The organism is Desulfuromusa kysingii (genome assembly GCF_900107645.1).
GTDB classification, from domain to species: domain Bacteria; phylum Desulfobacterota; class Desulfuromonadia; order Desulfuromonadales; family Geopsychrobacteraceae; genus Desulfuromusa; species Desulfuromusa kysingii.
The window spans coordinates 57,672-115,342 of the sequence record NZ_FNQN01000010.1 but is presented as its reverse complement, the minus strand read 5'-3'; the positions used below and the strand labels follow the sequence as shown (position 1 = coordinate 115,342).

At 48.7% G+C, this 57,671-nt stretch carries 45 protein-coding genes and 1 pseudogene (2 of these 46 cut by a window edge); 16 read left to right on the top strand and 30 right to left on the bottom strand.

Going from position 1 to position 57,671, the window contains the following annotated elements; genetic code table 11:
* Together BLU87_RS14835 and BLU87_RS14830 are read right to left on the bottom strand one after the other, a co-directional pair.
* Positions 1-1,027 carry the 5' portion of an MFS transporter gene (locus BLU87_RS14835; RefSeq protein ID WP_092350227.1) on the bottom strand. 326 nt of this gene lie to the left of the window's left edge, so the window shows 1,027 of its 1,353 coding nt (coding positions 1-1,027); it begins with the start codon at positions 1,025-1,027; its stop codon lies beyond the left edge, outside the window.
* Between the two features lie 94 nt (positions 1,028-1,121).
* Complete coding sequence (locus BLU87_RS14830; RefSeq protein WP_175498418.1) at positions 1,122-2,567, bottom strand: putative nucleotidyltransferase substrate binding domain-containing protein; 1,446 nt, start codon at positions 2,565-2,567, stop codon at positions 1,122-1,124.
* Between the two features lie 174 nt (positions 2,568-2,741).
* Here BLU87_RS14830 and BLU87_RS14825 point away from each other — a divergent pair, with 174 nt between their 5' ends.
* Both BLU87_RS14825 and BLU87_RS14820 read left to right on the top strand, forming a co-directional pair.
* A complete protein-coding gene (locus BLU87_RS14825; protein ID WP_092350223.1) occupies positions 2,742-3,161 on the top strand; it encodes a thioredoxin family protein in 420 nt (139 codons plus the stop codon).
* 4 nt (positions 3,162-3,165) lie between these two features.
* On the top strand, positions 3,166-3,828 hold the full coding sequence (locus BLU87_RS14820) for a cytochrome c biogenesis CcdA family protein (RefSeq protein WP_175498417.1): 663 nt from the start codon (positions 3,166-3,168) through the stop codon (positions 3,826-3,828).
* A 91-nt stretch (positions 3,829-3,919) separates the two neighbouring features.
* On the opposite strand, the gene BLU87_RS14815 is transcribed toward BLU87_RS14820, so the two are convergent.
* Entirely contained in the window at positions 3,920-4,489 is a 570-nt protein-coding gene (locus BLU87_RS14815) for a Spy/CpxP family protein refolding chaperone (protein WP_175498416.1), read from the bottom strand.
* Between the two features lie 205 nt (positions 4,490-4,694).
* Here BLU87_RS14815 and BLU87_RS14810 point away from each other — a divergent pair, with 205 nt between their 5' ends.
* The 4 genes from BLU87_RS14810 (at position 4,695) to BLU87_RS14795 (ending at position 8,340) form a co-directional block, all read left to right on the top strand.
* Positions 4,695-5,396, top strand: coding sequence for a response regulator transcription factor (locus tag BLU87_RS14810; RefSeq protein ID WP_092350217.1), 702 nt, complete (start codon positions 4,695-4,697; stop codon positions 5,394-5,396).
* Between the two features lie 4 nt (positions 5,397-5,400).
* On the top strand, positions 5,401-6,774 hold the full coding sequence (locus BLU87_RS14805; RefSeq protein WP_092350215.1) for an ATP-binding protein: 1,374 nt from the start codon (positions 5,401-5,403) through the stop codon (positions 6,772-6,774).
* Between the two features lie 369 nt (positions 6,775-7,143).
* On the top strand, positions 7,144-7,806 hold the full coding sequence (gene pnuC, locus BLU87_RS14800; protein ID WP_092350213.1) for a nicotinamide riboside transporter PnuC: 663 nt from the start codon (positions 7,144-7,146) through the stop codon (positions 7,804-7,806).
* A 15-nt stretch (positions 7,807-7,821) separates the two neighbouring features.
* Positions 7,822-8,340 (top strand): AAA family ATPase, encoded by a 519-nt coding sequence (locus tag BLU87_RS14795; RefSeq protein WP_092350211.1) that lies wholly within the window; start codon positions 7,822-7,824, stop codon positions 8,338-8,340.
* A 3-nt stretch (positions 8,341-8,343) separates the two neighbouring features.
* Here BLU87_RS14795 and cls read toward each other — a convergent pair whose 3' ends face one another.
* The 3 genes from cls to BLU87_RS14780 all read right to left on the bottom strand — a co-directional run bounded on the left by cls (position 8,344) and on the right by BLU87_RS14780 (position 10,617).
* A complete protein-coding gene (cls, locus tag BLU87_RS14790) occupies positions 8,344-9,762 on the bottom strand; it encodes a cardiolipin synthase (RefSeq protein WP_092350209.1) in 1,419 nt (472 codons plus the stop codon).
* A 43-nt stretch (positions 9,763-9,805) separates the two neighbouring features.
* Positions 9,806-10,138 (bottom strand): hypothetical protein, encoded by a 333-nt coding sequence (locus BLU87_RS14785; RefSeq protein WP_092350207.1) that lies wholly within the window; start codon positions 10,136-10,138, stop codon positions 9,806-9,808.
* Positions 10,139-10,248: 110 nt separating this feature from the next.
* The gene (locus BLU87_RS14780; RefSeq protein ID WP_092350205.1) at positions 10,249-10,617 is read right to left on the bottom strand and encodes a PilZ domain-containing protein; all 369 of its coding nucleotides are present in this window, start codon (positions 10,615-10,617) and stop codon (positions 10,249-10,251) included.
* A gap of 224 nt (positions 10,618-10,841) precedes the next feature.
* On the opposite strand from BLU87_RS14780, the gene BLU87_RS14775 reads away from it, so the two are divergent.
* Positions 10,842-12,932: a carboxy terminal-processing peptidase gene (locus tag BLU87_RS14775; protein ID WP_175498415.1), complete on the top strand. Its 2,091-nt coding sequence runs from the start codon at positions 10,842-10,844 to the stop codon at positions 12,930-12,932.
* A gap of 82 nt (positions 12,933-13,014) precedes the next feature.
* Here BLU87_RS14775 and BLU87_RS14770 read toward each other — a convergent pair whose 3' ends face one another.
* Positions 13,015-13,956, bottom strand: a complete 942-nt coding sequence (locus tag BLU87_RS14770; protein ID WP_092350201.1) for a zinc ABC transporter substrate-binding protein — start codon at positions 13,954-13,956, stop codon at positions 13,015-13,017.
* Positions 13,957-14,049: 93 nt separating this feature from the next.
* On the opposite strand from BLU87_RS14770, the gene BLU87_RS14765 reads away from it, so the two are divergent.
* Genes BLU87_RS14765 through BLU87_RS14755 form a run of 3 tightly spaced genes read left to right on the top strand, consistent with a single transcriptional unit; the run spans position 14,050 to position 16,107 of the window.
* The gene (locus BLU87_RS14765) at positions 14,050-14,553 is read left to right on the top strand and encodes a Fur family transcriptional regulator (RefSeq protein ID WP_092350199.1); all 504 of its coding nucleotides are present in this window, start codon (positions 14,050-14,052) and stop codon (positions 14,551-14,553) included.
* Between the two features lie 2 nt (positions 14,554-14,555).
* On the top strand, positions 14,556-15,317 hold the full coding sequence (gene znuC, locus BLU87_RS14760; protein ID WP_092350197.1) for a zinc ABC transporter ATP-binding protein ZnuC: 762 nt from the start codon (positions 14,556-14,558) through the stop codon (positions 15,315-15,317).
* A complete protein-coding gene (locus BLU87_RS14755; protein ID WP_092350195.1) occupies positions 15,310-16,107 on the top strand; it encodes an iron chelate uptake ABC transporter family permease subunit in 798 nt (265 codons plus the stop codon). The genes znuC and BLU87_RS14755 overlap by 8 nt, the downstream gene beginning before the upstream one ends.
* Positions 16,108-16,165: 58 nt before the next feature.
* On the opposite strand, the gene BLU87_RS14750 is transcribed toward BLU87_RS14755, so the two are convergent.
* From BLU87_RS14750 to BLU87_RS14735, 4 genes are all read right to left on the bottom strand, one after another.
* Positions 16,166-20,347, bottom strand: coding sequence for an OmpA family protein (locus tag BLU87_RS14750; protein ID WP_092350193.1), 4,182 nt, complete (start codon positions 20,345-20,347; stop codon positions 16,166-16,168).
* On the bottom strand, positions 20,344-28,041 hold the full coding sequence (locus tag BLU87_RS14745; RefSeq protein ID WP_092350191.1) for a DUF7933 domain-containing protein: 7,698 nt from the start codon (positions 28,039-28,041) through the stop codon (positions 20,344-20,346). Before BLU87_RS14745 ends, BLU87_RS14750 begins: the two co-directional genes overlap by 4 nt.
* Positions 28,042-28,333: 292 nt before the next feature.
* Positions 28,334-29,323 carry a serine/threonine protein kinase gene (locus BLU87_RS14740; protein WP_092350189.1) on the bottom strand — a complete coding sequence of 330 codons (990 nt, stop codon included), beginning with the start codon at positions 29,321-29,323 and terminating at the stop codon, positions 28,334-28,336.
* A 62-nt stretch (positions 29,324-29,385) separates the two neighbouring features.
* The gene (locus tag BLU87_RS14735) at positions 29,386-30,006 is read right to left on the bottom strand and encodes a LysE/ArgO family amino acid transporter (protein WP_092350187.1); all 621 of its coding nucleotides are present in this window, start codon (positions 30,004-30,006) and stop codon (positions 29,386-29,388) included.
* A gap of 107 nt (positions 30,007-30,113) precedes the next feature.
* On the opposite strand from BLU87_RS14735, the gene BLU87_RS14730 reads away from it, so the two are divergent.
* Both BLU87_RS14730 and BLU87_RS14725 read left to right on the top strand, forming a co-directional pair.
* Positions 30,114-31,004, top strand: a complete 891-nt coding sequence (locus BLU87_RS14730; RefSeq protein ID WP_092350185.1) for a LysR family transcriptional regulator ArgP — start codon at positions 30,114-30,116, stop codon at positions 31,002-31,004.
* Positions 31,005-31,104: 100 nt separating this feature from the next.
* A complete protein-coding gene (locus BLU87_RS14725; RefSeq protein ID WP_217637530.1) occupies positions 31,105-32,454 on the top strand; it encodes a putative glycoside hydrolase in 1,350 nt (449 codons plus the stop codon).
* 24 nt (positions 32,455-32,478) lie between these two features.
* On the opposite strand, the gene BLU87_RS14720 is transcribed toward BLU87_RS14725, so the two are convergent.
* Positions 32,479-33,513 carry an NADP-dependent oxidoreductase gene (locus tag BLU87_RS14720; protein WP_092350183.1) on the bottom strand — a complete coding sequence of 345 codons (1,035 nt, stop codon included), beginning with the start codon at positions 33,511-33,513 and terminating at the stop codon, positions 32,479-32,481.
* Between the two features lie 306 nt (positions 33,514-33,819).
* Positions 33,820-35,109, bottom strand: a complete 1,290-nt coding sequence (locus tag BLU87_RS14715) for an NAD-dependent malic enzyme (protein ID WP_342743683.1) — start codon at positions 35,107-35,109, stop codon at positions 33,820-33,822.
* A gap of 175 nt (positions 35,110-35,284) precedes the next feature.
* Here BLU87_RS14715 and BLU87_RS14710 point away from each other — a divergent pair, with 175 nt between their 5' ends.
* A complete protein-coding gene (locus BLU87_RS14710; RefSeq protein WP_092350179.1) occupies positions 35,285-36,274 on the top strand; it encodes a dihydroorotate dehydrogenase-like protein in 990 nt (329 codons plus the stop codon).
* 64 nt (positions 36,275-36,338) lie between these two features.
* On the opposite strand, the gene BLU87_RS14705 is transcribed toward BLU87_RS14710, so the two are convergent.
* The 10 genes from BLU87_RS14705 to BLU87_RS14655 form a co-directional block, all read right to left on the bottom strand.
* The gene (locus BLU87_RS14705; RefSeq protein ID WP_092350177.1) at positions 36,339-37,217 is read right to left on the bottom strand and encodes a sensor domain-containing diguanylate cyclase; all 879 of its coding nucleotides are present in this window, start codon (positions 37,215-37,217) and stop codon (positions 36,339-36,341) included.
* Between the two features lie 2 nt (positions 37,218-37,219).
* A complete protein-coding gene (locus BLU87_RS14700; protein ID WP_092350314.1) occupies positions 37,220-37,738 on the bottom strand; it encodes a V4R domain-containing protein in 519 nt (172 codons plus the stop codon).
* A gap of 1,020 nt (positions 37,739-38,758) precedes the next feature.
* Positions 38,759-39,394 carry a flavodoxin family protein gene (locus tag BLU87_RS14690; RefSeq protein ID WP_092350173.1) on the bottom strand — a complete coding sequence of 212 codons (636 nt, stop codon included), beginning with the start codon at positions 39,392-39,394 and terminating at the stop codon, positions 38,759-38,761.
* 29 nt (positions 39,395-39,423) lie between these two features.
* Positions 39,424-39,585, bottom strand: a complete 162-nt coding sequence (gene tatA / locus BLU87_RS14685; RefSeq protein ID WP_092350171.1) for a twin-arginine translocase TatA/TatE family subunit — start codon at positions 39,583-39,585, stop codon at positions 39,424-39,426.
* 63 nt (positions 39,586-39,648) lie between these two features.
* Positions 39,649-40,578 carry a SphA family protein gene (locus BLU87_RS14680; protein ID WP_092350170.1) on the bottom strand — a complete coding sequence of 310 codons (930 nt, stop codon included), beginning with the start codon at positions 40,576-40,578 and terminating at the stop codon, positions 39,649-39,651.
* Between the two features lie 113 nt (positions 40,579-40,691).
* The gene (locus BLU87_RS14675; RefSeq protein ID WP_092350168.1) at positions 40,692-40,901 is read right to left on the bottom strand and encodes a hypothetical protein; all 210 of its coding nucleotides are present in this window, start codon (positions 40,899-40,901) and stop codon (positions 40,692-40,694) included.
* On the bottom strand, positions 40,898-42,061 hold the full coding sequence (locus BLU87_RS14670; RefSeq protein WP_092350166.1) for an FMN-binding protein: 1,164 nt from the start codon (positions 42,059-42,061) through the stop codon (positions 40,898-40,900). Before BLU87_RS14670 ends, BLU87_RS14675 begins: the two co-directional genes overlap by 4 nt.
* 4 nt (positions 42,062-42,065) lie before the next feature.
* Positions 42,066-42,374, bottom strand: coding sequence for a hypothetical protein (locus BLU87_RS14665; RefSeq protein ID WP_092350165.1), 309 nt, complete (start codon positions 42,372-42,374; stop codon positions 42,066-42,068).
* A gap of 50 nt (positions 42,375-42,424) precedes the next feature.
* On the bottom strand, positions 42,425-44,092 hold the full coding sequence (locus BLU87_RS14660) for a 4Fe-4S dicluster domain-containing protein (protein WP_092350163.1): 1,668 nt from the start codon (positions 44,090-44,092) through the stop codon (positions 42,425-42,427).
* A 34-nt stretch (positions 44,093-44,126) separates the two neighbouring features.
* Positions 44,127-45,062, bottom strand: coding sequence for a tetratricopeptide repeat protein (locus BLU87_RS14655; protein ID WP_092350161.1), 936 nt, complete (start codon positions 45,060-45,062; stop codon positions 44,127-44,129).
* Positions 45,063-45,276: 214 nt separating this feature from the next.
* On the opposite strand from BLU87_RS14655, the gene BLU87_RS14650 reads away from it, so the two are divergent.
* Entirely contained in the window at positions 45,277-46,908 is a 1,632-nt protein-coding gene (locus BLU87_RS14650) for a sigma-54 interaction domain-containing protein (RefSeq protein ID WP_092350159.1), read from the top strand.
* 52 nt (positions 46,909-46,960) lie between these two features.
* Here BLU87_RS14650 and BLU87_RS14645 read toward each other — a convergent pair whose 3' ends face one another.
* The 7 genes and pseudogenes from BLU87_RS14645 to BLU87_RS14620 form a co-directional block, all read right to left on the bottom strand.
* A complete protein-coding gene (locus tag BLU87_RS14645) occupies positions 46,961-48,271 on the bottom strand; it encodes a metallophosphoesterase (protein ID WP_175498414.1) in 1,311 nt (436 codons plus the stop codon).
* Between the two features lie 374 nt (positions 48,272-48,645).
* On the bottom strand, positions 48,646-49,950 hold the full coding sequence (locus BLU87_RS14640; protein ID WP_092350155.1) for an amidohydrolase: 1,305 nt from the start codon (positions 49,948-49,950) through the stop codon (positions 48,646-48,648).
* 4 nt (positions 49,951-49,954) lie between these two features.
* Positions 49,955-51,190 (bottom strand): M20 family metallo-hydrolase, encoded by a 1,236-nt coding sequence (locus BLU87_RS14635; RefSeq protein WP_092350153.1) that lies wholly within the window; start codon positions 51,188-51,190, stop codon positions 49,955-49,957.
* Between the two features lie 11 nt (positions 51,191-51,201).
* Positions 51,202-52,452, bottom strand: coding sequence for a C4-dicarboxylate transporter DcuC (dcuC, locus tag BLU87_RS14630; RefSeq protein WP_092350151.1), 1,251 nt, complete (start codon positions 52,450-52,452; stop codon positions 51,202-51,204).
* A gap of 109 nt (positions 52,453-52,561) precedes the next feature.
* The gene (gene aspA, locus BLU87_RS17895) at positions 52,562-53,971 is read right to left on the bottom strand and encodes an aspartate ammonia-lyase (RefSeq protein WP_342743682.1); all 1,410 of its coding nucleotides are present in this window, start codon (positions 53,969-53,971) and stop codon (positions 52,562-52,564) included.
* Between the two features lie 123 nt (positions 53,972-54,094).
* Positions 54,095-54,769 (bottom strand): annotated as a pseudogene (cuyB, locus tag BLU87_RS17890) (cysteate racemase); the annotation flags it as partial.
* Positions 54,770-54,793: 24 nt separating this feature from the next.
* On the bottom strand, positions 54,794-56,206 hold the full coding sequence (locus tag BLU87_RS14620) for an amidohydrolase family protein (RefSeq protein WP_092350147.1): 1,413 nt from the start codon (positions 56,204-56,206) through the stop codon (positions 54,794-54,796).
* Positions 56,207-56,433: 227 nt separating this feature from the next.
* Between BLU87_RS14620 and BLU87_RS14615 the strand changes: the two genes are divergently transcribed.
* Entirely contained in the window at positions 56,434-57,327 is an 894-nt protein-coding gene (locus BLU87_RS14615) for a LysR family transcriptional regulator (protein ID WP_092350145.1), read from the top strand.
* 215 nt (positions 57,328-57,542) lie between these two features.
* Positions 57,543-57,671 carry the 5' portion of a sulfite exporter TauE/SafE family protein gene (locus tag BLU87_RS14610; protein WP_175498413.1) on the top strand. 615 nt of this gene lie beyond the right edge of the window, so 129 of the gene's 744 nt are visible here — the first part of the coding sequence; its start codon is at positions 57,543-57,545; its stop codon lies off the right edge, out of view.

The following is a 57,671-nucleotide window of genomic DNA, read 5'->3' as shown; positions in this document are numbered from 1 at the left end:
ATGCAGGCAGAACTCCGACCTTGGGCCAGACCATCGACATACCGATAAGTCCGGCAAGGATTAACGCACCATTAAACAACAGGTTGAAGAGGGCTGACCTTTTCGCACACAAGCGGCGTGCTATTCCAGGGATGAAAAAACCAAACACAGCCACTACGGAGCCAAGAACACCAAATAGTGCTTCGGGAATTTCGATAATCCGGTAATACTGACTGGACATGGTAACAATCATCCGCACCACGCTGTCATAAAGCAGACCAAACAACATCATACCCAGAACAAATGGAGTCCTGAAGATCCAGCGACCAGCCTCCCAGACAAGTCGGAACGAATCCCGAATTGTCTCGCGACTCTTTTGCGACCGAACTTTTCCTTTATCTCTCACCTCTTTCATCCGTAACGTCGTAATAAAAACAAAAACGGCGGTGACTAGAGTGAAGTAGATCGGTAAACGTAAAGTTTGTTCTCGGGTAACAACCAACCCCAATCCCAGCAGATCTGCCCCCTTTTGCATCAGCTGGGGATCATAGATGACCCCACCGAGAGTCATGGCGATGAAGAAGCCGACAGCCTGCACCTGCACCTGCCGCTCCAGAACACGCCCCCAGTCATCAATATTGCCCTGTTGTTGTAAACTATCATAAGCCAACGCTTCATCGGCGCCGCTGGCTGCGGCCTCCGCCATGCCGCTCAGGATCCGGTTGAGAACAAAAATCCAGAACAACAGGGTCAGATTCGTGCGCGGAACAAAAGCCCAGATGGCAACCTCAATGACCATAAGAGAGCCGGCAAAAATCAGCAGATTCCGACGGCCGATGGTGTCAGCCAGAGCCCCTGAAGGGACTTCACAGATGACAATCGTGGCGGCCCAAACAGCGTTGAGAACAGCAAATTGTGACAGCGTCAGACCAAAATCAAGAAATAAAATTGAAAAAACCGGATAGTAAAAGCGCGCGTTAAATAGCACCCTGAAAAGGATAAACATCCTGACATTATGGATTTTAAAAGGAGATAGGCTTGTGTTCATATATTTTTCAACCGCCGTGATTCGCTATCAAAAGAAACCAGAAGAAAGGGGACTGCTAGAGTGCCTGAGTTGTTGAGTCATACCATAAAGGACTTCAGTTTTTGAGCATATTTAATTGGAAATGGTGATTCAATGACCCTTGGAAGGATTTCACCACCTCCAGGGCAAGCTTTAATCGCCCTTTTTCAACTCGATCCAGAGATCCAGGTGAGATATAGTTTGTGATATCCTGCCCCGCAGCTACAGCGTTAACCTGTCCGCGCAAGCGTAAAAATGTCAACAGGTTAAAGCTAGCCTCGATATCGAGAACCTGCTCTTTACTAAGAATATTTTGCTGTTGCAGAAAAGTCATCCGCTCATGGGTGCTACCACCTAGCATCCCAGCACTCAACGCCAAAACCTTGACCCCTTCAGTCAATGCAAAAATTCCCGCTTTTTTCAGATCCAGACTCCCGAGATGGACCCCTGAGGATTCCACCTTGATCTGACCAAACATCCCCAGAGGGGGCGAAAACCGGCAAACATTTTGCGCCATTCGGGCGAGAAAAATCGAGTTCTCTTCTGCAACCTTGATGATGTAATCTTTCAGTTGGTCCTCCAAATTCGGATCACCACAGAGGGTCCTCATGTCGGAAAACATACTGAAATTGAGGATATTCTGACCATTTGGGGTGCCGACCCAGTGGTTGATAGCGCTCTTCCAATCGACCAGTCGCCGTCGCCAGAATTTGTTTCTGGCCATGATCCCACCGGGACATTCGGGGACACCTATTTCAATCAATGCATCAATAAGAACGTGGGAGAAGGCTTCAATATCAGCCAGCTCATCACCACCGGCATCATCAGCGATAATCATCGCATTATCCTGATCGGTTTTCAGCGTTTGTTCCCGACGACCTTCACTCCCGAGAACCATAAAGGCACTCTTCTGCCCCATGTTTTTAAAGCGTCCCTGCTTTAATAAACCTGTCAATTGAGCCGTAATCTGATCGTTGATTAAGGCAATCATTTGAATCAAATCATTGGTACGGACTCCATTCCGATGCAGAAAAATAACCAATTGTTCGCTGTCATGATAAATTTTCTTCAGATCTGCTATCGACTCAGCTTCGTCAACCGCTTGCAACAATCTTTGCGGTGAACGATCTTGCAAACGGATAATATCGGATTCATTAATCAAACCAACTAAGGCTTTATCCGTATCCACAACGCCAACACGGTGAATCCGATTACGCGACATCTGGTAAAGGACTTCAAACAGGGTGTCATCTTCATTAACAGAGATCACTGGGGTCGTCATTACCGAGCTAACCCGGGCAAGCAGAGGATCCACACCACCAGCAACCACCTTGTTGCGCAGGTCACGATCGGTCATAATCCCGATCGGTTGCTTATTATCATCACATGCGATAAGACTGGAGACACTTTTATCCCGCATGATCTCGGCAGCCACCATCACCGTATCATTGACATGACAGGTCATAAGTTGGCGGCGGCAGTAATCCTTAACCGGAAGAAAAAAGGTGGCTTCATCGGACATTGACCGTGCCCTCCCCATGAAAATTTAATTATTCGTTAAATTCTACACTTATGCTGGCACCTGTCAATTTTTTCATAGCCAACTCCGCGCCCAGAGAACTTTCACCCATCATCACTTGACATACATAGTCAAATCCTCATATATAGAACCAAATTCTAAGGAGTATTGATTTATATGTTGAAAATTATCGTTCTGCTGATCACCGTCTTGACCCTGTCGGGCTGCTCTCAAGAACAGACTGCGCCGTCAAGCAGTTCTGCGCCAGCCTCTGAAAAAGAAGCCAAACAAACACCAAGCGTCGCAAAAGCAGCTGACTACCGGTTACTGTTCTTCATCAACCCTGACGGTGACCCCTGCATGATGCAAGAAAACATTCTGCACCAGATGGAACCTGAATGGCCTGACACCGTCTTGGTTCATCCGTTAAAAACAACGGTCTCAACGGACATGGACATCTTTTATGCTTACGGCATCCGCGCCTTGCCGACAATAATACTCGTCGACTCTTCGGGTAAAGAGGTTTCACGTCTCCCTCCTGGGGTTCATGCTGCAGCAACGATTCGCAAACTCCTCAAACAAATCCCTGGAGAATAGCCTAATGACACCACTGGATCTCAGTATAGCAACGATGGCAATGACTTTATTCGCTGGCATTGCCAGCATCGCGTCACCATGTGTTCTGCCCGTTGTCCCGATTATTGTCACCGGCACAGAAAACGATCATAAACACCGCCCTCTGTTGATTGTGCTGGGTTTGAGTCTCAGTTTTATGGCAATGGGGTTGATGACATCACTCTTTGGCGGAGCCATTGCCGGAATCATGCCGGTGCTGGAAAAAATAGCCGGTATCGTCATCATTGTCTTTGGTGTGTTGATGCTGTTTGATATCAACCTGTTTAAAAATCTGACCCTTTTCTCTAATATTCAAAGTCACAGTCAAGGTCGCTGGTCCGGATTGATTATGGGGTTAACTTTGGGGCTGGTCTGGATCCCCTGCGTTGGGCCGATGCTGGCAGGGGTATTAACTCTGGTCGCCACCGACGGCAGACTCTCTACCGGGATCATCCTGTTGGCCTGTTATTCTATCGGATTCGCAATTCCCATGCTTCTGCTGGGCTACGCTTCACAATCGGTTCGGCTAAAAATCAAACAGGTCAATATGCACCCTCTAGTCGTTCGCCTCACCAGTGCAACTTTGTTAATGGTGTTTGGGTTATTCATATTGACAAAAGGGATGATCAGCGTCAGTGGCCTATTTTAAGCTAAGAAAGTTTACAATCAAAACGGTTCCAAAAAAAAGCGGGCCCCAACATTGGGACCCGCTTTGTAGTGAGGTTAGTAAGGACAGATAATCAGTTATTCCAGCGAGATCCGTTCCCTTTTTCGCCGCGTCTGCCCTGACCATCACAATCTCCTGGTCTTGCATGATCGCGACCAAAGAAACCATCAGCATGCATAGCCCGTAGTTTTTCTGCTTTTTGTTGTTGTTCTGGAGTCAGAACTGCAAACAGCGCTTGTCTCGATTTGGCCTGCTGGACCATCATCTCGGTTTTCAGATCGGCCAGTTTTTGGGCCTTGGCACGAAATACGGACTCATCAAACTCTTTTCCTTGCTTATAAGCACGCAAGTCGTCTCGACTGGTTTGCATTTCTGCACGCATGGATTGACGATCCTGCCACTGCTTTTCAACGAGTCCCTTGATCTCTTTCTGCTGTGTTTCAGTCAGATCAAGAATGATAGCCATTTTAGCTAAGCGATTTTCCATCCGTTGTTCATGTTGTTCAACATTCATGCGCTTCCCTTGACGGTTACATGAATTGTCGCAATCGCGCTGGCCTTGTTGTCCGGGCCAAGAAAAAGCGGTTCCCGCAGAGAGGAGCAGGGTGATCAATAACATCGGAAGAATTGCTGTCTTTTTCATGATTTTCTCCTTTAAGGTTGTCATGAGGTGTTTTTTATTTGATGGAGCTACTATAGAGCAAAGAATCTTAAGAGGGGGTTAAGTGCTGTGAAAATCAGGTAAAGTTATGTAAAGTCTGCAAAGCGGTTGCTCTTAACAATTCTTTACACCGTTTGGTAGACGACTCCAGTTATGATTATTCTGTGATAACAGATAAGGATGCCCAATGAATCAAATTCTGGTGATTGATGATGATATTGAACTCTGTGAACTGTTGAATGATTACCTCAGTGGTGAAGGGTTTGCAGTTGCGACCGTTAATAATGGCCGATTGGGTGCCGAGCAGGCTCTGGCGGCAGAATATGTTCTGGTGGTTTTGGATGTGATGCTGCCAGAAATGAACGGCTTTGACGTCCTCAGGAAAATCCGCGAGAACAGTAAAGTTCCGGTTATCATGCTCACCGCACGAGGAGATGATATTGATCGCATTGTCGGCTTAGAGCTGGGGGCCGATGACTACCTTCCAAAACCTTTCAATCCACGTGAATTGGTAGCTCGCATCCGGGCAATTCAGCGTCGCGTCGAAACGGCGGAACTGCCACCAACACAGCAAAAACCTGCTGAGTTGAAAGTTGGCGACCTGGTTCTCTACAGCAGCAACCGCACAGTTAAACGTAACGGAGAGAAGATCGACCTGACCTCCGTTGAATTTAATCTTCTGGAGGTGCTGCTGTCTCACGCCGGGGAGGTCATCAGCCGCGATGATCTGGTCGAAAAAGTCCTGGGTCGGCGGCTCTCTGCCTACGATCGCAGTATTGATGTCCATGTCAGTGCTTTACGTAAAAAACTGGGCCATTATGATGGCAACATGGAGCGGATCAGGACCATTCGTGGAGTTGGATACCTCTACTCTCTAGGGGAAAACTAACTTCATGCGCAGTCTGTTTCTGAAAATCTTTCTCTATTTTCTGTTGATTCTCTTTTTGGTATCAACAGCTGTCATCGTTCTCACCTATTTTCGCGACCAGGAATTTCCACCGTTAGCCCATCAGGATTTCGCCCAAAAGGCGATGACAGAATATGGACGCAAAGCGATTGAGGCTTTTGAAAACGATGGCATTGAAGAGGTCGATAAACTCACGCAAAAGATTTTCATTCACTCAGGGGTTCATCTGCTGTTATCGGACAGTCACGGGCAACCATTATCAGCCCGCAGAGTACCGAGACGGATGCAACATATGACCCAGCGAGCATTAGAGACCGGTGAGGTTGTCTTCCCAATGGCCGGATCACGCAATGGTCTGGCCAGTGCAGTTCAAAGCGCTTCAGGACAAACCTATTTCATCGCTCTCAGCCTGCCTGACCAGCCCCCTTCCAGAGATCTGGTAAAAGGGATAACCCACGGGTTCCTCGGCTGGAGGTTACTGGTCTTATTGGCAATAACAGCTGGCGTCTGCTATTTCCTGGCGCGCTCTTTAACCTCCCCGATCAGCCGTCTACGTCAGGCAACGCGTAAGTTCGCCGCCGGGGATCTATCGGTGCGGATCGGCAATCGCGTCAGAGGGAAAAATGAAATTTCCGGCTTGGCGCATGACTTTGATGAGATGGCTGGAAAGATTGAGGCTCTGGTAGACACACAGAAAAACCTGCTGCGGGATATCTCTCACGAATTACGCTCTCCCTTGACCCGTTTAGGGATTGCTCTGGAATTGGCGCGACAACAGGATCACGACATGGCTCTGGCGAAACCACTGAACCGGATTGAGTTGGAATCTGAGCGGATGAATACCATGATTGGACAGCTACTCAATTTGACCCGTCTCGAAAATAGCGCTAACCATGAACCCTTTCAGAACTTCGACCTGCAGGGATTACTCGCTGATTTGGTCGCAGATGCCAACTATGAAGCCAAAGCACGCCATTGCAAAGTGACCTATGAGGCCCCAGATGCAGTTGTCTATTGTGGCTCGCAGACTCTGCTCGCTCAAGCTCTGGAAAATGTGATTCGCAATGCGGTAAAATATACAGCGGATAGCAGTGCGGTCTCTGTTGATTTAATTGAGACCGCTGAACAGATAATTATTCGCGTCGCAGACCAAGGATCAGGGGTTCCTGAAGAGGCGTTGGGTAAACTCTTTGAACCTTTCTATCGCGTCGCCGCCGCCCGGGACCGTCAAAGTGGTGGAACAGGGATTGGTCTGGCAATAGCTGAACGGGCCATTAAGCTTCATTCCGGAAACATTTCGGCAATAAACCTCCCTACAGGGGGGCTGTTAATCGAAATCAACCTACCGGTTAAAAAATAGAAATCGGTAAAAGGTTGCCCAACGATATATATTAGAGTTACAATACTCTGTAAATCATCAAGGAGATCCCCATATGGATTGGTTTTATCTGCTCGGAATTGTTGTTGTCTGGTACGCTCTGAATCGGTGGATTCTACCCCGCTTGGGTGTGCAAACATGAATGTCTGCTAGCTGCGAGCTTCCGCGTGACGGTAAGCAAAAGGTTGATCCGGATTCTTCCGAGGAAAATGAAAAAAAATAATGTTAAACCTAAGGTCGCTTAACAGAGCGACCTTTTTTGTTGCCAGAAGTTGCCTTTTTTCGGCCAAAAAATAATTTTTTGTCCATGCTGAATCTTTGTGACAACGAAATATCCATAGGAATTGTACGTTGGAAAATAACCTCATCAGCAACCTGTTCTCAGGCGCGATCCCATGGCTTCAGTTGCTTGGGACAACGCCGTTAGAAATTATTGCCACCTTAAGCGCTGTCATGGGCGTCATCCTCATTGCCCGTCAAAATATTCTCGGTTGGCCATTGGGGATCCTCTGGGCGGTTATTTCCGCTTGGTTGGCTTTTACCCAGTGGCAACTGGTTTCCGATGGAATTCTCTATCTCGCCTACATTCCCATTCAACTCTACTGTTGGAGCATTTGGCTCCGGAGTGGTGGGGTTCAGCAGGATCAACCTTTTATCCCCACCTGGATGCCTCGGCAAAAACAGTGCTTTATCACAATTGCCGCCTTGGTTGCGATTGCCGCCTGGGCTGTTGGCATCTCCGGGCTCGCCGCTAAAGTGAGTTGGGTTCCTGAACCGACCCTGCTCTGGCGCGATTCGACAACCACGGTGCTGAATTTTTTTGCCCAGTTCCTTCAAGCTCGCAAACGGATGGAAAACTGGCTGTTCTGGTTGATCGTAAATCTTCTCGGTATCCATATCTACTGGGTCAAGGGAGCGCCGATCTATTCGATTCAATATGCTATTTTCCTCGGCCTGGGGATCTACGGTTGGGTCCAGTGGCATCACTCTTCCCGGCAGCAGAAACAGCTCTGAGATTGACGCAATCCCATGCTAAGAATTGTCATTACCGGTGCTGAATCATCGGGGAAAAGCAGCCTCACTCACTATCTGGGAGTGACACTGAAAATCCCTTACGCCATGGAATATGCACGTTATTATCTTGAAAAACATGGCCCTGAGTACGACCTCGAGTTGCTCACCAGAATGAGCCTATTACACCTTGACTACCAACAACATGAAGTTCCTGTGACTGCACCACTGGGAATTTTTGATACCGATCTTCTCAATTACAAGATCTGGGCAGAAGAGGTCTTCGGCTGCTGTCCGATCGCAATCAACAATGCGATTAATGCAGAATCGACGCACCGTTATCTGCTCTGCAAACCGGACCTCCCTTGGGAACCCGACCCGCTACGGGAAAACCCATCTGACTGTCAACGCATTTACCTGCGTCACCGCAATGAAATTATTCGTCTGCAGCGCCCCTATGAAGAGGTCGAAGGGTTCGGACAAGAGCGGAACATTAACGCCGAAGCCGCATTGCAACGATTGCTCAAAAAAAGCTAGAAATTAGAGGTAAGGTGAAAACAGCCGACAAAGAGAATCCCGCAAACGTAGGGGTAGTGACCGGCTGTCCATTTCTTCAAGAGAGATTTCACGTGACTTCTCACGCGACTGATCAAAATGCTGTGTCAACTCAGCAACCGTTTCGGTATCAAACACTTCGACATTAAACTCAAAGTTTAAACGCAAACTCCGGGGATCCAGATTGGCAGAGCCAATCAAGGCATATTGATCATCGATCAACAGCAGCTTGCTGTGGATAAACGGAGGGGGTTGAAAATATATGTGGGTCTCATATTCAAGTAATTCAAACAACAGAGCATTGGACGCCCAGGCCACATAAGGGAGATTATTTTTTTCGGGGAGGAGGATATCAACCCGCACCCCTCGGAGAGACGCGGTATTGATTGCGGCGAGTTGTGCCCGGTTGGGGATAAAGTAAGGGGTCATAATCCGGATGTGAGACTTCGCACAGGCCAGAGCGCCGAGCAAGATCCAGTTGAGAGTTTCATGCCGCTCATTCGGTCCGGCACTGATCCCCCGGCAGCAGGCTTCCCCTGCAATCGGCGGAGTTGGCCAGTTGTGCGGTGCCCGCGTCTCTTTGGTGGCAAAGTGCCAGTCCTCCATAAAGGCATCGCGCAGCTGCGCACAAATTGGTCCTGCAAAGCAAAAGTGAATATCAATCACCCGGTTGGAGTTGCCCTTATTCTCAACCATATGACGATCACGGATATTCATCCCCCCGGTAAAACTGTTTTTATTGTCAACAATAAGAAGTTTACGGTGATTTCTTAAGTTAAAATAAAAACTGCCCACCAGTGTCAGGGGCATAAAGGTCGCCGCATGAACTTTTGTGCCCCGAAACTGATGTCGAATTTTTTTGAACGAGTAGAACTCACCAAAGGCATCAACCAATACTCTGACATCAACACCCCGTTCAGCCGCGGCAATCAGCGCCTGTGCAAAGCGCTGACCGATCTGATCGAATTTCAAGATATAGCTAGATAAATAGATGGATTCCTGCGCACCGTTGATCGCCTCCAACATGGCTGGATACGCTTGTTCACCATTATAAAGAACCTTGATTTTATTGCCATAAGTCAGAGGACGACGGGTGACCGTATCAGAGAGTTTGATCAGCGGCTGGCTGGTACTGTTGTCGGGGAAGTTGGCGATATCGTTAGATCGAGGCGGCTGATCAACATGTAGCCAGTGCATTCCTCGACCATGTTCCTGCAGCTCTCGTGAGCGGGTACGAATGCGGTTGACACCCAACAACCAATAGAGGAGAGCTCCAATCCCGGGGATAGCCAGACAGGTGATAATCCACCCCACTGCGGCTCGTGGATCACGCTTGGTCAGTAACGCGTGCCCAGCTGTCAGCAGCGAGAATATCCATAGGATGGCCAATAAGAAGGTCAGCACGGTATCTCCCCGGGGACAAGATCATGTTTTTATCTCGGTATTCTTAACGTAGCGATGTCCCACAGCGGGGACAGGTTAGAACTGTATTGGTTGAAACCTTTTCTCCACAGGTCGGACAATTGAACCAATGGTGACAAAAGCGGCATTGTTGTTCAGAAAGCCCCTGCTTTTTCTTACACTTCGGACAGCGGCGATACATTTTTCGACCGTTCAGGTAATCCTCAAAAAACAGACCACAACGGTGACATTCAGTTGCTCCGGGCTTAATAGTTGCCCCACATCCAGGAGTTGGACATTTAAATACGGTCTTACAGTGACTGCACCAAAATTCTCCTTTAAGAGGTTCTTCACATTTTTGACATCGTTTAATGGCCATCACTCACTCCAATACTTCATAACTTGCCAACACTTCATAACTTGAAGATAATTTTTTATCGAAGCCTTATATCATAGTCGACTCTGTTAGGATTGCCAAGAGAAAGGCGTCTAAGAAGAACTCTTTCTGAGCCAGTGACTGAATTCTTGCTCTGTCGATTCAGCGTCGCCAAAGTTCAATTCCAGTAAGCGACGCAGATGCGCCAAACTCTGATCTTCTGCGGAGACAAAGATAAACCCATAAAAGTTTCCATGTTGATGAATCAACTCGCCGATAAATTGCATCCGCATTGATGTTTCAGGCAGATAGATACTCAGAGGAACCTTAGCCCCCAACGGAATGGGAAGTTGAAGCTCCGACCTGAATAGCGCCCCCTGCAGAGCCAGATCAACGATATCGCAACGATAAACCGCATCGTTAATCGTGATATCAGACTCTGTTCGGAAATTGAGCCGCCGGTAATCGCGCTGTTCTGTCATCGCAACATTCCTTCGATTCAGCCTTAAAAAGAGAAATCATCTGCACATTCTCTGAATACTATTGTAGCAGGTAATTGCGACTTTGCCGTTTCCAGAAAAACCTTTTCCCCCTGTCTTGAGAGCTGATCTTGATTTGTCTCTTGCGGTTGCCTGTCTGTCAGGGTTACATTGTCTTAAGAATTACGACATTTGATCAGTCAACAATAAATTATATGGGGTTTTTTATGTTTTTTCCTGGAAAATATATCAGTCGGATTGTTTTCGTTGTCTTGCTTACACTGCTTCCCATCAGCTCCTGGGCCCAAGACGCTGAACCGTTTGATACCAACAGAGCTCGACTCCTCGGGCATATGCTGCAACAACAACTCAGCGGAAAACACTACAGCCAGAAACCGACCGATGATGCCCTCTCCGAAGCGGCATTTGATCTCTACCTGAAACAACTCGACTTTCAGAAACGCTTCCTCTGGCAGGAAGATGCTGACAAGTTGACTCTGTATAAAGATCAGATTGATGACTCGATCCGTCGAGGCCGTCTGGAACTCCCCCTTTTGGGACGGGAAATTCTCAACCAACGCATCACCCAAGTTCAGGAACTGGTTGCTCAACTTCTTGATCAGAAGATCGACCCGACGGTTAAAGAAGAGGTTGAAACTGATCCTGACAAGATGAGCTATGTGACCGACTTAACGCAGCAGCGTGAACGCTGGAGAAAGATCATCAAAGCGCAGACCTTAAGTGACTATATTACCTTGCGTGAAGATGAGGTTGGTGTCGATGATGAGGGTGCGTTATTACCCGTTGATGCCGAGATGGATGCAGAGTTATTGGTACAAGCCAAAGAGAAGGTCGGAAAGAGGACAAACAGCCGTCTGAAGCGGATGCTAGAAGAAACCCCTCAGGACCATTACGATCGCTATCTCAATGCCATTTCACAAGCCTTTGATCCCCACACCAGCTATCTGCCACCGACGTCCAAAGAAGATTTTGATATCCAGATGAGTGGTTCCCTTGAAGGGATCGGAGCAACCTTGCGGGAAGATGATGGTTATATCAAAGTCGTGCGGGTTATTCCCGGTAGCGCAGCATCAAAGCAAGGACAACTGGAGGCAGATGATATTATTCTCAAAGTCGCAGAAGCAACGGCGGATGCGGTTGATATTACCGATACCAGGATCCGTGACGCTGTCGCTCTGATTCGTGGCAAGAAAGGGACAGAAGTTCGCTTAACGATAAAAAAACCTGACGGTCGTCAGTTGATTGTGCCGATTATTCGTGATGTTGTTGAAATCAAAGAAACTTTTGTCAAAGGGACAACCGTCACCGATGAAAAAAGTGGGGAACGCTTTGGCTATATCAAGATTCCTTCTTTTTATCGTGACTATAGTGGCAAAACCGACCGTAACTGTACCGACGATTTACGGGCAGAATTACAACGACAAAACCAGGAAAATATTTCCGGATTGATCATTGACTTGCGCAACAATGGTGGCGGATCGCTATCCGACGCTGTCAGCGTAACAGGCCTCTTTATCAAGACTGGACCCGTGGTACAGATTCGCGACGGTTCAGGGAGAATACGGATCATGAGCGACGATGACAGCTCCGTAGAATATAGCGGACCCATGGTTGTGCTCGTCAACCGCTTCAGTGCTTCCGCCTCAGAAATTCTCGCCGGTGCTCTTCAGGACTATGGTCGGGCATTGATCGTCGGAGATGAACATACCCACGGCAAAGGGACAGTTCAAGCGCTGTTGGATCTTGATCGGTTTGTTAACCTGCGGGGAATGGAAAAATACATGCCGCTTGGAGCCGTAAAGGTGACAATCCAGAAATTTTATCGCATCAGTGGTGAGTCAACCCAGGAAAAAGGGGTCAATCCCGATATCGTCCTGCCATCGCGTCTGGACGGACTAGAGAGCGGTGAAAAATATCTCGATAATGCACTCCCATGGGATCATATTGACTCTGCAAAGTATCAACGCTGGCAAGATTCTCCTGAGAATATTGTTGAACTGCAACAATCCAGTCAAGCCAGGATCAAGCAGAGTGAAAAGTTTCAGGAGATCATTACCGATGCTACCAACGCTGAAAAGAGACGTGCCGAGACTCAGCAGTCCCTGTTACTCACCGACATGTTAGCTGAACGTGATGAATTTCGTGATGAATTAAAGAGAATGACTCCACACGGGATGATGGATTCTGAGGAAGACGATGACAATAAAGAACTCACTCTCGATGAAAAGATCGCTGACGACCCCTATGTCGATGAAGGTGTCTTCCTGCTTCTCGATATGGTGATTCCATCCAGTTAATGTGAGATCGCTTGAATAAATAAATCAGCATAAAAAAAGCGCCCCTATTCAAGGGCGCTTTTTTTACAGCTAACCGGTTTTTTTATTTCAAACCTTCGTAAAGATTATCCCCTAAACGGGTCATTAATTCAAAATAAGCATCAGGGCCATTGGGAATATCTGCCCCCAAAGGGTCAAGAATTCCGGTTTTGGCATTGGTTCCTTCTATCACCGTTGCCACCAGTCGCGACTCAAATTGCGGCTCACTGAAGACACACTTGGCATTGAGTTCCTTGATCTTATGATGGATCTCGCTGATCTTCTTTGCACCCGGTGTCCGCCCTGGATCAAGGGTAATGGATCCCACTGCGTTCAGGCCATAAGCCGCTTCTAAGTATTGATAGGCGGCATGAAAAACAATATAGGGAACCCCTTTAACCGGCTCAAGTTTCTCTTTCAAGTGCTTATCCAGTTGATCGAGTCTCTCGATCATTTGTTCAGCGTTGGCTTGATATTGATCCTGTCTACTTGGATCTATTTCAACCAGAGCTTTAGCCGTCAGGGTTACAATTCGTTTTGCCATGGCTGGGTCAAGCCAGAGATGTTGGTCCGGCTTGATATAGTGATGATCGTCGTGAGCATCATGATCATCACCAACATGTTTATGAGCATGTGATTCCCAGCCATCCCCCTTCCGGACTGACAACAGATAAGGTTCTAACGCATCGGCCAGCTCCAGTTGTTTAGCTTTTTGTCCAAGGGTTGCTAAAGGCTTATTAAGAAAGCTTTCCAGCTCATGCCCGACCCAGATCACCAGTTGTGCCTTTGACAGCAGTTGTGCCTCAGAAGGGCGCAGGACATAACCATGCGGAGAGCCGCCACTCTTCACGACCAAATCTGGCGTGCCAACACCCTGCATAACTCCAGAAACCAGAGAATGTAAAGGCTTAATACTGACAACAACCTGGGGAACCGCCGATTCCGCTGCCCACAGGGGCAATGCCGTTACCATTAACAGCAGTAGGGATAAATATATCCTCTTCATTGTTTTTCTCCTTAAATTGGACTAGAATATCTTACCTGTTGAAACGTTATAATATAACATTATAAGAGTCAAGTGGGAGTATTGATTTTCATTATGTCAACGCCTAAAGAACTCCAATTTATCCGCGGTGAGCACGACCATGAACTTTGCATTTCCAGTGCCATGGCGAACGCCGAGCAGCTTTGTCAACAACGAGGCCAACGCTTTACCACTTTGCGTCGACGCGTATTTGAGCTCGTTTGGCAGCAACATAGACCAATCGGCGCTTACGAGGTTCTTGAAAAACTACAAGTCGACGGTCGAGCCGCGCCGCCAACGGTTTATCGGGCCCTCGATTTTTTACTTGATCTGGGTCTGATTCACAGAATCAATTCATTGAATGCCTATGTTGGCTGTGTTCATCCTGAGTATCCTCACGATGGCCATTTTTTTATTTGTGAATCCTGTAAAGCTTTTGCAGAATTAGATTCACCGTTGATCACCAAAGCTATTGAACAGAGTGCCGCTGATGTCGACTTTGAAGTTCACCAACATACTGTTGAGATTATGGGGCTCTGTCCTCGGTGTCGGATTAAAATTTGTCGTGAGGATACCTGATCATGAGTCAAACTGAACAACCATTGTTGGAAGTTTCTGCCGTGGATCTCGTCTTGAACAAGCGGCTGTTGCTGGAAAAAATTGATTTCAAAATTGCTCCCGGAGAGATCTTAACGATCATCGGCCCGAACGGCGCCGGGAAAACCACTCTATTGCGGGTCGCTCTTGGCCTCCAACGACCGACAACGGGGAGAGTGAGCCAACGCCAGGGATTAACGATTGGCTATATGCCCCAACGACTACAGTTGGATCCTACATTCCCGCTGACGGTTAAACGCTTTCTTTTTCTCGCTTGCAAAAATGACCGCTCAAAAGTCCTGCCGCTGTTGGAAGAAGTCGGCGCGACCCACGTTTTTGAATCAGCACTGAAAAATCTCTCTGGCGGGGAAATGCAACGGGTATTACTCGCTCGGGCCTTAATCCGCGACCCAGAGTTATTGGTCCTTGACGAGCCGGTTCAAGGGGTTGACGTACATGGTCAAATTGAGCTCTATCAGCTCATATCTAAGGTTCGTGATCGACGCGGTTGTGCGGTCCTCATGGTCTCTCATGATCTCCATCTGGTGATGGCAGCGACCGATCATGTGCTTTGCCTGAATCGTCATATCTGTTGTAGTGGCACCCCCGAATCAGTCACCAATGACCCCGCATTTCTTGAACTGTTCGGACCTTCAGCAGTGAAGGATATCGCGATCTATGTTCACGACCAGAACCATCATCACGATGAATGTGCAACTTGCAGTAGGAGACTCGGAAATGATTGATAACTTTCTGCTTCGCGCATTGTTAGGGGGACTGGGAGTTGCCTTGATTGCTGGTCCATTTGGCTCTTTCGTCGTTTGGAGACGGCTGGCTTATTTCGGTGATACCCTCGCCCATTCCGCCCTCCTTGGGGTCGCCCTAGGATTCATGCTGCATATTAACCTGACTCTGGGGATTATTGTCATTTGCCAAGGTTTGGCGATCCTCCTGTTCCTCAGTCAGCACCAGCGACAGCTCGCCAGTGATACCATGCTTGGCATTTTCGCCCACGGAGCACTTTCTTTAGGGCTCGTCGCACTGGCCTTTATGAAAGATGTCCGTATTGATCTTGTGGCCTACCTGTTTGGCGATATCCTCGCCATCAGTAACAGCGATCTGGGCTGGATTTTTATCGGTGGCGGGATCGCACTGCTGGTCTTACTGATACTTTGGAAACCATTACTGGCTATTACAATCCATGAAGATCTGGCACGGGTTGAAGGAGTTCCGGTGGAACGCATTAACTGGTTATTTCTGGGACTTATTGCTTTAATTGTGGCGGTAATGATGAAAGTTGTCGGGATGTTACTGGTCACAGCGCTGCTGATCATCCCTGCGGCAACGGCCAGACGTTTTGCCGGCAACCCGGAAATCATGGCTATTCTGGCCAGTACCTTTGGTTGTCTTGCGGTCAGTGCAGGGTTATTTGGTTCTTTTCAGTGGGATACTCCGACTGGACCATCCATTGTTGTTGCAGCCTGTTTGATTTTTATCCTGAGCTTGCTGCTGCCAAAAAGCTTGCAGCGAAATTAATGAAATTAAAAAAACCGGGGACAGTTGAATTCCCCGGTTTTCTTCCCGCTAATACTCCCTACAACTTGCCAATCAGATTGATAAACCACCCCTTGGAATCATAATCAAGATCGGTCAAATCATCCGAAAAGTCAGTAAAGTTATAGCCGACACCAAACTTGATGTTCTTATTGATATGCCGGTAAATGGCTGCCAGGAACCCGGCGCGTTGATCCTCCGCGGCCGTCACTTTTAACAACCGCGCTTCGAGCAAAGCATCCCAATTATGGGTAAAGTGCAAGTCGGTCCGGACCACACCCAAGTGGGCATTGGAACTATACCAAGATCCATCAACCCGGTTTTCACGGATTTCACTGCGGCGATAACCATACTTCCCGCCGATGGAAATCCAAGGGGTCAGATCATAGATGGCATCGATAGAAAAAACATGACTCTTCTGGGCGTAATCTGCCAGCGTCTCCGATGATGTGAGCGCACTCGATGAGGGGAGATCGTAAAAATAGGTGTATTTAAACAGCGTGTTCAATTTATCGTTGGCAACCGGTCGATAGGCGTAACCCAACACCGCCTCGACAAAATCGGCATTATAGGTATCCCCTTGATCACTATCGGCAAAGGAGAAGTTCAACTTCCCCAGGAAACGCCAGTCTTCCGTGGTCTGATAACCAACATTGTTGCGCATCAGCCAGGTGGTCCGCTTACCTGAAGTGGTACCATCGTCTTTGCGCCATTCCAGATTACCAGCGTAACGGGTTTTTTCCTTGGCATAACCGGCAGAGAAGGAGAAGGCAGTCCGTTCCAAATCCTCAATATCGGCATCCGAAAGGTCGCCATTCTCGGCCTTGAATCCAAAGTTCCAGGCATCTGATGCTGCCAGATCGAGGCCGAAAGAGTGGATCAGCCCAGAAGGGCCATCACCGTGTTGCAGCCGCTCCTCAACATAGACTGACAGACTATCGGTATACCGCGTTTTACCACCGCTGGTAAATTGCCCTTGACGACCACGGGAGAGATCGTCGGTCCGATCCGTATCCAGCGTATAATTCATGTAGAGTTGACTGCGTTCATTGACGCGCCAATCAGCGCCAATCAAGCCACCCAAACCACCATCGCCACCGGAAACTTCTCCCGTTATTTGTAACGGATCAAAAAGCTTGTAGCGCCCACCAACACCAAAACGGTCATTGTTTTCTCGACTCTCCGTGGTTTTAATCGTCCCCTGGACAAAACCATAAGCGGACCAGTCCGGGTGATCAGCGGTCGCAGCAGGGGTATAATTCACCTGTCCCGCCAAATCGGTTCGGGAACCGTTTTCGGAAAGGGTTGAACTGGAATTGGCGACACGGTTATCGAGATCATCATAACGGACTCCACCACTCAGGCTCCAGCGCTGATTGAGCTGATAGATCCCTGTCATACTGGCAGCGACGCTATCCTGCGTGTCCGCCTCTTTCATATCGGCGCGGGTCTCCACGGAGAAGGAATCGGTGATTTCAGCGGATATGGCAGCCCCCAGCTGCTCAATATCTTCGGCTGCAATCTGCCCAGGACCCGAAAAACCCTCTTCCCGATCCTGCCAATAGACATGGGCATGTCCAACCTGATCGCTCACTTCGGCAAAATCGATCCCTGCTTCAACCCGTTTCGCCATGGCTTCCGTGTCGACAGCGGTTTCGGTCTCGAATTCAAAACCACCCGTCAAAGAACTATTGTTACCACTGCCCGAACCATCGGAACGGGCAACCTCTGCTTTAACGTAAGTTCCAGCAGCATAACGCAAGGTGGCATCCACTTCGCCCAGGGTTTGATCGGTATCGTCATCCCCCTGTTTATAGCCAGTGACGCCAATGTTCAAATGGTCATTGCCCCAAGCTGTCGCCCGTCCGCCCACCGTCATATTATCGGCTTCAGAGACACCGGGGGTATATTCATAGGTCGCAACCAGATAGACAGGGTGCCCCGAAAGGGAGCCGGAGCGTACCAATTGGCTATCATCGGCAGTGGAAGGCAAGGGGGAGGTCAACAGCAGTCGTCCTTGTAGAGAGTTGACCTCGTAATCTTGCCCAGCGGTCAATTGATTGGTTTCCAGCACCAGACCGGAATCCTTGTCGCGAATCTCCACCCAGACATTGTCCGATCCGGTAGTGATATCCAGATGGCGCAGGTAGTACAGACTCCCGCCGGTGCCACGAAATTCGTCCCGAGCGCCCAGAGTCCCGGGATCACCGGCAAACAGATCGACTTTTGCCCGCTTCTCACCGTAGCTGGTTTGCTGTGGCGATTCCCAGTGGGCATTGGCTCCGTACATACCGCGATTGATATTTGCAAAATCACTCCCGGTCCAGCGGGTCTGGAAGTTCCCCCACATCACATGGGAATCCCCCTTCGCCACTTTGACATAGAACTTGCCACTTGTGGGCGCATCTTCAACGGTGGTGGAATCATCACCATAAACCGGATAGTAGAGATCGGGATCAAGACGCCGCAACAGATACTCCGGATCTTTGGAATCAAAGTTACTGAACAGGTGTTCAAAGGGTTGTTCCTGGGTATCGGCAGCTGCCGTCAAAAGCCACTCCCCCTTGATTTTCCCTTTCAGATAGAATGCCAGCCGCCCATCAATATAGAGGTCATTTTCATAGTGTTGATCATCTGTGGTGACCAAACTCGCTGGGCCTGAAGTTCTATTTTCACCCGCAATCAGATCGGCAATACCGATATAAAACCAATCCTGATCCGGCACATAGAGATTCCGGGCAAAGTTCAACTGGCCCTGTTGATTTTCGACCTCAACGGTAACCACATGGGGACCAGCCGGAAGGATCTGCCGAGTGGCAAAACGGCCATTGGCAGCAACGGGAACCCGCTGTCCCATGACGCTGACCAGACTGTCAGGTGGCAAGTCGCTGCCATTGACAGTCACTGCCCCACCGTGAACGGGGATATTGTGGATCTGTAAACTATTTTCCCCATAGCCGATTAACTCTTCACGTGGACCACTCCCCTGATTTTTCTGGGGTTCTGCACGATGATCAATGCGCAGCGCTTTAGGGGCAGTTTCATCAAATTGTCCCTGTTCATCATAGACCCGGAGGACATAACGGATGTCGTTAGGCACCTGATCCCCCGGGAACCATTCAACTTGTCCCGGTGACGTAATCGGCAGCACCTGTAGCGGGGTCGATTGGGTTGAATCCTGCGGAGCAAAAATCCTCACTTCGCGCCGTTGAATCCAATGGTCATAATTACTGTAAGCGGTAAACGTGACTTTTTCCTGTCGCACTGCACTGTTGGGTGTGGCACTGACATTCAACCAAGGGGTCGATTCCAGATCGTCGTAATGGATCTGAATATCAGCTTTTTCCAGAGCGACATCGGTACAACGCTGGATATCGGGATCAATTGTCCCTGTATCTGCCAACGGTACACCGTCAATACTGATCCTGAAGGGGGCAGCGGTCGCAGCAGTCCGACTACTGAGAACCTCTGAACAAGCCCGTAACGGACTCTGTTCCACCGGAGTCTCCTTGGTGGTTGTGACCGTTGTATCAGTCGCGACAATAACCGGATCGTCGTATGAGACAAAGATCTCAACCCGGCGGTTTCGCGCTTGCCCTTCCCCTTTGTCGTTGGGGGCGATGGGTTCCAACGGACCCCGCGATGAGGTTTCGATCTGTTCCTTTTCCAGGTTCAGCAACGCTGCCAGATATTCTGCCGTCGCATCGGCACGTGCCTGCCCCAAACCGAAGTTATCCCCATAAATGGCAGCAGATTTGCGAGAAAGCCTATCGGGATCGGTATGACCCACGATCCGCAACCGCAGATTCTGCTTTCCGGCAAGTTGCGCAGCAAGTTGCTTCAGGTCGGCCTGTAATGATGGTGTCAGAAAGCTTTTACCGTAACCAAACTTGGGGGCAACAGAACTATCAATCACCTGCTTGAGTTCCGTCCGGTTGATTGTGACTGGCACCTCTTCCACCTGTGACACAGTCTCTTGCTGATAGGGGGATAATTCCCAGGTACTTTCATCAAGTTGGCGTTCACTGTTTGCCGGAGGATTGTGTCGGGCACCAAGACTGGCACCCGAATCAATCCGTTTACCATTCACTGAGAGACAACTACCGTCCCCGTCACAAGGGGAACAACTGCCATCTTCTTGGCAATAGTTTGCAGCAACGGCAGAGCTGTAACCCAACCCGAGAAGGACGATAACCAGTGCGCTAATAGTTAAGTTTTTCATTTTTCCCCTCCTTTAACCTGGAGGTCTCGTTGGAATATTTCCTCCTCAAAAACAAGGGTGTAGCAGCAACCCTGCGCCTCCCATAACGATTCAATCTGTTTGCGGACCTCGCTCAGTCGCGATTTGATCAGTCCCGGCGATTCACCCTGCTGGTTATACGCCAGTCGGATGATCGATGGAGCAGCACGCAGTTGCTCCGGCAAGGCGGTGATGGCCTGCATCAGTTCTTCTGTCGGTGCGTTGCTCGCGGCGTCAAATGCCGCGTTGGTCATTTCAAAGCGGACCACACGATGGATGGCCGCACCAAAATTGAGCTTAGCCATTTTCCCGCGGGTCAAATGGACCGTACGGGGATTTTCTGTGGTGACCCGATAACCGGATGGCAAGCTCCGTTCATCCAGCTTCATAATAAAGTTGGAACCCCGGAATTCATTGGGCACCATCGCGCAGGTCACATGGTAACGGCCTTCAGCGTCACTGGTGACCAACAACCCTCGGGCGGTCGTCACCCGGATATTGGGGAGTCCCGGTTCGCCATCATCCTGATAACCATTGGCGTTCTGATCATCAAACACCTTGCCAATGACGTCGGAACAATCAAATAGCGGATCAGGAATCACCCGCACCGTCGCCGTAGCCCGGTTGGAGACCGCATTATCCGGGGCAGGGACCAGATTATTCACCATCTGGGCGGTATTGACATATTCGCCCGTTTGTACCCCCGAACCGACGACCAGCAGCATCTTCACCGTCCGGCGCCCGTTGGCAGTAAAGCTGATATCGGTCAACCGCAGCGTGCGGTTATTCACTTCTGGAGTCACCGTCACCCCATCCAGCGTCGCGCTCCCCGATTTGAACTTGAACCCCGGAGGCAAAACATCATACAGATCAATGTTACTCAGCGGTGCTGCCAGATTGTTGACCGCGGTGATGGTGTAGGGGACCAGTTGTCCAATGGAGACATTGACCAGTGGAGAGGTCTTTACCAGCGTGATCGCCCCCTCCAGCACCGGATCGATGGGGAAATGATTGTTAATGACATTTGCCAATACACCGTCTTCAAAATTAAAGCTGGTGTAATATTGGGTGGAATTCCCGCTGGCAGCAAAATCCCTGGAATCTGCGGGACAAGAATCACCATCCTGGAGTGTCGCCGATGCCTGTGGCGGATCGGCGCTCGCTTGCACCGCAGCCGGATCAGGCAATGCTCCAACCGTTGGGGTATTGCTACAAACGGGGATCATTGTCGAAGCAGTCGGTAAATAGCCAGCGGGTGGTGTGACCCCAAGGGTGTAAGTGCCTGCAGGTGCGGTTGGAAGCAACAGGTATTGGTAGTAACCACTCTCCCCGGTTATCTGGGTCACATTCGCCTCACCACCAACCAGATGGATTGCTGGATCAAATGTTGCTGGACCGGAAATGCTGACAATTGCACCTGCGACTGGACTGCGAGTGACAGCGTCATACACCACCCCTGAAGGATCAAAGGGGAGACTCTGTTCCACAACTTCAGCACCAGCCACAAAGGTCAGTCCTGCCAATGTCCCGTCAGTGTTATCAGCCCCGGCAGGGTTCCCTTCACTAACAACGCCATTGCTATAAGTCGCCCCCGTCTCATTGGGGACAGGTCGACCATAAATAATGCCACTCTCTGGATCGCGGAAACGAAGCTGATAACCGCTACCCGGTGCAATACCAGAAATCTGGTAATTTCCCGAGCTATCGGTTGTGGTACTGGCAACCAGAGTATTATCAAGGGTGAGCTCAACAATCCAATCTGCCAGGGGGGTCTCACTATTATCCAAAATCTGGTTGTGGTTCGTGTCTCTCCAGACATGTCCAGATACTGAGGCAGATTCAGAAATTGCAGTCGGATCGGAAGCACTGTTGTTTCCATCAAAGCCTGATGGTTCACCCCCACCGAAAATGGTTCCAGTATTGGTCAAGAGTTGACCTGCCAGACCATCGGCAACAGCCACCCGTAAAATAATATCAGAGCCTTGTTCACCTGCAGCGATCACTTCGTTTGAGGTACAGGTGATCACCTGTCCAGCCGTACTGCAACTCCAATCACCACTGGTTGGCACTGAAAGGCTGGTCAGACCATACGGAAGGGTATCGACAACCGTCATTGTGCCAGAAGTATCCAAACTCCCAATATTGCTCGGCGTCAGGGTATAAAACCCGGTACTTGAACCCGCTCCAAGGCTGGTCGGTGAGTGGGTTTTCGCCAGTGCCAGATCCGCAGCAGCACCGGGAACTTCCGCAAAGTTATTGCCACCGGAGACTGGATTGTCAGCAGACAGGACAATATTAGCAATTTGACTGCTTGTGTCTGTCGGATTGCTCGCCGTTGCTCCATCGCTTCCTGCGGTCGTTACGCCGTTGGTGGTCCCTTCCGGTTGCGTCGATTGATTCAGGGTATAGGTCCCTTCGGGCAGATCGGTAAAGCTGTAACTCCCATCAGCTGCTGTCGTGGTCGTCATTGAGACTGGGTTGCCGCTGATATCGGTCCCGGTCAATGTAATCGTCTGATTGCCGATACCGTGATCGGTACCGTCAACAATCCCGTTGTTGTTATAATCAAGCAGCAGCGTTCCAGAGATACGACGACTGTTGGGAATTTCAGCAAAATTATTGTTCTCTGTAGTGGTATTCGGAGGTAGCTGGATAGAGTTAATCTGGCTTGGTACTGTGGTTGGGTCCGTAACCGTCCCAGCAGTCCCACCGTTGGTGACCGGTCCGGCGCTGGTCAACCCGCTTGAAGTTCCGTCAGGCTGGCTCGGTTGGCGAATCGAATAATTTCCAGGGATAAGATCATTGAAGCTATAGCCCCCGTTCGCATCCGTCACTGTTGTCGCTATGAGATCACCATCGGCATTGAGAAGTTCGATGACGACATCTGCCAGAGGGGTATCGGTGCCATTCATCTCACCATTATTGTTCTGGTCTAAAAACGCCGTCCCCGAAATTGTGGAAGGGATAATTTCAGCAAAGTTGTTGCCCGTTGAACCACTGATTTCACCAGAGGTCCCATCATCATCCAGGACAATTCCGACAATCTGACTGCTGGTTGTCGTCGGGTTTGATTCGGTTCCTGATGAACCGGTACTGCTGTTACTGGAGACGATCGCCCCTGCGGTCGTAGCTCCGTTGATCGTCCCTTCGGGTTGCATCGGCTGACAGATCGAATAAGTCCCTGCCTCGAGGGTGGCAAACAGATAATTCCCCAGACTGTCGGTCAGAGTCGACTCAATTAAGTCTCCTGAGCAGCTGTCGCCTTCACGTAATTCAACGCTGACACCAGAGACGGGGGAATCTGTACCCATCTCAAAGATCCCGTTCGGGGTGACATTATTATCGTTGTAAATCGTTCCTGAAATATAACCAAAGGAACTGATAATCAAGCCACTGTTGGCTGCCTGCTGATTCGCACCTACGGTTGTCTGTAAACTCCCTGCCGGGATGTTGTTATTGTATTCCCCCGGAATGTCCCCGGTGACATCGACCTGTATGGTACAACCGCCAGCTGGAATCGTTGCTTCAGCGGCGTAGGTGATGGAAGTAGAACCGGCAGCAGCAGTTACTGTTCCGGGGCAAGTTCCGCCAATATTGGGGGAGTCTGCGACAACAATACTCCCCGGCAATGACGGTAAATTATCGACAAATTCGCTGGTTAATGTTGTGTCGCTATCATTATCGTTGCTGAAAACAATCGTCAGAGTCGTGACCCCATTTGCACCAATAACCGCCGGGGCAAACTGTTTGTCAACTACAGGGGGAGCAGAAACCATCACCTCCGCGCTGGTAGGCTCCTCATTGCTCACCCCTTCGTTACTGGTCACGGCAGATGCTGGAATAGTGTTGACGTAATTTCCAGAGACGTTGCTCAAGACATCAACGGATAGGGTGCAATAACCCGTAGCCGGAACGGTCGCACCACTCAAACGGACAGCTGTCGCCGAAGCTTGGGCATCAACAAATCCACCATCACAGGTGGTGCTTGCATTCGGGGTCTGGGCGATAACCAGATTTTCCGGCAGGGCATCGAGGAGTGCCACTCCGGTCAGAGCTTCATGATTGGGATTATCCAGCCGGATTGTGAGCCGCGATGTCTTCCCAGGGAGGGCACTGCTGCTCCCCGTGGTCATGCCGACCGGATCACCGCTATCCAGGGTATAATCATCAAACGCGGTGTGAATCACCAGCGGATTTTTAACGAACAAGGTATCGCTGGCTGGTTGCGCGTTATCGACCGCAACACCCCCAGCGGTTGCGGTGACGGCGCCAGCTGCAATGGTATTGGTATATTCCCCTTGTGCAGCCCCAATAACATCTATTTCCGCATAACAAGATGCTGCGGTTCCATCTATTGCAGCACCAAGATTGGCACCGCTGACCTGAACCTGATTGGCTTCAGGGGCAGAAACATTGGCGCCGCTACAGGTGGACATGGGATCTGCGCCACTGGGAACCGTCACCCCGGCGGGCAACGTGTCGAGGACTGAGAGGTTCGCCATCGCCTGACCCGTTGGGTTGTAAAAGGTGATCCGCAACCTTGAGCGCTCATTCGGCTTGACAACTTTAGGACTAAAACTTTTTTCCACCCCAATGTTGCTCTGCGTCGTCAAACTGGTTGAAGCTGGACCATTATTGCTCAAACCCTGATCAGAGCTGACAGCACCAATAGGGATAACGTTGGTGATACCACCAACGGCACTCGAGGTCACATTGACTTTGACTTCGCAGGATGCACCTGCCTCCAGAGAGACGTTGCTGACCGAAATTTTCGAGCCTCCACTTGTCGCAGAGACCACGCCCCCAGGGCAAGTGGTGCTGATATTTGGGGTTGCTGCGATCGCCATACCGTTGGCAGCTGACTCTGCCGTACCGTCCAGCGTAAAGTAGTCGGTCACTGCCAAATGAGTCACTGCCAGATTGCCATTGGTAAAAGAGAGGGTCAATTCACTGGTTTGACCGGGAAAGGTCAAAGTACTTGGATTGGAGGTCTTGGTAACGCTGATGGCAGTTGGATCGAGGTACTCCAATGTTGCGCTGACATCAGCCACATTTCTGACCCCACCGTCAGCGGTAATATTCCCGCTTGGAATGACGTTGCTCCAAGAACTGCTCCCGGTGACAGTCACATCAAATTGAACATCGCAGGAGCCACTTCCGGCGATGGATGCCCCAGACATCGTCACAGTGTTGGCACCAGACGTTGCTGCGGTAAAAATCGGGGATCCAGCACAGGTGCTACTGGCATTCACCGGATCCGCCAGAACCATCCCTTCTGGTAAGGGGTCCGTCACGGTGACATTTGTCAAAGCGACTGCGCCTTCATTTGCCAGCCTCACAGTCACCCGCGAAGTCCCGCCAGATGAAATGCTACCGGGGGTAAAGCTCTTCTCTGCAGTTAAAGAAGATAGATAGACCAAACGGGCAGTATTTGTATTGACAAATACATTCTCTGCGGAATCCCCATTTGCATAGGTTTGCTTCGCTTCAACCTGAGCAACATTATCATATGTGCCTGCCGGCCCAATCACATCAAGACTGACGACACAACTGCCATTGGCACCCGTCCCATTATTGGCACGGGCAGGAACCGTTGCACCATTCAGAGTAAAAGAGTTGGCACCTGGTATTGCTTCCAGAGTTCCACCACAGGTGGTAACAGCATTGGCTGGGTTGGCAACTTGCAATTGCCCCGAACCATCAGTGGGGAAGGTATCGGAGATAGTAACAGCTGTCAGCGGATTGGCAGAGATATTTGTCAGGGTAATACTTAAGGTCTCAATTGTCCCCTCAGGGTGTATCACCGTGTCGGTGGTGTCATTGAAGCGTTTCTCCGCTGACAAGACGGTCGCTTCCGTCTTAACCGTTCCAGATGTCGCTGCGGAACCATTACACTTTTCGATGCCATCGTTGTAGCAAATATCACCTGCTGCAATTGTGTTAACAATGGAAGCAGCGTCACCAGCTTCGGAATCCACCATTCCCCAAAACGACAGGGTACAAACACCAGGGACACTACTCGTTGTTCGGGCTGGTAGAGTTGGGATGGTAAATTGCGCATTGGCAGCCCCCAGCACACTGGTTTCAGTGAAGTTTCCACAAGTAGAAGAAGGGGAGTAATCATTGCCATTGATTGTCCCTGTCAGGTAAGTCACGTTGCCCGGTAAGGTGTCGTTAACGGTGACATTTGAAATAGCTTCATCTGAGAAGTTTTGTACGGTGACGGTATACTGAACCGGATTGCCCGGTGCGACTTCAGCGGGGCTGGCAGATTTCTCCACCCTCAGAATATCAGCAACCAAAATAGAAGCAGAGCTAGGCTGACTGACAATCGCATCATTATCGACATCGACAGCACCAGCAGCGAGACTGTTCATATAACTGATAGGGACCTGTGATACCATTGCTGCGGCAGTAAAATCTACGGTGATGGTACAAGAGCCATTAGCAGGAATACTGTTACTCCCAGACAGCTCAATTCCATCACCTCCATCAATGACATTAACAGTACCACCACATGTGGTTGTGCCCTCCGTTGCTCTAAGCCCTGACCCTAATTCACCAACACTGCCCCCAACACCAACCACTCCATCAATAGGACTATCCGTAAAACTGCTTATGTCTAAAGGGGTATTTGCAACGTTCGTCAGCTCGATTGTCAGCTGACCTTCTGTCCCGCTGGCAAGCCGCGACGGACTGAAACTCTTGGTGACACCAAGTGGTGAGCGAACGCGAATCCTTGCTGTGGCATCGCTTGCGGCAGAAATCCCAAGGTCATTGCTAAAGTCGTCATCCTTGCTGATTCGATTGGTTTGATTGCCTGTATCATAACTGCCGTTGGTTGAAACACCGATCACATCAACGGAAAAAGTACAACTGCCGTTAGCCGGTATCGTACCCGTTGCGGTCACGCTCGTTGCTGTCGCCGATGGACTAAAATCTGGTGCACCACCACTGCTACAACTTGAGCTTGCATTGGGCGGATCGGCCACTTCGATAATTGCACTGCCTCCCAGTGTCGGGAAGGTATCGGTGATGCTAAAATCTGGAATCGGAACAGGATTGCTGTTTGCAACAGTAAAGGTCAGGGTGGTCGCATTGCCCCCGATGTCAACGCTTGAAGAATCGAATTCTTTAGTAATGGTTGGTTTTGCCAAGTCTAGAACATTGATGCTCTGACTGACTGCTCCGTTATTGGCAACAGTGTCACTGCTATCGTCCCCTGTTACTGCCCCATCCTCTATCTCGAAAGTGTAGGTAACGCTGCTGCCCGTGGATGTCCCCGCCGTCACCGGAACAATGATTTTACAAACACCGCTGGTATTATCAGCTCGAGCAGGGATAGAACCGCCCGTCAATTTAATGCTTTGGCTATCAACCGCTGCAGTGAGAGTTCCAGTCCCAACCTCCGTGTTTCCTTCAGGATCGGTACATGTATAAGTGGCGGCCGATGAAATTTTCAAACCATCAGGATAGGTGCCAGGAAGTGGAACATCAAAGCCAACAGCAGAGATTTCCGTGTCTCCAGTATTCGCCAGAGTAATTTCCAGACGTGTCTCCTGCCCCGGATATATCGCTGCAGGGTCTCCCGTGACAAGAGTCACCGAAGCCCCTAAATCGGCCAATGCACTGACTGGTAACAACAATAAAAGCAGCAACAATAGTATTTTTTGCATGGTCCCTCCACGTGCCTCAATCTGAAGCAAAAACAATAGTGGCAATACGGATGGATAGAGCGAAAACTATATTTATTGTCCAGCAGCTCTCCATACCCCGATCAAACGCGGAACAATATAAAAAAAATAATGCCTCGTCAAGGGACTGATTTGGTTATGTTTAATTTTACAGCTTATTAGTATTATTGAATAAATAGATTATTACATAGCTTATGAAGTTATTGCATATGTTGAAATTGACTAACTAAGACGGGAATAGCTTTGCGTGCTTATTGGTGGGTTACAACAATGGTTAAAGATGCAAGGGGGGTTCCTGCAATGCTGATAACTGTTCACGCAATTCAAGGATATGCTCACCCCAGTACTGCATGCTGTTAAACCAAGGAAAGGTGCGGGGAAAAGCGGGGTCGTCCCAACGCTTTGCCAGCCAAGCGCTGTAGTGCAACATCCGCAAGGTCCGCAGTGGTTCGATCAATTGTAATTCTGCAAGATTAAAATCACAAAACTGTTCATAACCGGTGAGAATTTTATCCAGTTGGCGCCGCTGTTGATCCTCCGGACCAGACAGTAACATCCATAGATCCTGGATCGCCGGAGCCATCCGGGAGTCATCAAAATCGACAAAATGGGGCGCAGTTTCACGCCAGAGCATATTGCCGCTGTGGCAGTCACCGTGGACGCGGATCGGAACAATGGAGGGGGATGTTGCCAGCCGTGCGTCAATCTGCTGCAACAGGTCACGCGTCAAGGTTTGATAGGATTCACGATATTCGCTGGGGATAAAGTTTTCAGTGATAAAAGCAACACACTCATGACCGAAGTTCTGACTGTTCAGGGCCGGTCGATGACGAAAGGGTTGTCTGCTGCCCAGCAGATGAATCCGCCCGAGCAAGCGGCCAATAACCAGCAAGTGTTCCAGATTGTCCAGCTCCGGGGAATGTCCACCTTTACAGGGAGAAAGGCTAAAGCGAAAACCTTCATATTGATGCAGAGTTTTTTTCTCCCGATTGACCAGAGGGGCGACCACTGGAAGCTCCAGTTGTTCAAGTTCCAGAGTGAAGTCATGTTCTTCTAGAATTTGCGCATCGTTCCACCGTTCAGGTCGGTAAAACTTGGCAATCAACGGTTGCCGATCTTCAATCCCCACCTGATACACCCGGTTTTCATAACTGTTCAGGGTTAAAATCCGGCAGTCACAGTGATAACCCTGCGATTCGACCGCATCCATAATGAAGTCAGGAGTCAGTTTTTCAAACGGATGCTTGGTGTTTTCAGGAGCCATAACTTCCTCGCAGACAGGGACAGAAAGAAGTCTACCCTTGTCCCCGCTGCAAGTAAAGATGCTTAGCTAAGATAGGGCTGTAGTTTGGGCCAAAGCAAAGAGGTCGCAATTCCCCACATGGTGAGGCAGACAAAACCATCGAGTAAACGCCACGCCAGTTGCTTACGAAACAACGGAGCGAGGAACCCGGCACCAAGACTCAGAGAGAAAAACCAGAGGATGGAAGCCGTTGTGGCTCCAGCTCCAAACAGATAACGATCAGCCAGAGCGAGTTCACCACTGAGACCACCGATAAGGACAAAAGTGTCCAGATAGGCATGTGGGTTGAGAAAGGTCAATGCCAGAGTGGCCAGGAACAATTGTCGTCTCGATGGGATCTGTTTTGTGGTTGCGTCCAAACTCCCGCCCTGAATTGCGGCACGAAAAGAACGGAAACCATAGCAGAGCAGAAACAAGGCACCGAACCAGGTCGCCAGTTGAGCCAAAAGAGGATGCGACGCCACCAGAGTGCCGATCCCACTGACCCCCAGAAAGATCAACAATCCATCACCGAGACTGCAAACGATAGCGGTCTGGACTGGAAAATTGCGATGGACCCCCTGCGACAGCACAAACGCATTTTGTGCACCAATGGCAATAATTAATCCGCCACCGATCCCAATCCCTTGCAAATAAGGCAACATTGTTATCCTCCGTTGAATAAGTTCATTGAGCAATGAAGCTAACCCTGAAAGGATTAAAAGTAAAATTACTTATTTTTATATCTCATTATCTCTGCTAATATTTATTTATGCTTGATTACAAACATCTTGAAGCTTTAGCCAATGTGGTCGCGGAAGGGGGATTCGAGCGCGCCGCTCAAGCCCTTTTTCTCACTCAATCGGCCGTGTCACAGCGCATCAGGCAACTGGAGGAGTCCTGTGGTCAGATCTTAATCTCCCGCACAACACCGCCAACACCAACTGCTGCCGGCACAGCACTGATAAAACACTATCAGCAAGTTAAACTGTTGGAAGCTGGGCTCTCTTCGGAGTTGACGACAGCTCCAGAAGCCAACATGACAACCTTGGCGATTGGTGTTAATGCTGACAGTCTGGCGTATTGGTTTATCCCGGCAATCAGCCCCGTATTAGCACGTAAAGGCCTCTTGATTGACTTGCGGGTTGATGATCAAGAACAGACCCATAAGTTCTTACGTAAAGGTGAAGTTATCGGTTGTGTCAGCACAGAAGCCAGCCCGATACAGGGATGTCGAGTAGAAAAGCTCGGAACGATAACCTATCGACTGCTGGCAACTCCTGATTTTATCAATCATTGGTTTGCAGATGGATTTTCATTAGACGCATCACGACAGGCACCTGCAGTGTTGTTTAACCGTAAAGACCGCCTCCATCAGCAATTTTACCAACAATACTTCGGTCGCAGTCCAGAAGTTTTCCCCACCCATTATGTCCCCGCACCCGAACAATTTTTCGAAGTGATTGCTGCGGGGCACTGCCATGGCATGGTCCCGGACTGGCAGAGCGCTGCAGGACTTGCTTCAGGACAACTGCAGGAACTGGCCCCAGGGACAACAATGCGGATGTCCCTCTACTGGCACTGCTGGAATTTGGCAGCTCAGCCACTGCAAGATTTCTCCCAGCAGCTCCTTATCAATGCCAGTCAATATTTGGACGATTAAAAGCCTCTTCTAATATTAGTTATTTTTAAATAATTGTTTATTATTTGCTGGCCATCATGTAGACTGCTGATAACTTTTTCTCACAGTTCGGAGCTTACAGGTGAAACCATATCTCGTAACAATCATTGTTGCCGTTCTCATCGTTCTTCCTGCATATGCTGTCGCGGAGCTGAACCCTATTTTCGGCACAGTCAGAGATGCTAAAACCAATGCCTTACTCACCGATGTCGAGCTGCGTACCAGTGACAACTTTACCTTCAGTAATGCCGATGGCTCTTTCCAACTCATGTCAGACGCAGTAGAAATTATCGTCAAACGTCCAGGCTATCTCCCCCAAACAGCAACCATCACCTCGCCACTCCATCTCCACCTGCAACCTTTCGTTCCCAAAGCGCTCTATCTCTCTTACTGGGCCGCCGATAGTCATGAGCGCCGTGAACAGTTGCAACAGCTGATTAACGAGACGGGGATGAATGCGCTTGTCATTGATCTGAAATCCTCTCGAGGAGATATTGCCTTTCGTAGCCAGACCCCTTTGGCAACGGCTGTCGGGGCCCAAAAAGTCAGAACCTTAAAAGATCTCCCCGAATTTATCGCCACGTTGAAACAGCAGGGAATCTATACCATTGGCCGGATTGTCGTATTCAAAGATGGGGCTCTGGCGAAAAACAGACGTGACTTAGCGATCCACACCCTCGATGGCTATCTCTGGGAGGATCGTGAAAAAATCAGCTGGACCGACCCATTTAATCCTGAGGTCTGGGATTACAATATCGATATCGCAAAAGAGGCTGCAGCTCTGGGTTTTGATGAGATTCAGTTCGATTATATCCGCTTTCCCGCAAAATCTGACCTGATGTTTTCTCAGGAGAATACCGGTGCCAATCGGGTTGCAGCTATCAACGGTTTTTTACACCGCGCCAAACAACAGCTTGCTGAGTATCCGGTAATGACATCTGCCAATATTTTTGGTTATATCTGCTGGAAACATAAAGATCAGAAAATTGGTCAAAGATTGGCTGATCTGGCCGAAAATGTCGATTATCTCTCCCCCATGCTTTACCCTTCCGGGTTTCCATATGGAGTTCCAAACTATACAAATCCGCTGGAAAACAGTTACGAGGTCGTCGCCCATTCGTTAAAGCGAGCGAGCACATTGACGGGGCTGCCGTCAATCCGATTTCGCCCATGGTTACAGGCATTTAGAGATTACGCCTTTGACCGGAGAAGTTTTACTGCCACTGAGATCCATGCACAGATCAATGCCAGTGATGCCAGCGGCAGCCATGGTTGGATGTTGTGGAACGCCGCCAGCAGATTTAGTCTGGCGGGACTGCAACAGTCAATCCCGCTGGGTGAGCTGAATCTGGTTGATGCCAGTCCGAAGCCAGGAGATTCGACCATCCTCAGCCAGACAAAAGAGGCGGAAAAAGATTACTCTTTACTATAATTATCACACCTGTTGAATCAGCTATCAGTCGTTGGCAACCCGAATGATCAATTTGCCAAAATTCTTCCCTTCGAGTAGCCCGGTAAAGGCTTGTGGCGCGTTTTCAAGCCCGGTGACAATATCTTCCCGATACTTGATCTCCCCCTCTTTAAGCCAGGCGTTCATCTGGTTAAAGAACTCGCCATAACGATGGCCATAATCATCAAAGATGATGAACCCCTGCATCTTAATCCGTTTGGTGAGTACTGTCCGAGTCAACAATCCGAGACGGTCCGGCCCATCAGGAAGGGCGGTGTCGTTATAATGAGCAATCATCCCGCACACCGGAATCCGGGCGCATGAATTCAGCAGGGGCAAGACCGCATCAAAGACCTTGCCACCAACACTTTCAAAGTAGACATCGATCCCTTGTGGACAAGCTGCAGCCAATTGCTCTTTAAGGTCATCGCTGTGGTGATCGATACAGATGTCGAAGCCTAACTCTTCGGTGACGAAGCGACACTTCTCCGCCCCTCCGGCAATACCGACGACGCGGCACCCTTTGAGCTTCCCGATTTGACCGACAACGGCACCGACCGCGCCGCTGGCTGCCGCAACCACCAAGGTTTCACCCGCCTGTGGCTGACCAATATCGAGCAACCCCATGTAGGCGGTGAAGCCCGGCATCCCCAAAACTCCCAGTGCCAGCGATGGTTGTGCCATGTGGGGATCAAGTTTAGTGAGACCAACGCCATCCGCCAGCGCATAATCCTGCCAACCGTTAAAACTGAGGAGCAGGTTTCCTACTTGAAAATCGGGGTGAAGGGATTTTTCTACCCGCGAGACAGTACCACCGATCATCGTCGCTCCGATCTCGACAGGAGGCGCGTAAGACGGAGCATCGCTCATTCGACCACGCATATATGGATCGAGCGACAGATACAGAGTCCGCAACAGAATCTGACCTTCCGCGGGGGTCGGTATTGCGGTCTCTTCAAGCCTGAAGTTATCAGCAGTTGGTGCCCCAATGGGACGTGACGCCAGAACAACCCTGCGATTGACGTTCTTATCTATAGTCATAATAATGATCTCCACAACAAGAGGACGATGATACTTCCCTGAATTTTGCACTCTTATTCAACTTTATCATATCTGCCGGTTTTGACGCGACTCGCAGGCAGATAGTCTTGGTGGCTCGGGGGTTATCAAGCTGAAACGAAGCGTGATATTCAAGCTAAGGAGAGAGTGAGAATAGCGGCGATCAATCCAGTCGCCATCAACAGAACTCTGAGATGGCAACTGAATATGTTTATCGACGTGCATTCGGTCATCGAAGCAGATTTTTTTTGAGGTGAGACTATTTACAACAAATAAAACCGAAGAGACTTACCAGGGTTTGATAACGCCGGATTCGAGTCCGGCCCGCTCCACAGCAGCCGTGACCGCCTGATGCACCTCTGGGTGGAGCAGCGCTGGGACCAGCTCACTCTCTTCAGCGTATTTGGCGATGGTCCGGGCAGCGGCAATCTTCATCTTGTCGTTGATCTTGGTTGCACGGATATTCAGTGCCCCACGGAACAGTCCGGGGAACGCCAAGGCATTATTAACACTCTTACCGTCCGCAGCAAAAGAGGCGCCGCTCTGCATCGCCAACTCTGGTTCAATCTCCGGATTAGGATTGGACAGCGCCAGAATCACTGAACCCTTGCGAACCATCTGTGGTGAAATTAATTGAGGACAACCGGTGGTGGCGATGACGATATGAGCATTCTTCATCACTTCGGCTAACGAACAGGGTTTGCCACCAATCGTAGAGAAACGTGCGCACGCAGCTTCATCCAAGTCAGCGCCGATCAGGGAATTGACGCCGTAAGAGGTCAGCAGTTTGCTGATCCCCATTCCCGCGGCCCCCAGACCGATCACTCCGACGACGGACTTACGCAACATCAATCCAGAGAAACGGGTCGCGTTCAGGAGCGAAGCGAGAACCACCACGGCGGTGCCATGTTGATCATCGTGCATGACCGGGATGTCAAGTTCAGCATCGAGCACGTCTTCAATTTCAAAACACTCCGGTGCTTTGATATCCTCCAGTTTGATCGCACCGAAAGTCGGAGCGATATTGCGCACCGTATCGATAATGACCTGTGGATCGTGGTTCTGGATCAGAATCGGCACACCGCTGACTTCAACGAGCCGGTCGAACAGTGCTGCCTTGCCCTCCATGACCGGCATCCCGGCGACCGCACCGATATCACCCAAACCGAGAATGGCGGTACCGTTGGTGACAATCGCCACCTGATTCGGGATGACAGTATACTGATAAGCCAACTCCGGACGCTGCTGAATTTCTGTACAGATCGCGGCGACACCTGGGGTATAAATTTTTCTGACATCAGAAATCGTGTTAATCTCCACCCGGCTCTTGGTCGCAATTTTTCCACCCTTATGGATGTCTTGAACCAAGTCGGTCACATCCTCAACGATGATACCATCCAATTGCGCCAGACCATCGACGACATCTTCCAGCTGTTCTTCCGAAGAGACATAAATGACAAGGTCACGGGTGTTATGAGTCCGACCGGCACGCACCAGACGGATATCTCCAATCCGGCCGTTGTGGCGGGCAATTTCAGTGGCAACACTGGCAAGATGGCCCGGCTTATCGTACAACATCAAGCGAAGACATTTGGCGATATTACCGATACCATGTTCGATTCTCATATCCCTGACTCCCTCATTTCATGTTAAGATTTGATGATATTACCAGATGGGGAAAATTTTACTTCTCATTATAGTCACTCTCAAGGAACGTGCAACGGCTAAATACCCATAAGAAAGGATCCTTTAGATGCCTGATCTCTCCACAAGCTATCTTGGACTTCAACTCAAGAACCCTCTGGTGGTTGCCAGCTGCGGTCTCACCTCCGGGATGCAAGGGGTGCAGAACTGTGCCTACGCCGGAGCCGGCGCGATCGTCCTTAAATCTCTCTTCGAAGAGCAGATCAACTCTGACATCACCGCCTTGCAAGCTGCAGCGGTTGATTTCCCCGACAACGAAACCCTGGACGACCTCATGGGCAACGGTCAAGCCAGCGATCCACAGGCCTATTTAACCCTCGTCCGTGAGGCAAAAAAAGTGGTCGACATCCCAATTATCGCCAGCATCAACTGTATCACCGCTGAGCGTTGGGCTGATTATGCGCGACAACTGGAAATCGCCGGAGCCGCTGCGCTGGAGGTCAATGTTGGCTTTCTGGCTAATTCTGCCGAACAGTCGAGCGCTGCCGTTGAACGTCGCTATGAAGAAATTTTACAATCCGTCAAAAGCCAGGTCAAAATTCCGGTCGCAATGAAGATCGGCCCCTATTTCTCCTCCTTTGCCTCATTAGCGCAGCGGCTCGGCCAAGGCCCACACGCAGCTGACGCCCTGGTTCTCTTCAACCGCTTTTATCGTCTGGACATCGATGTCGACAAACTCCAGGTGACTGCCGGCAACCCGTTCAGCAATGCGGCGGAAATCCACACTTCCCTGCGCTGGATCATGCTATTAGCCAACAGGGTTGATTGCCAGTTGGCGGCAACAACGGGAATCCACGATGGGTTCGACGTCGCCAAACAATTACTGGCTGGAGCTACGGCAACTCAAATCTGTTCAACTATCTACACCAATGGGTTTGCGCAGATCAACGTGATTCTTGAACAATTAAACAGCTGGATGGAGACACACGGCTTCAACACGATTAACGATTTTCGCGGTCGTTTAAGTCAGAAAAAGAGCAACGATCCAGAAAGTTACGAGCGGCTGCAATATATCAAAGGGCTCACTGGACTTGCGTAGCTGATTGTCGTTGACGCTATAGAACGGAAAAAGAATCAGCTCACAGTCTAGATTATTGGCACCATCATGGCGTGCGAAAAACCTTATTTCTGCCTGAGGCCTTTGCCTTGTACATCGCCTCATCTGCCCGTTTTATCAGACTTTCTGCGGTGTCACCTGTTCGGTACTCACCGATACCAATACTCGCCGTCACGTACAAATGGCGGCCCTCATAGCTGATGTTTGTGTTTTCAAACTCTTGCCTGATCCGTTCTGCGACTAATATTGCCTCCCGGCCCACTGTTTCTGGCAGTACAAGTGAGAATTCTTCCCCGCCGATACGTCCGTAAAAATCGTAATTGCGTAATCCTGAGTTTGCAAAAATCTGTTTTATCGACCTTAAAACTTCATCTCCAGCAGCATGCCCTTGGTTATCGTTAACCAACTTAAAATCATCTAGATCGAGGACAATAAGCGAAAAGTTCCGATTATACCGCTGTGCGCGGTCAAGTTCGATAGTTAACAACTCCATAAAATAGCGGCGGTTATTCAACCCCGTGAGCGAATCAATCCGCGCCATCCGCTCTAATTTTTTCGTTGACTCCTCAAGCTGCTTCGCCATGCTGTTAAAAGCCTCGGAAAACTCTCCCATGAAGTCAACCCGCTGCGAAAAATCCCCCGAGGCCATCATTTTTGTCTGCCATGTCAGATGAGAAAGGGACGCCTGCAATGTCTTGATCGCCCCGGCTAGATAACCTTTCGTAGTGATTTTATAGCTAAGGTTCCCCGTGGCTATTGCCATAATCGCTCTACGAATATCCAGCAATGTCTCCTGTAACTCAACATACCCCTCCAGTTGCGTCAGTTCGTTGGGGAGATCTTGCGGGACAGTCCGACTGGTGAGCGAATATTGTAGATTTTTAATTGCCAGTTCTAACAGCTCTTTTTCCGATGTTTGTTTCATCTTTAATTGGTTACCGCCTTGGCACTGAAACGGCAGGTCCGGTCACCCGTACACCAGCAGTCAATCTCTTTAACGACAAACTTTGCCCCCGAAAAACATTCCAGAAGCGAAGCAATGAATCCTTCATCGTAACTACAAATTTCATAATCAAGCTCTGGCAGGCCGGAACAATCAAGATCTTCAGAGACAGTCAGAACCAGCTCTCCTTTATCCATATCAGCCTGTTCTACGCGAAGAATCCCAATCCCCAAATCCTTAAGAACGTCCTGCAATTGCCGCACAAAATCATTCAAATTTGTTGGTGGAGTTATCATATGCTGGTAAAACTCTTTGCCTGCCAAGGCACCAGCCTCATAAAATATCTTGTCCGTTTCTGCGGTTCCGACATGTTGTTCAATCACATCACGAAAAGCAAACTGGAGCAGGCGGTACACTTCGACGCGAGTGGTATTCCCCAGATTGGGGCGCCCTATTTCAAGATCCCCTAAAAGATCCCATGAAAATTTGTATTTACGATCAATTGACACTGTTTATAACCTTTCACCAACAATGAATAGTAACGATTTAACCCATTATTATAAGCCTAATCTAATAAGTTGCAAGGAAGAACGGAAGGTTTAAATTTTTTGAATTGAATTTAGTGACAGCTCCCCCACGAAAAAAACTCCTCCCACTGCTCGTGGTTTTGAGCTTTCGACATTCCCCCTGACTGTTTGCCATTATCTTGTACCGGTTCGGCGATTGTCGAAAGAGCAATTTTAATTCCATGCTCCTTGCCTCATCGGTACTGACCTTTGGTTGCAGCAACTTTAACCTGCTCATCTCCATTGTTCAAGGCGGCTCGCTGTGGTTGCAGTGATACCGAACCCAAAGCGGCAAATAATCGCTGCGCAGAGTAGCGTCGGCTGATCGCAATGCTTTGACAAACTGCTGGCGAGACGAAATCATGCGGTCGTACACAAATGTGAGTGCCAGAAGAGGGTACGAACAAAAAAATTAAATTCTTTCGATTGACAAATGGTGTTGAATTGGATTAGAAGTGAGAAACGAATTCAGTTCTCCCCTTTCGGGGGGAGATAAAAGCTCCTGATGGTCACCCCCCCTCCGACTTTCAGGAGCTTTTTTTATTCATTTTCTGATAAAATTTCCAGAACAGACGTGTCAATTATGAATCCATCAAGAATGCAACATCAATGGATGCATTCTTGTCAGAAATCGTGGTTTACGGCTGCCTTGCTTCCTCACAGATCCCTTTATTGAAGTTGATCTTTGCCTTGATCGGGCGAACTCTTGATTTATGAAAATTCCTCGGTTTCATAAACAACCATCACCAGCAGATGACAAAGGGTTGACATGTGGACGTAAGAGGTTTTGGGGAAAACACCATGCGTTTCAACCTCGTGACGCGTCCAGTCAAGACCTTACGGGGACGGATTAAAAAACGCCGGCCCCACAATGGGACCGGCGTTAAAATCAACCAACATGCAAATAGTTAAAAAAGATCGAGTGTTTCACCTCCGGGGTCATGACCTTAACTGATTTTATATTTTCAGCCGTGCCGCAATCTCCTGCCCGAGTTGTTGTCCCTGCTGCCAGATCTCAGTTTGTTCTTCAGCCTTGCAGAACTTATCGGCTGTCACTGCGGTATTATCGCCATAAATCCATGGTAAAGAACTCATCGGACAACTTTGCCCATGACCACAGGTCAAACATTCGGTATTTCCGCTCACTTTAAGCTGACCAAGGACTTCCATCCCTTCCATCGTCAGGGCTAATCCCAACTGATCACTGGCTTCATTCAGACCTGGGACCCCATTGCCGATCCCGGTCACAACGGTGACGGCCAATTTTCCCCGGTTATAGCCCTCCTGATGCCGAAGCGAAAACAGCCTCTCAAGGAAAGACTTGGTAAAAGCATCAAGAGAACCATAGGGTGGGTAGCCGCCCACCACAATCGCACCTGCCTGCCGTACCTTTGCGGCAATTTCGGGAAAATCGTCATTGACTTTACAGACATTGTCTTTGACACAGGCCATACATGCGGTACAGGGCTGAACTTTACACTCTGACAACTTTATAAATTCTGATTCAAGACCTGTGCTTGCCAAGATGGCTTGAACAAGGCGATCGGTATTTGAGTTTTTTATCGGACTACCCGAGATTCCAATAACCTGCATTGAGTCTGCTCCTTTTAAAAAATGAACGCTTATACCAGGGTTTCATCAGCTTCAACATCACGGACACCCGCTTTGAAATTTCGGAGGCTTTGCCCCATCGCTGAACCAACCTGCGGCAATTTGCCGACGCCAAAAACAATCATAACCAACACCAGAAGAATCAGCAGTTCTTGAGTCCCGAGTCCAAACATACATAGTCCCCTGAGCGATGAACGCAACGACCCGGAGATTTGTCCGGGTCGCTGCGGGCAAAACTAAAATGACTTGGTTAAAGTTAAAACGATTTGTGAGCCTTCGGAAGTGTTTTTGGCTTCGAATTCACGCAACACCCTCAAGTTAGCCTGCATCAGAGTAGGGAGGTGCATGATGTTCATTTCCAACCCCAAAGACATCGCTTCTTTACGTTCGCTCGCGACGGTTCCTGGGCCATCCTCACTGTCATCTTCCAGTTGCCAATAAGCACTGCCCGAGATCCCCGGTCTCACCAGAAACTTATCGTTGAGCTTAATCTCTTTGCCCAGACCATATTCAATCACAAATTCAGAGCCTGGGGTCACGCCGGTGTCGTCTTGTTCGGTATGCACCAAGGTTCTGGTCGCGGCACTGATTGAAAGGGAACGATGATCATCAAAAAAGTAGGTTCCACCCAAGGTCAACATGCCTGACCAGTAACCGAGACCAGGGCTGGCAGCCTCATCTACATCGTATTCACCCGTCGGTGCAATCACGGCAAGACCGAGCGCGGCGTCCCAGCGTTTGCCGTGCCATGCGAGCGCAAATGGCTCAAAAACAATATCTCCGACGGATAGTGATTTGCTGTCGCTGATATGGTAGTCGGCGATGTTGACATCTTTTGAAACCAGCGGGACCAGAACATTGTAGAGAAAATCAGCCCCAAAAATCTTGATATCGGTGACATGAATAAAACGATGTACGCTGACAAAAATATCGGCGTCAAAATCAAGACCGCTGTCATCACCATTATTGTCATTCATCTGAGTTGGATTGGTCCATGTGTTGTAAACCCGGTAATGGTAACCAGGGGGGGGCACCGATCCCGCCAGAACTCCTTCTGCTCCAAAGGGGTAGTGGGACCCCGAGGTTGCGGCAAATGCTGCAGTAAAAGGACTCAGTAAAAGAGTCAACAGGGCAAATGTGGCAGATAGTTTTACTGTGAAGTGCATAAGTATTTTCCTCCGTTAAAATTTATGCATGTTTTGATTTCGAACGAACATCCACCAATGGATGAGTTCGAGCGGCAAAAAATATATTTTTATCAATGTGATCGTCTTCGGACTTAGAACCTCATCTCTGCATGAGCGCCACTCTTTTTTAGCATGTGCTTGTAATCAATCTGTTTCGTGGCTGTGGCGGTTTCATCACCGTGAGCGACATAGGGAATGGAATTTTGCTTCTGATTTATTGAGTTGACCAATTTAGGGACAACCTCGTAGCTGGAGAGCATGACAATTGACAGGTAAATAATGGTCGTCATTAGTTTCTTCATTGAGATCCTCCATGTTTTGGTTCAGAGACCACTTCCCGCTTTAAAAGGGCATTTCTCGCGAAACTGAAATAATCAAATAGGACTGTGGCTGGACAGAAAAGTTTGCACCATGGACGCTTAAAAAGCAGTGAAGAGATCACCACTAGGATTGTCAAAGCATAGACGGTTCCTGAACCGATAAAGGTAAATGCCTTGCCAAAGGGCTCGTAAATAGAATCGGATGGAGCATGAAAATAGACCGCCGCCACCAACAGCATAAAAACCCAGCTTCTCGTTAACCAAACCATCCAGCGAGCACGAACCGGAGCTGAACATCCAGTGATTTTCCCCAGCCCTTCCTGCACGGCACCAAAAGGACAAATAACGGAACAATAAAGGTTTTTACGGGCGAACAGAAAGGGGATCAGGGCGAGAACAAGGCAAAACAACGGCGCATATGATGCCAACCCTTTGACCCAGTTGCCGCTGAGCAAAGTCACGACCGTCGACAGAGAAATCAACGCGCCGTAGGTAAATCCCAAGGTTAAAACAGAAAGCGTCATCAGGATAACTCGCGTTTTTTTTCGATCCCAAGGGAAGTGTTTGCTGGTCAAGTAGTAAGCGGCGACAAAAAACAAGAGGATGGTGATCAGCTTTGCTGTCTCCGGGGTGGCAGGAGCCGTTTCCATCTCGATTTTTGGCAGGTTGAACTTAGCGACTCCGATATTGTTTGCTGCCTGTTCGACCCCTCGGGTAATTGCAGACGACGAAATTGTCGCTCCACTGATCATGTCAACCTGTGGCATTGCGTCAATCGGTTGCTTGACGAATGCACGCAAAATTCCCAGTCCCACGACCTGATCCAAATAACTACTGGTGTCGGTACTCTGTAAAATGGCTACGTGCTCAATCGTCCCCTTATCATCAACCACAGTTGCAACCGTCAATGGCCCGCCATAACTCGGTTTATCATCAAGAGCAATATAGACCGGGACTTCTGAATCTAATTTGCGCCCTTGATAGAGCCTTTCTCCAATCGGTGTCACATCGGTAATGTCTTTGGAAACATTCTGAATCTGTTCCATGATCGCCGATTCAGTCCGGTGCTCTCCTCCGATCCAAGCCAGAGCGAGGATCAGAGGAATCATGACAGCGATCATAATGTTTATGACCCGTTTCATGGCGTTACTTCACAAGCTGTTTTTTAAAAATGAACAGCCGAGCCATGATGGCACCCACAATAATATGTGGCACCCCAAGGAAGCCGATAAAGAACAGGCCACCACGGGTTTCAAACTCGCCGGACAAGGTGGCACCACCGGCAATTGTCAGACAGAATGAAGCAAAACACCCGTACATCAGCACCATCTGCCACCAGCTGACCTTTTTATCGTAACGCTTCAACCACTCATAAGCACCGACGACAATTAGAACTTGCAGCATGCCAATGGCCATCCAAAACAGGTAATTCAATATTGTTGTTCCAGGAAACATAGAAACCTCCTAAATTTATATTTTTTCAGACATTGTTCAGATTTCAGCAACTACTCCATGCCATGGTATTCCCAGGTCTTATCAATCCCCTTAAAGACCTCTTCAGCACGCAGATACCATGGTGGATTGTGATAAGTCGCTTCGGTCCCACCCAACCAGTCCGACCTGAAATCCTGTGCTTCTGGATATTTGAAAAAGTTTTTCTGCATCGCGAGCAAGCCGCTGGAAACAAGCCCGGTCGGGTCACGCGGTTCAAGTTCACGAGAGATCGAATGAATCCAGGTATTTTTGCGGGTATAAGGACAGACACCCATACAGACACGGCAGCCGAGAGCATCAACGGTCTGGCCACTCGCCCACTGGTTGTAGCACTTCTCTTGATCGAGATACCAACGCTTGAAGCCGCGCACGACAGTCTCAGGTTTGTCCGTTGTGGGAATGGCACCGGATGGGCAAGTCTCGGCACAAATTTTACATTTGAGACAAAAGTCTGCCATTTTTACGTCAATGGGCTGATCGTATTCAAATTCGATATTAGTAACCACGGCTGCTGGTCGAACGTTACAACCAAGCTCAGGAACCATGACCATGCCGGAGCGACTATATTCTCCCAACCCGGTGGTCAACAGGAACGGTTCCATCATGATTTCATAGTGGTAACCAGGAAACTGGGCCCGGGCCGGATAACCAAGCTCATGGATAAACCGTTCGAGCAGCCCAGCAGTCACGCGAGAACGGAAATAGGCGTCATAGGAGGTGCAGTAGCCGATCGCAGCATAAGTCTGGTCCCAATACATAGGGACGCCAAAGATGATAATACTCTTCCAGTGTTCTGGAACCTTATTGCCCCAGTGGGCCCCTCCATCTTTCATTCCACGCATTTTGTTGGTGAACATGAAGCGTTCGTCAAACTTGCCGATACCAACGATCGAGGTGCCAAACAGATGCGCCATCCGCTTGATCAGTTTTGTCGCATGTTTGGGAGATTTAAACTCCATCGGCTTGTCGCGCTTGACATGACGAAAATCCCATTTTTCTGGAGGTTGTTCCTCACCAGTTTCCATATAAACATCATCTGGATCTTCTGGAATGGTGGAACCATGACGGTTGTACATGCCACCGTGAGCCAACGCCTCAGTATAAGCAGCCGGTAGGGTGTAGCGCAGATGTTTACCGTTTTTCCAATCTTCACGACTCTTCGCATACTTGCCTAGAGAGTCCATCATGATCTTGAAATCTTCAGGCTTTTTCCGATAGTAATCCCCGATGACCCCGGGCATTTTGTCTAATCCCAGACCTGGATTCCACTCACCTTTTTCAATCATGCCGATAATTCCTTTGATACGATCAAAGATAAAATCGGTCCGATCTGCACGGATAACTGTGCTCACAGGCTCCATCATGGCCGCCGTTTTGGTGCGGAAAGGCTCACGGTTGAAAAACATATCGCCGCCCTGGTAGGTGCGGCCATAACCGGTGTAAGCATCATCGGAACGGCCAATAGCAAAACCGGCCCCTCCAGCTCCAGCGACTGTTGCAGCGGCGGCCGCAGCGCTCCCCCATCTGAGGAAATTACGTCGGGAGATGCCGCCATCCTCCTCGTTCTCAGACGCTTTGACGTGCACCTCTTCCGCTGGCTCATCAAAATCCAGGTCCTTATTTTTGACCATGTTCTCTGGGTCAGTAATGATATCGAGTGCATCTTTTTCTTTCGCCATGGATCTGTCCTTTCTCTTCACCCCATTAAAAGGGCTAGTGGCAGTGATTAACTTCAGCTGTTTGTTGTGCTTCAAACTCTTTGATCACTGATAGCAAGGGTTCAAAACTTGGAGCACGGTCGAGCATGAAGTTTCTATAGCAGGTAAATTTTTGTGGTGATTGTCGATAAAGGGCCTGTAGACGACTGACAATCGTGTCGCGGGAATCCAGGTCAATATGGGCAATGTCAAGGTGGCAAAGAGCGGCCTCGTCGATTCTATCTAGTTCAATCAAAGCATCAGCTTTGGTACGCAATGACACCACAGAGGGGCCAAGATTCATCAGAGAACTGTCACATATTGAAATCGCCTCGGCGTTATGGCCGGCTTGATGAAGCGCCATAGCATAACCATTGACCGTTTCAAAGTGATTGGGATTTAGGGCGTAAGCTTGTTTGAAATACGTCAAGGATGCTGCAAAAGAGCGACTCCGCAGCAAAGTTTCTGCGGCCCAGTAATGAGCGCTGTGGTTATCCGGCTGGAGTGTTGCTGCGCGGACAAAGAGGGGCTGTGCCTTCTCGTATTGATCAGAATAAAGGTAACTGAGAGCAAGGTTAAAAACTGCGCCGAAAAAGTCCGGTTCAGCGAGCAGAACCCTTTCATATAAGCCGTTAGCCCGCTCGAAGGATCCTTGCTGTAAAGAGACGTTAGCAAGATTATAAACCGCGGAGATATCCATGGGATCGATCTTCAGCGCTTCAGTGAAGCAAAGATCGGCTTGCTCGATGTTCTCTTCACTCAACATCGCCAGACCTAACTCATTCCACAGCTTGGCTCTCTTACTGCAACAACATGGGTCTGGATCTTCAATTCGGTCAGAAAGAAAGCGCTTGAGATCCTGCTGACACTGGTTTGATTTTAAATCGATAATGGCTTGCTTTAATTCATCTTCATTCCATAAATGTTGAGCATCTTTAACCCCTGCAAGCATGAAGTCCTCCGTTCATCCTGTTTTGCCAATAAGCACAAAGAATTAATGTGTTCTGATATCGAGGGGTATAGCGATATCCATGCCAAAACAACTATCTGTTTAATTTCAAATAGTTATGATTTTACTTGGATTTTAAGATGAAGTAAGGTTACGCTATATGAAAGTTTTTATGCTTTGTGAAAAAAATTATGCTGAATGAGGGTGTGAGATCTCTATGGAAGATTTTGATTTTTATAAAGATTTGAATCTGTGTATTTCGAGCAATCTGAATCCGGGCAATGCCTGGTCTAAAACCTTTAAATTCCTCGCCAGTCAATTTCCTATCGATGCGATTTCACTGCACAGCTATGATTCCCAGCTAGCCTCCTTACATCTGCAATTTCTGGTTATGAGTGATTGCTATCTGGAACCAGATATTATCGTTCCACTGTATGATGACATCCCGGAAATTGAACAATCAGAAAAACAAGATACGGCTCAGAACTTCACCCACTGCTCAAAATGGCCGGTCGCTCAGAGACATTTGAATGCCCTCAAAGATTATCTTGGCAATGCAGACCGCGCCTATCTGGTCATGATGTTAAGAACAGAAGAGGGGGTTTTGGGCCACCTGTGCTTGATCGGCAAAACGGTCGATTGCTTCACTGCAGAGCACGAACATAAAATTATGTTGATGCAATCTCCCGTCAGCTTGGCGATGATGAACATGCAAAGGCATCGGCAAACACACGAGCTCAAGCATCGCCTCGACCTGCAAAGGTTACAACTCGCCGGAGAGGTCAAACTATTGAAGAACGTTTCGATCATAGGGAGACACAGCGGTCTGCGGAAAACAATGGAGATGGTCGAACAATTGGCGGGAAAAGAGGCTCCGACACTGATCCTTGGCGAAACGGGAACCGGCAAAGAATTAATCGCCGATGCCGTACAACGGATATCTCCCCGAACCGACAAGCCCTATGTCAAAATCAACTGTGGAGCCATTCCTGAAACCCTGATCGACAGTGAATTATTTGGTCATCAGAAAGGGGCCTTTACTGGCGCATTGACAACCAAGATTGGTCGCTTTGAGCAAGCCGATGGCGGCACGCTGTTTCTCGATGAAGTTGGGGAATTACCACCTAAAGCACAGGTCAGGCTCCTGCGAGTTTTGCAAAATGAAACCATTGAGCGGGTCGGAGGAGAAAAACCAATTAAGGTTGATGTCCGGATAATCGCGGCCACCAATCGACCGCTGGAGACCATGTTGCAACAGGGAACATTCAGAGAAGATCTCTATTATCGTCTCAATGTCTTCCCGATTCAGCTGCCGCCGCTCAGAGAGCGCGATGAGGATATTCCACTGCTCGTTCGTCACTTCATCAATCAATTTTCACAGCGATTGAAACTGTCTGATGAAATTCAACTCAACCCCAAATGTCGGGAACTATTACAAGCATATTCATGGCCAGGTAATGTCCGTGAGCTGAGAAATCTTGTCGAACGTGCCCTGACCATATCGCCTAAAGGGCCTTTGAATATCAGTCGTTATCTACCACAGGATTCCAGTTGGTATATCAGCAACAAAAACAACGAAGACTACATGAAAAGTTTAGTCCAAAAGGAGGTTCACAAAGTTTTAGAGGAGATGGACCTCAAGGCCTCAACGAGACAACCAGCACATGATCAAAGCCGGCACGCTCAATCTCTCGATTCGGTCATGGCCGAGCACATTTGCACCGTTGTCGAACAATGCCACGGAAAAATTAATGGCCCCGGTGGCGCCGCAGAGGTGCTGGAAATTAATCCGAACACGTTACGCAAACGGATGGAAAAGCTGAACATCCCTTATGGCTATAAAAGGTGAGGGCAGGATCGAACTGAGTAAACGTCTGGTGAAAGGCTCTGACCCGTTCAGATCAATTGAGATGAAACGAAAAATTATTGTTATCATACGCAGCCGTTGTTAGCAGATGCTCCAGGTAGAAACCATATCCGTATGCGAGGTACTGGTTTTTCCACAAGCGAAAGGCGGGCTCTCTCTTGAATTTACTTTGTTGTTCATGGAATTCATTCACAGCGAATGAAAATAAAACCCGAACCGCAAAATCCTCCATTTCAGCCCTATCATCACCGCTCAGATTCAAATTTTCCGTTGTCCCGGCTATCGACTTATTGGCCTGATCTAAAAAAGATTTTCTGGAGAAAGTCGAAAAGCTCAGGAGATCAGGGTTGTTTAAATGATGTGCCTTAGCATACCCAGAGACATCTAAATAACTGGCATGGTAACTCAAATCTTTTTCGGTTATGATATCGATTTCACCATAGATATTTGGATAATTCATCAACGTATTGCTGATGAGTTCATAGATAGTCCCTGTCGGCATTTGCTGTTTTTTCAATAGCTGCTTATGTCGATGACCGGACAAATACAGAGAGATATTATAGATTTCAAATAGTTCTAAGAGACGGTCATTATTATCAATGACAGCATACTTCTCTATGATTTCAGAGTATGGCTCGTTGTTGTTTATTTGGCTTGGCGTGACGCCATAGTGTGACATAGCGATGACCTGGATATGATTCTCTCTGGCATGTTCCAGCGAAGAAATCATCCATTCGAGTGTCTCACTGGAGAGATGCAGATGATCAATCTCAATGAAGGGATCCAATACCAGAATCCACAGCTCTGCAGAAACCGGGTAGATATAACTCAATGTCGTTGCATCAACGCTAACCGCATCAGCAAAGATCAAGTCAGCGTATTGCGCTTTGATTTCATCCTTAGTGGAATTCACCAGATCATGAGAACCAAAAGCCATAACCACATCGGTCCCCTGTTGTTTTAATACCGTTAATGACTCAATCAAGTCCGCATGATCTTCTTCATATCCTGCATGGGTGTTATCCCCACACAACAACAATGCATCGGGAGCTTTCTCTGCGACTGTTGAGAAGAAAGCATCGACAATCTCATGGTTGTAGAGCATCTGCCCCATAACCATCGTATGATTATCACCGATGTTCCGCTGGTAATGGAAATCGCTAGAGACCATCAAGGTATAAGGTTGATGAAATGGATGGGATTCAACTTTATCAATGTTGACCTTGCCAGAAGCGCGTTCAGTCACCAGTAGAGTCAGCACAGCAGAAAACAATGCAACCGCAACCACAGCAAGCCAGAGCAGATGCACTTTTTTAGCGGTTTTTATTTGGTTAATAACTTTCATATCGTCCATCTATCTTCAAATGAAGCATCTGCACCCTGACAGTACAGACTTTTCTATTTCCGAGAAAGACCATCAACAATCGGCTGCTGACAGCATAGTTTTTCTCTTAAGATTGGCAATATGACAGTATTGCAATGACTTGTCCACTCCTGGAGCTGTTATTCTGTGCAAATGAATGCAGATAAATTTAATCGAGCATTGACAGAATCCTGTAAGTCAAACGCTAAAACAGGTCAGAGTTGCTACAAAAAGAAGTTGAACAACTTAACCAATAATTATTGGTCAGCAAACCAAAAAGCCCCAGCCTGCTGATACCGGCTGAGGCTTATTCTATTCTGGACTACTGACCTATCTGGTCTATTCAAGTACGCTTCTTACGCCAGCAAATCAAGGACACAATTGACGATTAATTCAACGCCGGCGGCCAGACTTTTTTCGTCAAAATCAAAATAGAAATCGTGGTGCCCTGCGGCCAAATCGCTGCCGATCATGAAGTATGTTCCCTGGCCACCATGTTCCTGAACGACAGTCATCATATGTGAGTAGTCCTCACTGCCGCGCATTTCGGTATTTTCTATAATCTGCTCAGGATCAAAGAAATCGATTTGTTCGGCAACACGCTTCACCCGTGCCATCATTTCGGGGCTACTTTGACCGCTTTTGGTTTTGCCCATCAGCTTGATATCGAAGTCGACCCCATACATCTGCGCTGCCCCGGCAATAACCTGTTTAGCACTGGCGAACATGAAATCGTCAATCTCCGAAGTTTCACCGCGTGACTCCGCCTTGAGTAGAGCGTTGGGTGGAATAACATTCCTCCCCTGTCCAGCTTGCAAGGTGCCAACCGTCATCCGCGAAGCCCCTTGTCCGTGCCGGGGAATGGCGTGCAGGTTGAGAGCAGCACAGGATGCTGCCAGGAGAGCATTACGCCCTTTTTCTGGGGCTCCACCTGCATGCGCTGGAACGCCGGTGAAAGTGACATCAAACTTGGTCGTGGCGAGAAATTTGTCAGTACTGCAGATGAGCATCCCCGTTTTGGTTGCCTGAAACCCGATATGACCGCCAAGGATGTAGTCAGCACCTTCGAGTACTCCGGCATCGACCATCGGCCCAGCACCACGAACCCCTTCTTCACCCGGTTGGAAAACCAGCCTGATGGTCCCATTTAGCTGCTGTTTTAATTTATACAGGATCTCGGCAACGGCTAACCCGATCGAGACATGACCATCATGGCCGCAGGCATGCATCACCTTGGGGTTAATTGAGTTGAATCCTTCACGATAGGGCAGATGCTTCTCGTCCGTTGCTTCGCTGATGTCATTAGCGTCGATATCAAAACGGAGAACTAACAACGGTCCAGCGCCACATTTTAGCTCTCCGACAACGCCGGTCAAGCCGCCCGCCATCTGCTTTACTAAATCGGGATCAGCTCCCTGACTTATGGCTCTCTCCATATGAGCCTGTAGCTCTTCTTCAGTTGGCACCCCCATCATGCTTTCGCGACAAATGATCTGCTCGCCAAGCTTCACCTCGTAACCAATGTCGATGAGTGTTTTAGCAATAATCGAACTGGTCCGAAATTCGGTCCAGCCAGATTCAGGATGGCGGTGCAGATCGCGCCGGCGTGCAATGAGTTTGTCACCAAGCGCAGCGATCATTTGATTAACTTGAGTCTGCATTGAATCACTCCTGTGCGAGCTGAAGGGTTGCTTGCAGGAGAACTTCTGTTCCTGCATAGATATCTGCCATGTTACTGAGCTCGGCAATATTATGGCTGATACCGCCAACACTGGGGATAAAGATCATCCCAGTATCGGTCAAACGCGCCATATTCATGGCATCATGTCCTGCGCCGCTCGGCATTATCAAACTGGGCAATTGCAACTTATCAGCAGCATCCTTTAGGGTTTTGATGATCTTGTCAGAAAGAGCGACCGGTTCATCGTTACAGAGCTGTTGATAAGAAATTTTCAGCCCGCGCCGTTCAGCAATCGCATCCATCAGTTCGATAACCGCTTTCACCGCCTTATCCTTATCACCCATGTTGACATCACGAATGTCGATGCCTAGCTCAACCTTCCCAGGCACGACATTCATTGCTCCAGGGGTGACATAAAGATAACCAATGGTGCCGACAGTCTTCTCACCGGCTTCCTTACTGGCAATCCGTTCAACTCCAAGAATCAGCTCACTGGCACCGGTCAACGCATCCTTACGGATCGCCATTGGCGTGTTTCCTGAGTGGTCGGCCCGACCCTCGATACTCACCTTAAACCGAGTCGGCGCTGCGATCGAAGTGACGATACCGATCGGGAGGCCTTGCATCTCCAGAACCGGTCCCTGCTCGATATGCATTTCCATAAATGCATGAATCTGCCCCGGTTCAATCGTCACAGAAGCGATTTCATCAGCAGCATACCCGCACTCTTTAAGCGCCTGATAAAGAGACGTACCATTTTTGTCGACCAGTTTATTCAAAGTATCGAGATCGAACTTGCCAGCAAGGGCCTTACTCCCCATCGTCGCCATACCAAATCGACTCGACTCTTCGGCAGAAAAGTTAATGACTTCGATCGGCCGTTTGGTTTCCAGATTATTATCATTGAGGGTACGGATAACTTCCAACCCGGCCAGAACTCCAACCGCTCCATCATAATTGCCACCTTCGGGAACGGTATCCAAATGCGAGCCCATTACCACCGCCGGCAGAGCGCTGAGCCCTTTGCGGCGACCGCTGATGTTGCCAAAAGCATCAATACGGACTTCCAGGCCGGCATCCTCCATCTTTTTCTGTAACCATCCCCGTGCCGCCACATCCTCTCGGGAAAATGCGAGCCGGGTGAACCCACCATTTTCCAACGGCCCGAATTTACTCAGCTCAGTAAAATCGTTTTCCAATCGTTGTTGTTGACACTTCATATCCGGTCTCCCTACATAATGAAAAAGGTGACGACCACAGCAATACACATCCCCAGAGCATTACGTTTGGCAAGCTCCATCGGATTGACTTTAGCAATCGAAGCACACACGATAGCAGCACCCGCCAGTGGTGACATAGTCCGCCCCAAAGCTCCGGCTAGTGCAGCAATACTCCCCATATTAGCCACTTCCATCCCGAACTGGGCAGCATGCGGAGTGACCGCTTCGTTAAAAGCAAAGGCGGCAGCATCACCGGAACCGCAAATCAGGCCAAGGATAAAGGGACCGAAAGTGCCACCCAATTTAGCAATACTTGGAGTGTTGGTTAACAGGTCAATAAATGCGCTGACCAAGCCGAGGGACTGCATCCCACCGACAAAAACAGCCGCAGCGATGATGATACCCATAATGCTACCGTAGGCGGAACCCATACCTTCAAAAAATTTCAACGTCACTTTAGTTGGCGAAGTCCGCGTCAGAGCCAGACCGAGCAAGCAACCAATAATCATCGCTTGGGCAACTCCCATCTTCAATGCCGGAACCAGACCACTAGCACCGAGAACGAGTATCGTGACAGGAACTAAAGGGACAATGGCGAACAACGGATTGGCTTTGTCTATAGTATTGTCTAACTCACCCTCTTCCGGAACATAGCCCTTATGTTCTTTCAGATAAATGGCGACAGCGGTCAAGCAAAGAGCCCCGATAACACCAGAGATGATATCCGCTTTCGCATGGGTATTGATAACACTCATCACATCAACGTCAGCGAGCTTGGCAATAAAGGGGTTATGTGACAACCCCGGATTCAACATGCTCCCGAACGTCCCGGCAAAAACAGCGGTGGCGGCAATTGCGGGATGCACACCGGTAGAAATCAGCAGAGGGATAAAGATCGCGCCCACCGCCGCTGCGCATCCGGCGGCGCTCGGAAGCGCCATATTGATGGCAAAGGTTGCCAGAGTCGCACCAGGAATAAGAACCATGCGAACCTTTGATAGGCCCTTAGCAACTAAATGAATCAGGTGCTGGTCACATTTGGTCGCATTCATGACAAAGGCAAAACCCATGACCGAACAAATTGCCTGAATCAGACTGCCAGTCGTCATCCGTTTAGCAAAGGCATCAAGGACAGACAGTGGCTCTAAAGCGATCCCTGCCATCAGAAAACCAGCAGCGATCAATACCATACGGGTGTCATACTGTTTTACCAGCAAATAGATGGTTGCTAAGATGATTATAATGCCGAGGACAATGTTCATAATTTGATTCCTTTACCTAAAAAGAGTTATCAAGGTGCGATTCATTTTGCAGGCAACAAATTTTTGTGAACTCTAGATTCACAATTTGACTCGTTTAAAACGACCGTTCTCAGGCCCTGATAAAATGTGGATGCATCATGTTTTCTGCTGAGAGAATCTCATCCAGCTTCTCTTTAGAGAGAAGATGCTTCTCCAAGATCAACTCATAGACAGAACGACCATTTTCCAACGCTTCTTTTGCCACGGCAGACGCATTTTCATAGCCAATACAAGGATTCAATGCCGTGACAATTCCAATGCTGCGACTCACCAACTCTTGACAATGTTCCCGATTAGCGGTGATGCCAACGATGCATTTTTCGGACAGAGTCAGACACGCCCGATTCAGGAGTAAAATTGATTGAAATAAGTTATAAGCAATCACTGGCTCCATAACGTTCAGCTGAAGTTGTCCATTTTCTGAAGCCATAGCAATGGTCAGATCAGCCCCGGCGACCTGGTAGGCGATTTGATTCACGACTTCTGGAATAACCGGGTTTACCTTCCCCGGCATAATCGATGAGCCTGGTTGCATTTTAGGCAAGTTAATTTCGTTAAACCCGGCTCGTGGACCAGAAGAGAGCAAACGAAGATCGTTACAAATTTTTGATAGCTTGATGGCAAATCGTTTCAAGGTCCCAGAAACTTGTATATAGTCACCGGTATCCCAAGTCGCGGCCACGAGGTCGGCTGAAGATTTCAAAGGAATCCCGGTCAAGGTCCGTAAACATTCGGTCACCTTTTTGGTATAATCCGGTGGTGAATTCAGCCCAGTGCCGATAGCAGTCGCACCGAGATTGATTTCATGGATCAGTTTCTGAGCTTCAACAACCTGATTGATATCGGCACCGGTCGTCGTCGCATAAGCCGCAAATTCCTGTCCCAGAGTCATTGGCACTGCGTCCTGTAACTGGGTACGCCCCATTTTCAATACATCCGCGAATTCGGTCCCTTTTTGGGCAAAGCTCTGCTGCAATACCCGCATGCTGTCGAGCAATTTTTTTAATTCAAGATGCAGAGCAATTCGAAAGGCGGTTGGATAAACATCATTAGTCGATTGCGAACAGTTAACATCATTGTTTGGATGGCAATGGCGGTAATCACCTTTTTCTTCCCCAAGAATCTCCAAAGCCAGATTAGCGATCACCTCATTGGCGTTCATGTTGGTGGAGGTTCCAGCTCCGCCTTGAAAAACATCGACGACAAATTGGTCATGATGCTGTCCGTCGATCAGCTGATCACAGGCTTCGGAAATTGCTTTGGCCGTTTTGGTATTCAATAAACCCAGTTCAAGATTGGTTAATGCCGCCGCTTTTTTCACGTAGGCAAGAGCAATAATCATTGATGGTGTTGATGAAATAGGAATTCCCGTCATGGCAAAATTTTCCTTTGCGCGTAAGGTCTGAACACCGTAATAACAGTTATTTGACACTTTGCGTTCACCAAGTAGGTCATGTTCTAATCGGTACTCTTTAGTCATGGTACTCACTCCTGATTCAATGGTTGGTCGTTTGTTAATGTCCTGAATTGTGGACAGAAAACTGATTTTGTTAACTGCGGTATCTCCGTCTGCAGATATTTTCAGTCCTTGAGCATAAGCAACTGTTGCAGCTGCCAAAACATCCAATGTATCGACAAAAGGAACTTCTAAATCTTTATCGTTGATGGCCAGTGGAATTTCGGTGCAGCCACCGATAATCAGTTGAGCTCCTTTCGCTATCAAGCTCTGTGCTACCTCTTTTAGGAGCTTCGCCCCATAATCAAGGCGGCCAGCCTTAACTCCGTTGTAGATTCCATCCATCAATTTTTGCTGGTCGATATCTGTAGGAACGAGCAGCTCCATATCCGTTGTTAAAAAACGATCATGGTAAACTTTGGCAGCCAGTGTTCCACTCGTAGCTAAAAGCCCAACGCGGCCTGTTTTGGATAACATGGCCTGACAGACTCGAACCGTTTCATCAATCATGTTGACAAAAGGGAGGTTGACGTCACGAAGAACAGCATCAATAAAAAAATGTGCGGTATTGCAGGGCAGGATCAAAACGTCTGCACCTGCGTTTTTAAGCCGTAGTGCCATGGTTTCGAGAGCTTGTACCGGTGAGGCGCCGTTATGCAGAATCGCCTCCGTTCGATCTGGAACGCTTGGATCTGCATCAATGATGACATGCAGGTGCTGTTGATCCGTTGTCGCCACGGTATGTCTGATGATTTTCTGGTAGAGAGAGGCCGTTGCCTCTGGACCCATTCCACCGAGAATGCCGACTGTTTTAGTTTTCATAACGACTCACAAATTCTTTAGAGGTTAGTCTCTTTTACAAAAGGGGCGCGAATTCAGATCAATCACCAATGGGGTCAGACCTTTGCTACGGACATGAGCTTCCCCTTCTGTTGTCGTAATGAATCGGGTTCCGTGGCCACAGACAAAACCTTTAAACATCACCATATTTCCGTTGGCCATGCTCATAACGGGTTTCTGGGTTTCAAGATTCAGCACGGTGATATCAGCGTCCGCTCCAATACCCAGATGACCTTTGTTATCCAGACCGAGCATTTTTGCCGGGTTGTGGCTGGTCTTAATCACAAACTCTGACATCGATAAGGCCCCAAGTCGGACTAAAGCTAAGCCAGATTCAACGATGACATTGCGTGGGATACCACCACCATCCGTACTGATAGAGCCCACGACAAACTTGCCATCTGCCTGCTTGACCGTTGCTAAATTAATTCTCGGTTCAGGAAGGTTGACCCTGAAACTGATCGTTGTGTCTGTATCGTGAGCCTTCCAATAGGCCAGAGCGCTTTCTCCCTCAGCAAGAATGATTTCCCCCCCCGATTCCACATTCACCTGTCCCCATCCCGACACGATCGCGTCTTCCAGACCTTTTTCGGTTGGAGCAAAACCTTGACGCTCTAAGCACGTAACCGTGACTTGGCTGAGGGGAACTCCATTCTTGCATTCGCCACTGGTGCCATTAAATGGTGAAAGATATGATTCCGAGACGATATTAGGGTGGGCTTCCAGTGCAGAAATGGCTTCTTCCGTTTCCTGTCTATAAGGACGGACAGACCCTCGACAATAAGAATTTATGTGGGCGATGTGGAGGGGATAGCCGTGTGCCAGCTCAATCGCCTCATGAAAGCCCTCGATATTAGATCCCGTTGCAAGAGTCCCGGCATGAAACGCTACATAGGCACCATGGTGATAACAGACCTCAATTCCTCTGGCAGTGGCTTCAGGGGTCAAGGGGTAATGACCACCGAGCAGCTTAAAGCCGATGGCTCCTTTACGGAGAGTGTCGGTCAGGAGCTGACGAAACTCATCGCTCCCGGGATTGCTGTTGGCAACCGTATGTTCTGGACGAACATATTGTACGCTCGCTAGAGACAAGCCGGTGCCGTGCTTTTGGGCGATATCCAACACACTATCGATAGGTCCCGACATATCAAGGGCCGTTGTGACTCCGGCTCGCGCTAACATTTTATGGGCAAACTGTCCACCCAACCATGCTGAAGCGTGGATATGCGGATCAATGATGCCGGGAACTACATATTGCCCCGAAAGATCAAAGGATTCATCGGCTAAAGTGGGATCTATCTCTGGGGCTATGGCAGCAATCTGACCGTCCACAATAGCGATATCAAAACGACCGTTGCGATGATTAACCGGATCGACAACGAAACCGTTTTTAAAAATTATTTTGTATCGTTTCAGCATAATGATTATTCCTCTTATAATTAAATTTTCATGATTCTCCGCAACGCCAAAACCGTTCTTGACTACCAATATGACGCACCCGAATCTATCTACCAGCGACAAAGAAATGCTGCCGTATTTTGTTTGTTATCTGCAGATGCCGTTACTCTATCTCTTGCTTACGTCATAATAAAATATTATGATTTTATCCCAGTGATCACTAATTGTTATCGTCAGGAGTGTGCCGCATGAATTCAAGACAGTTACAGGTTTTTGTCGCAGTCGCCGAAGTGGGCAATTTTACAAAGGCGGCAAGGTCGCTAAACATTGTTCAACCTGCGGTGAGCAATACGATCAAAAAACTTGAAGAAGAGTTGCAAATGTCGCTTTTTATGCGCAAAGACAAGTCAGTATCACTCACGACCGAGGGGAAGGTCTTACTCAAAAACGCTCGGATCATTCTGGGACAATTCAAAAAAGCAGAATTAGAAATGGTCGAATTGCGTCAAATGGAAAGGGGAGAAGTTCGGCTGGGGGTCACGAATACCCTTGGTATGTATTACTTCCCTAAAGTTATTGAGGCTTTTAAGCAACGACATCCCAACCTCAATTTTTCTGTACAGGTGTTTGGAATGCGCAAAATCGAACAATTGATAGAAGAAGATCAACTGGATATGGGGGTTGTTATGCTGGAGAATATGCCAAACAACATGACTGGACGCCATTTCCTCACCGATGAAATCGTCGCTTGTGCCTCCGTTTTACACCCACTGGCACAGCATGAAACGATCACATACAAAAAATTCATCCGCGAACCATTATTGGTCTTTACGGGGGGAGCCGTTCAGAGGGAGTTAATTGAAAAAACCTGTAAAGCCGAAAATATTGATTCTAATGTTATTTTTGAAACAAATTTAATCCCATTAATCAAAAATCTTGTCAGTGCTGGCCATGGAGTTACCAGTTTTTTACGGCCAGTCATTGAGGGAGATCCGAGGTTTAAAGGCATTTCTTTTAACCCGCCAATTATTTTTGATTTTGCCATAGCCTGGAAAAAGAGTTGTCATCTTTCAATGGCGAATCAAGCCTTTGTCGATTTTCTCATCGATTATGAAAAGCAGAAGAAAAATACGAATCAATAGAATTAGTGTCAGCATATTTAACTGACCAGATAAAATCTGTTCAGATTTGACCTTGATCTGCCGCCCGGTAAAAATGGTATAGGCGGCCTCATTTCCCCCATCAATTCTAAAACCTATAAATGCGACAGCATTCTTTACCTTGGTAGGATTCTGGAGTAAATTGATTCTGGCTTGTTTGCTGTGGATATAACCTCTATCTGTTCCTGAGTGTTTTCTTGGACATTTTCTTCGACCCCTCAATATTGGCGACCCTTGCCGTACTTGCCTTCTCTACCACGATACGATCCGTGTTCGGCTTTGGTGACGCTTTGATCGCCATGCCGCTGCTGGCAATGATCCTTGGT

Bases quoted from the DNA above. Each gene is read 5' to 3' on its own strand.
- aspA (WP_342743682.1), bottom strand. From the start codon at position 53,971: ATGACTAAAGAGTACCGATTAGAACATGACCTACTTGGTGAACGCAAA.
- BLU87_RS14785 (WP_092350207.1), bottom strand. From the start codon at position 10,138: ATGGCCATTAAACGATGTCAAAAATGTGAAGAACCTCTTAAAGGAGAA.
- BLU87_RS14755 (WP_092350195.1), top strand. From the start codon at position 15,310: ATGATTGATAACTTTCTGCTTCGCGCATTGTTAGGGGGACTGGGAGTT.
- BLU87_RS14640 (WP_092350155.1), bottom strand. From the start codon at position 49,950: ATGCAGACTCAAGTTAATCAAATGATCGCTGCGCTTGGTGACAAACTC.
- BLU87_RS14680 (WP_092350170.1), bottom strand. From the start codon at position 40,578: ATGCACTTCACAGTAAAACTATCTGCCACATTTGCCCTGTTGACTCTT.
- BLU87_RS14665 (WP_092350165.1), bottom strand. From the start codon at position 42,374: ATGTTTCCTGGAACAACAATATTGAATTACCTGTTTTGGATGGCCATT.
- BLU87_RS14670 (WP_092350166.1), bottom strand. From the start codon at position 42,061: ATGAAACGGGTCATAAACATTATGATCGCTGTCATGATTCCTCTGATC.
- BLU87_RS14675 (WP_092350168.1), bottom strand. From the start codon at position 40,901: ATGAAGAAACTAATGACGACCATTATTTACCTGTCAATTGTCATGCTC.
- BLU87_RS14635 (WP_092350153.1), bottom strand. From the start codon at position 51,190: ATGAAGTGTCAACAACAACGATTGGAAAACGATTTTACTGAGCTGAGT.
- BLU87_RS14745 (WP_092350191.1), bottom strand. From the start codon at position 28,041: ATGCAAAAAATACTATTGTTGCTGCTTTTATTGTTGTTACCAGTCAGT.
- BLU87_RS14815 (WP_175498416.1), bottom strand. From the start codon at position 4,489: ATGAAAAAGACAGCAATTCTTCCGATGTTATTGATCACCCTGCTCCTC.
- BLU87_RS14740 (WP_092350189.1), bottom strand. From the start codon at position 29,323: ATGGCTCCTGAAAACACCAAGCATCCGTTTGAAAAACTGACTCCTGAC.
- BLU87_RS14820 (WP_175498417.1), top strand. From the start codon at position 3,166: ATGACACCACTGGATCTCAGTATAGCAACGATGGCAATGACTTTATTC.
- BLU87_RS14765 (WP_092350199.1), top strand. From the start codon at position 14,050: ATGTCAACGCCTAAAGAACTCCAATTTATCCGCGGTGAGCACGACCAT.
- BLU87_RS14730 (WP_092350185.1), top strand. From the start codon at position 30,114: ATGCTTGATTACAAACATCTTGAAGCTTTAGCCAATGTGGTCGCGGAA.
- dcuC (WP_092350151.1), bottom strand. From the start codon at position 52,452: ATGAACATTGTCCTCGGCATTATAATCATCTTAGCAACCATCTATTTG.
- BLU87_RS14620 (WP_092350147.1), bottom strand. From the start codon at position 56,206: ATGCTGAAACGATACAAAATAATTTTTAAAAACGGTTTCGTTGTCGAT.
- BLU87_RS14805 (WP_092350215.1), top strand. From the start codon at position 5,401: ATGCGCAGTCTGTTTCTGAAAATCTTTCTCTATTTTCTGTTGATTCTC.
- BLU87_RS14780 (WP_092350205.1), bottom strand. From the start codon at position 10,617: ATGACAGAACAGCGCGATTACCGGCGGCTCAATTTCCGAACAGAGTCT.
- znuC (WP_092350197.1), top strand. From the start codon at position 14,556: ATGAGTCAAACTGAACAACCATTGTTGGAAGTTTCTGCCGTGGATCTC.
- BLU87_RS14775 (WP_175498415.1), top strand. From the start codon at position 10,842: ATGTTTTTTCCTGGAAAATATATCAGTCGGATTGTTTTCGTTGTCTTG.
- BLU87_RS14710 (WP_092350179.1), top strand. From the start codon at position 35,285: ATGCCTGATCTCTCCACAAGCTATCTTGGACTTCAACTCAAGAACCCT.
- BLU87_RS14655 (WP_092350161.1), bottom strand. From the start codon at position 45,062: ATGCTTGCAGGGGTTAAAGATGCTCAACATTTATGGAATGAAGATGAA.
- BLU87_RS14650 (WP_092350159.1), top strand. From the start codon at position 45,277: ATGGAAGATTTTGATTTTTATAAAGATTTGAATCTGTGTATTTCGAGC.
- BLU87_RS14720 (WP_092350183.1), bottom strand. From the start codon at position 33,513: ATGACTATAGATAAGAACGTCAATCGCAGGGTTGTTCTGGCGTCACGT.
- BLU87_RS14825 (WP_092350223.1), top strand. From the start codon at position 2,742: ATGTTGAAAATTATCGTTCTGCTGATCACCGTCTTGACCCTGTCGGGC.
- BLU87_RS14810 (WP_092350217.1), top strand. From the start codon at position 4,695: ATGAATCAAATTCTGGTGATTGATGATGATATTGAACTCTGTGAACTG.
- BLU87_RS14705 (WP_092350177.1), bottom strand. From the start codon at position 37,217: ATGAAACAAACATCGGAAAAAGAGCTGTTAGAACTGGCAATTAAAAAT.
- BLU87_RS14645 (WP_175498414.1), bottom strand. From the start codon at position 48,271: ATGAAAGTTATTAACCAAATAAAAACCGCTAAAAAAGTGCATCTGCTC.
- BLU87_RS14690 (WP_092350173.1), bottom strand. From the start codon at position 39,394: ATGCAGGTTATTGGAATCTCGGGTAGTCCGATAAAAAACTCAAATACC.
- BLU87_RS14660 (WP_092350163.1), bottom strand. From the start codon at position 44,092: ATGGCGAAAGAAAAAGATGCACTCGATATCATTACTGACCCAGAGAAC.
- BLU87_RS14735 (WP_092350187.1), bottom strand. From the start codon at position 30,006: ATGTTGCCTTATTTGCAAGGGATTGGGATCGGTGGCGGATTAATTATT.
- BLU87_RS14750 (WP_092350193.1), bottom strand. From the start codon at position 20,347: ATGAAAAACTTAACTATTAGCGCACTGGTTATCGTCCTTCTCGGGTTG.
- BLU87_RS14795 (WP_092350211.1), top strand. From the start codon at position 7,822: ATGCTAAGAATTGTCATTACCGGTGCTGAATCATCGGGGAAAAGCAGC.
- tatA (WP_092350171.1), bottom strand. From the start codon at position 39,585: ATGTTTGGACTCGGGACTCAAGAACTGCTGATTCTTCTGGTGTTGGTT.
- BLU87_RS14615 (WP_092350145.1), top strand. From the start codon at position 56,434: ATGAATTCAAGACAGTTACAGGTTTTTGTCGCAGTCGCCGAAGTGGGC.
- BLU87_RS14770 (WP_092350201.1), bottom strand. From the start codon at position 13,956: ATGAAGAGGATATATTTATCCCTACTGCTGTTAATGGTAACGGCATTG.
- BLU87_RS14715 (WP_342743683.1), bottom strand. From the start codon at position 35,109: ATGTTGTACGATAAGCCGGGCCATCTTGCCAGTGTTGCCACTGAAATT.
- BLU87_RS14830 (WP_175498418.1), bottom strand. From the start codon at position 2,567: ATGTCCGATGAAGCCACCTTTTTTCTTCCGGTTAAGGATTACTGCCGC.